Genomic DNA, 57,671 nt, shown 5'->3' with positions numbered 1-57,671 from the left:
GCTCGGTGCGCGCCGCCGCGTCGACCTCCGCGCCCCGGCCGAACGCGCGGGTGCCGGCCAGCGGCTGGGTCACGACCCGGCCCTCGGCGTCCACCGACACGATGATCTCCGGGCTGAACCCGGCCGCCTCCAGACCGTCCAGGCGCAGCACGAACGACCGCGCCGGGGTGTTGCCGCGCCGGCCCAGCTCGTAGGTCGCCACGATGTCCACCGGGAACGGGATGCGCACCGACCGGGACAGGATCACCTTCTGGTACTGCCCCTGCCGGATCTCCTTCACCGCCTGCGCCACCCGCTCGCGGTAGCTGGCGCCGTCCGACCGGATGTCCACCGGCTCGGCCGCCGGCACACCCGCGCCGAACCCCCCGCCGAGCACCTCGCGCACCCGGTCCAGCTCACGCGCGTCGACCCCGCGGACCACCGCCCGGCCGTCGCCCAGGGTCACCTCGGTGCGCGGCACGATCAGCCGCACGATCTCCCCCACCGGCGCGTCCGCACCGCGCAGCGCCAGCCCCGGGACCAGCCCGGAGAACGCGAAGTCCACCCGCCCGTAGGCGCGCCACCCCTGCACCGGCAGCCCCGCGAGCGCGTCCCCCAACGCCTGCCCGGGCGACCCCGTCCAGGCGCGTTCGACCTGGTCACCGGCGTGGGAGACGCGCACGTGCCCGGCGTCCAGCGTCACCGTCGCCAACGCGCCACCCGCGAACGTCCACGCTCCCCCGCGCTCGTACACCACGTAGTCGTCGAACCCGGCCCGCGCCAGCCGCCCCACCAGCTCCAGCGGATCAGCCGACCCCGTCGCGATCTCTTCCAGGGCGTACTCGGTCACACCAAACTCCTCGGTCTCGGCGCCGGTCCACGGCAGGGCAAACCAAGGCCACCCTAACCTAAGTTAGGCCACCCTGGGTTGCCCTGTTCGGCCCGAACCCCGGCCGGATGGATCACACTTGACGCGCGCGAGTGCCACCGCCATCGGCGGTCCACAGTGGACCGGGCCGGACCGGCGGTGTCGAGGAGGAAGGCTCGAGGTAGTCGCGTTCGATGCGCGCGGCTGCGCGGTCGGCAGCGGGGCATGAGAGAAGGTGCGGGCGGGTCCCCGCGAGGCGTGAGGGTGCGCCGACGCCAGGTCCCTGATCGCCACCACGGCGATCCGTGGTCGACCTGGTGCGTCGGCGCACCTTCCGACGTCGACCGGGGCGCGGCGACTGCCCGCCCCGGGAACCCGTCAGGCGGGCGTCGTGCCGCTCGCCGAACTCCGGCGCGCGTCGTCGCCGTGCGCGGACTCCGAGGTCGAGCCCGCGGGGGACGTCGTGGGCTGTGCGGTCCAGTCCGCGGCCAGCCGGGTGCGGCGGGGGTTGGCGACGGTGCGTCGCGCGTCCAGCTCGTGCATCATGATCCTTTCAACCGAATGGCGCATCCTTTCATTACCTGCCGCCGATACCGGTCAAACGGAGAGATACGTCACTCGACGAAACGCGTACGCCTGCGCCGAACGGCTACAGCCACCGGTGGCCGGCGGCGCACACGCCGAGTTGGAAGCGCGACCGCACCCCCAGCAACGTCTGCAAGCGGGCGATCTTGCGGTGCACGGTGCGGGTGCTCACGCCCAGTTCGCGGGCGATGGCGCGGTCGGTGGCGCCGGTGGCCAGCAGGGCCATCAGCCGCAGGGTCTCGGCGGTGGGTTCCGGTCCCACCTCCACCACCTCGGGCATCGGGATCAACCGTCCTCGCGGCGGGCGAACGCGGCGTCGAAGGCCGCTGCCGGCGGGTCGAACAGCAGTCCCCGGATGAACCGCACCGCCTCCTCCGCGCCGCGCAAGCGGTCCATGCCGGCGTCCTCCCACTCCACCGAGATCGGGCCCCGGTAGCCGATCGCGTTCAGCGCCCGGAAGCACTCCTCCCACGGCACGTCGCCGTGACCCGTCGACACGAAGTCCCACCCGCGGCGCGGGTGCGCCCACGGCAGGTGCGACCCCAGCCGCCCGTTGCGGCCGTCGAAGCGCTTCTTGGTGTCCTTGCAGTCCACGTGGTAGATCCGGTCGGCGAAGTCCAGGATGAACCCGACCGGGTCCAGGTCCTGCCACACGAAGTGCGACGGGTCCCAGTTCAGTCCGAACGCCGGCCGGTTGCCCACCGCGTCCATCGCCCGCCGGGTCGTCCAGAAGTCGTAGGCGATCTCCGACGGGTGCACCTCGTGCGCGAACCGCACCCCGACCTCGTCGAACACGTCCAGGATCGGGTTCCACCGCCGCGCGAAGTCCGCGTACCCCTCCTCGATGACCTCTTCCGGGACCGGCGGGAACATCGCCACGTACTTCCAGATCTTCGACCCGGTGAACCCGACGACCGTGTCCACGCCGAGCTTGGCCGCCGCCCGCGCGGTGTCCGCCATCTCCTCGGCGGCCCGCTTCCGCACCCCCTCGGGCTCGCCGTCGCCCCAGATCCGCGCGGGCAGGATGGCCTGGTGGCGGAAGTCGATCGGGTCGTCGCACACCGCCTGCCCGACCAGGTGGTTGGAGATGGCGAACGCCTTCAGGCCGTGGCGGTCGAGCTGGGCGAGCTTCGCCTCGACGTACCCGTCGTCGGCCACCGCCCGGTCGACCTCGAAGTGGTCGCCGGAACACGCGATCTCCACCCCGTCGTACCCCCACCCGGCGGCGAGCTCGCACACCTCGTCGAACGGCAGGTCCGCCCACTGCCCGGTGAACAACGTGATCGGCCGGCTCATCGCTGCGACTCCTTCACAGGCATCCCTTGCAGTTCCAGCAGAAGGTCACGCACCTCGACCGCCTCCACGCGGTCGCGGTCCAACGGCTCCGAGCACAGCAGCACCGGCCCGTCCTCGGCCCGGTCGGGCAGGCGGCCGTGCGTGCCCCGGACGCACGACGGGTCCAGCGGCACCACGTCCATCGCGTACCGCAGCCCCACCTTCTTGCGCACCAGGTTCAACCCCGCGCGGGCCTTGGCGAACCGGTCCGCCGGGTCGAAGAACAGCTCCGCCGGGTCGTAGCCGGGCTTGCGGTGGATGTCCACACCCCGCGCGAAGTCCGGCGCCCGCGCGTCGTCGAGCCAGTAGTAGTAGGTGAACCAGGCGTCCGGCTCGGCCACCGCGACCAGCTCACCGGACCGCTCGTGGTCCAACCCCACCGACGCCTGCGCCTCACGCCCGTGCACCTCGTCCACGCCCGGAAGCTCCGCCACCACCGCACGGGCACGCGGGATGTCGGCCGGGTCCCGGACGTAGACGTGGGCGACCTGGTGGTCGGCCACGGCGAACGCGCGGGACGTCCACGGGTCCAGGTACTCCATGCCCGCCTGGGTGTAGACCTCCAGCAGCCCCGCCCGGCGCAACGCCCGGTTGACGTCCACCGGCCGCCGCGCCTCGGTGATCCCGTACTCCGACAGCACGACGATCGTGGCGTCCAGCCCCAACAGCGGCTTCAACGCCCTGTCCACATCGGACGCCGCCCGACGCGCCTCGGGGGACGACGGCCCGAACCGCTGGAGGTCGTAGTCCAAGTGCGGCACGTAGACCAGCAGCAGGTCCGGACGTTCCTGCGCCCACACCCGCAACGAAGCACCCACGATCCACTCGCTGGACTTCAGCGCCGCCGTCGGGCCCCAGTACTGGAACAGCGGGAACTCCCCCAGCGCCCCGGTCAGCCGGTCGTGCAGCTCGGGCGGCCGGACGTAGCAGTCGGGCGACTTGCGGCCGTCGGCGTGGTAGATCGGGCGCGGGGTCACGGTGATGTCGGTGGACGCGCCCATCGCGTACCACCAGCACACGTTCGCCGCCTTGTACGAAGGCGCGAACCGCCGCGCGGTCTCCCACACCTTCTCACCCTGCACCAGCCGGTTGTGCTGCCGCCACAGGTGGACCTCGCCGAGGTCGCGGAAGTACCACCCGTTGCCGACGATCCCGTGCTGCGCGGGCGTCAACCCGGTCAGGAAGGTCGCCTGCGCGCTGCACGTCACCGCCGGGAGCACGGTCCCGAGCGAGGCCCGACCGGACAGCGCCGAAAGGTTCGGCATGTGCGGCAACAGCGCCGGCGTCAAGCCGACGACATCGATCACCACCAACGGCTTCACACCGCCACCCCCGTCGTCAGGTGCTCATGAGCCCACGCCAGTTCGGCCGCGATGCCCTCGGTCAGGTCGCCCGCGTCCGGCAGGACCGTCCACGTGTAGGTCTCCACCTCGACGTGGACGTCCCCGTCCAGCGCCACCACGGCCGCGACCAGCACGTCCGTCGTGGACCGCAGCGCACCGCCGGGCTCGGCGTGCAGCGGCACGTGGAAGTGCACGCGCCACGGGTGCTCGCCGGGCAGTTCCTCGAACGCCTCGGGCAGGTCGTCGGCCGCCAGCACCCCGTCCGGCGCGTTCTCCCGGACCTGGTGCAGGTACCTCGGTTCGGCGAAGGCCGCCAGCTCCGCCCGGGCCGCGCGCGGGTCCCGCACCTCCAGCGCCGCCGACGCCTGCACCTTCACCACGGGCAGCCCGGACCGCCGGATCAGCTCGACCGTCTCCACCGGGTCGGCGAACGACACCGCGAGGTGGCAGGTGTCCAGGCACAGCCCGATGACCTCGGGGTCCACGCGGCCCGCCAGCCACCCGACCGCGTCGGCCACGGTGTCCAGCACGCACCCCGGCTCGGGCTCGACCGCGAGCCGCACGGGCCGGTCCGAGGACCGCAGGAACGAGGTCAGCTCGGACAACGCGGCCTCCGCGTGGGCGTCGTCCTGTTCGGTCCACGGCTCCCGCCACGCCAGCGGCAACGTCGAAATGCTGCCGTAGGAGGCGCAAGCCGGCATCAGGTCGGCCAGGACGGTCGCGCAGTCCTTGGTGTAGGCCAACCGGCGCGGATCGACCCAGTTCGGCTGGTACACCGCGTGCTTGACCACGGTGTCGTGGAAGTCGCCGTACGGGAAGGCGTTGAGCGTGCTCACCGACAACCCACGGGCGGTCAACTCGTCGCGGAAGCCCCGCCGTGCCACCGGGTCCGCCGCCAGACCCCGGGCCACGGACGCGGGCAACCACAGCCCGAGCGGCAGCACGTCCACGCCTAACCGCGCCCGCACACCAACGGCGTGCCGGTCGAGCTGGTCGAGGATGCCCGCCAGGTCGTGCGCCGGGTGCACGTTGGTGCAGTAGGCGATCACCGCTCACCCCGCAGCACCGAGTTCCCGGTGCCCGCGTGCACGGCACCCACCTCCTCGACGTCGAGCAGCAATCGTCCGCTCTGCCCGTAGAACTCGACCGGATTGCGCCAAAGCACCTTGTCCACATCGGACTCGTCGAACCCGGCCGCCAGCATCGCCAGCCCGGTCTTGTGCGTTTTCAACGGGTCCGAACGACCCCAGTCGGCGGCGGAGTTCACCAGGACCCGGTCGGTGCCGTACTCCTTGAGCAACGCCACCATCCGGTCCTCGTCCATCTTGGTGTCCGGGTAGATGGAGAACCCCATCCAGCACCCGGAGTCCGCGACCGCCTTGATCGTGGTCTCGTTCAGGTGGTCCACCACGACCATCCCGACCGGGACACCGGACTCGCGCACCACGTCCAACGTCCGTTGCGTCCCGGCCTTCTTGTCCCGGTGCGGGGTGTGCACGAGCACGGGCAGTTCGTGCAGCAGCGCCAGTTCGAGCTGGCGGGCGAAGACGTCGTCCTCCTCGGGGGTCATCGAGTCGTAACCGACCTCCCCCACCGCGACGACGCCGTCCTTGACCAGGTAGCGCGGCAGGACGTCCAGCACCTCCACGCACCGGGGATCGTTGGCCTCCTTGGGGTTCAGCGCGATCGTGCAGTGGTGGGCGATGCCGTACTGGGCGGCGCGGAACCGCTCCCAGCCCACCAGCGAGTCGAAGTAGTCCACGAACGACCCCACCGACGTGCGCGGCTGCCCGAGCCAGAACGCCGGTTCCACCACCGCGCGCACACCGGCCGCGTGCATCGCCTCGTAGTCGTCGGTGGTGCGGGAGGTCATGTGGATGTGCGGGTCGAAGATGCGCATCAGACGGCCTTTCGGAGCAGGGCGAGGGCGTCGTCGGGGACCGCGCGGCCGGCGGCTTCGCGTTCGTCGGCGAACGCGGCCACCATCCGCAGCAGCTCTTCGTCGGTGCGCGCGGCCAAGCCCGCCACCACGTCCAGCGGGACACCCATGAACAGGCACTTCAGCACGCCGTGCCGCCACGAGTGCTGATCGAGGTGGTCGCGCGCGAACGGCCCGAGCGCCGCCGCGACCAGCCCGGTCTCGTTGGTCCGCAAGGCGTCCTTGACCAGCTCGACCCCGACCTCGGGCACCCGCGCGCCGACCGGTCCGAGGGCGCGCAGCACCGCCCGCCGCTCCGCCGAGCTGCCGTGCCGGTACAGCGTGGTGAGGGTTCCCGCCAAGTCGCCGGGGTATGCCTCCAGCAATCGCACCCGCAGGTCGTCCTCGCGCGCCCGGTCCACCCGGCCCGCGCCCGCGAACAGGCGTTCCAGCGACGCGGGGTCGGCGCGCACCTCCCGTTCGGCCGCCGCCACCCAGGACGCGGTCCGCAGCGCGGTGAACGACCGCCGGGCCACGTCGGGCGCGGCGTGGCTGTGCCGGGGCAGTTCGACGGCGGCGACCCCGGTGTAGCCGATGTCGGTGAGCGCGCTGAGCGTGGCGGGCAGGTCGAGGTGCCCCTCACCGAACTCCAGGTGCTCGTGCACGCCCGGCAGCATGTCGTCCAACTGCACGTTGACCAGCAGGTCCCCGGCCCGTCGGATGCAGGCCGCCGCGTCCACGGGTTCGACGGCCACGCAGTGCCCGACGTCCAACGTGATCCGCAACGCCTCGGGCTCCCCCAGTTCGGACCGCAGCCGCAGGGCGTCTTCCAGCCGCTCCACGAGCATCCCGGGCTCCGGTTCGAGCCCCAACGGCACCGGCGGCTCGCTGTCCAGCACCGCCGAGACCCCGGCCTTCAACCGGTCCCAGGAGGTCCCGATGCCCGACCAGAACGACACGCAGTCCGACCCCAGGTCGGCGGCGATCTTCAGCGATCGCACCAGGAAGTCCACCCGGACCTCCTGTGACTCGCTGACCAGGGTCGGGTGGTGCTTGCGGTACGGGTCGAGCAGGAAGCGCGCCCCGGTCTCCACCACCGACCGCAACCCCAGCTCCGAAAGCCGCGCCGCGACCCGCTTGGTCTGTGCGGCGACGTCGTCGGCGAACGGGTCGAGGTGGTGGAGGTCGAGGGTGAGCGCCACGGCGGTGTAGCCCAGGTCCGCGATCACCGCCAGGGCGTCGTCCAGGCGGTGGTTGGCGAACCCGTTGGTGCCGTACCCCAGGTGGAACGTCATGTGGGACCCACCTTCCGGCTGAGCCGGCGCGCCAGCGGCAGCACCAGCGGCACGAAGGAAGCGTTGCGGGACAAGGCGGACTGGAGCAGCACCATGCCGTGGATGCCGGCCTTGGTGGCCGCCCGCGCCGAGCCCGCCGACGGGTCGCGGACCGCCGCCCACTGCGCGCTGCCAACCGACGCGGCATACCCCAGCGCGGACGCGGCCCCCATCAGGCCGGGCTTGCGGACGAGAGCCGCCAAGGCCGTCGCCACCGTCCCGGACAGCACGGCTCCGGCGATCCGGGGCGAGGTGCCGTGCACTTCGCCGCGCGAGAGCACGGTGACGCCGAGGGTGTGCGCGGCCATCAACGCGGCGGGCAACACGGCCCGCCCGCCCAGCAACACGTCCAACCCCCGGCACGCGGCCATCGCGAACGGCCCGGCGGCGGTGTCCTTCAGGACCGTGTCGTAGCTCCACACGGCGGCGGCCAGCGGCACGGCGTTGCGCCCCGCCACGGCCGCGAGCCCGACACCGACCGCCGTCAGACCCGCCGCGGTGGCCAGCGCGGCCTCCGGGCTGATCCGGCCGGACGGGATCGGGCGCTCGGGCCGTTCCACCGCGTCCACGTCGCGGTCGGCCCAGTCGTTGAGCGCCATCCCCGCCCAGTACAGCGCGACCGACGCCAGCGGCAGCAGCAACCGGCGGCCCCGCAAGGGTTCCGGCGCGCCGACCAGCGTGTCCCCCAGCACGGTCAACGCCGCCGGCGCCCGCACCAGCTCCAGGTACGCCCTCATCGGCCCAACCCCGCCGCCCACCGGTACAGCTCCTCGGTCTGGGCGGCGAACCGGTGCTCGTCGCTGCCCAGCGGGTCCTTGAAGAAGAACCCCAACGCCCTCAACACCCCGACCTCACCCGCCTTGTGCGCGGCGGCGGTCAGCCGGGCCAGGTCCAGCACCAGCGGCGCGGCCAGCGAGGAGTCCAGGCCGGTCCAGGTGAACTGGAGGCTCATCCGCGCGCCCAGGAACCCCTCGAACGACACGTGGTCCCACGCGGTCTTGACCTCGCCGAGGTCGGGGACGTTGTCGATGTGCAGCGGCGCGGGCACCGGCTCGCCCAGCAGGGCCTCCAGCCCGCGCGCCTTGGACCGCAGCTTGCTGTCCGCGTGCGCCGGGTCCTCCAGGGTGGCGCCGTCCCCGCCGCCGAGCAGGTTCGTGCCCGCCCACGACCGCACGCGCAGCGCCCGCCCGGTGAACATCGGCGCGAGCACCGTCCGCACCAGCGTCTCACCGGTCTTGCCGTCCCGCCCCGCGTAGGGCAGGCCCTCCTGACGGGCCAACGCGTCCAGCGCGGGCAACGCGATCCCGGTGGACGGGGTGAAGTCGACGAACGGGCAGCCCGCGTTCAGCGCCGCGTACGCGGCCAGGGAACTCGGCGGCAGCACCCGTTTCGCCGGGTCGGCCAGCGCTTTCTCCAACGCGCCCAGGTGGTCGTGGGCGGGCACGTGCGGCACGGGCGGTTCGGTCGAGGACACGTTCACCACGACCACCCGGGCCAGGCCGTGCCGGTCGCGGAACGCGGTGATGTCCGAGGCCAGCCGCCGGGCGGCGTCGGCCTGCGGACCGTCGTGGGTGGCCGGGTGGTAGCCGTCGCGGACCTCCGCGTCGACCTCGCGCAGGCCCTCCCGCACCGCGCCGAGCACGTGGTGCGGCAGCACCCCGCCCTGCGCGAGCAGTTCGGCCCGCTTGTCCAGCGGGGTCTGGGCCACGTCGTGCCCGCCGACCACGAGGTCCGCCCAGCCGGGCAGCGGCAGACCCGCCAGCTCCGGCCGTTCGGTCACGCAGCCGGTCGCGGGCACCAGCCCCGCGCGCAGGGCCAGCAGTCCGCTGACCGCGGTGGTCGCGACGGAGCCGCGCGCGCCGATCAGCCACAGTCCGGTGGGTTCGTCCGCCATTGGTCGTCCCTCTCGGCAGGGTGTGGGGTACCGCGGGCGGGCCGGGGTCGCGCGGCCCGCCCGCGGTGGTCTACTTCCAGGGCTGCGGGTAGCCCGGCATCTGGTCGCAGCCGCACATCGCGTAGTGCAGCGGCGGCATCTCGTCCTTGATGTAGTTCTGCAGGGTCTCCTGCGTGACCTTCGGCTGCGGCAGCACCCACTCCTGCGGCACCTGTTTGCCCTGGAGGATGCGCAGCGCGGCGATGACCGGGGTGCGCCACTGGTAGGTGGGGTAGGTCGGGGCCACCGCGGTCAGCTTCTCCTTGGCCCACATGCGCAGGAAGTCCTGCTGGTCCTCGCCCACGATCGCGGGCAGCGCCGTGCCCGCGTCCTGGAAGGCCTCGACGGCGGCCACGGCGGTCGCGCCCGCGTCCATCCAGACGCCGTCGATCTTGCCCTCGCGCTGGATGTAGTCGTTGACGATGGACTTGGTCTTGGCCGCGTCACCGTCGGTGAACTCCACGCCCACGACCTTCAGGCCGCTGCCCGCGAAGATCTCGTTGGCCGCCGCCCACCGCTGCTCCAGCACGTCCACGCCGGGCAGGATGCGCAGCGCCAGCACCTTGCCGCCGGAGGGCACCTTCTCCTTCAGGAACTCCGCGCCGTCCGCGCCGAACGCGAACCCGCCGATCGGGTGGATGAACGTGACCGGGCAGTTCGTCTTCACACCGCGGTCGAACACGATCACCGGCACACCGGTCTTGCACGCCGCCTCCACCGCCGGCGTGAGCGTCGCGGTGGTGTTCGGCGAGACGATCAGGGCCGAGCAGCCCTGCGAGGCGAAGGACTGGATGTCGCTGATCTGCTTGTCGTCCTTGGCCTCCGCGTCCAGCGTGGAGAACTTCGTGATCTCCGGGTGCAGCTTCACCTCCTCCTGCATGGTCTTCCAGCCGACCTGCCGCCACGGGTTGTCCACCGAGGCGTTGGAGAAGCACAGGTGGTACCCGCCGCCGGGCTTGGCGTACTTGGCGGTGTCCACCATCTTGGGGTCCAGCGCCTGCTGCCACGGCTTGAACTGCGAGTTGTCGCCGTCCAGGTCCACCGCCTTGGCGGAGCGGAACTTCAACTGCCGCTCGTACTCGGCCTGGTCGAAGAACTCCGACTTCGCCGCGTTCTGCTTGGACGTCGTGCTCGTGCCGGCGCTGCCGGAGTCCGGCAGGTCGCTCGAACACCCGGCCAACGCGAGCGCGCCCGCGAAGGCCACTACGGCCAACTTCCTGTTCATCGTGCTACTCCTCGGCTTCATTGGCGGAGTTCTAGGGGAGGGACGGTGCGGCCTTGCGAGGGCGGAACCTCTGCCGCAGACCGGCTCCGTGGGCGGCGTAGGCGACCGCCGCGATGATGATCACGCCCTGGACGGCCGACTCCAGCGCGCCGGAGACGCCGACCAGGTTCAACAGCGAGAACAGTGCTTCCAACGACAGCGCTCCGGCGGCCGCGGCCACGACCGAGCCGCGCCCTCCCCCGAGGAGCACACCGCCCAGGACCACGGCGGTGATGGCCCGGAACTCCAGGCCCTGCCCGACCTGCGCGGACACGCCGGCGAACCCGGCGAGCAGGATCGCGGCCAGCGCCGCGAGGACACCCGAGAGCACGAACGCGAGCAGCCGCAGCCGTTCCACCCGGCCACCGGCCAGGCGCACCGCGTTCTCGTTGTCCCCCACCGCGAGCAGGGTCCGGCCGGTGCCGCTGCGCATGAACAGCACCGCGGCCACCAGCACCGCGAGCAGGATCAGCACCGACCACGGCACCGCACCCAGCAGCGGCAGGTCCACCGAGCCGCGCCCGAACACCCGGAACGACGGGGACAACGCGCCGCGCGGCGCGCCACCGGTCCACAGGAACACCGCGCCGTCGAGCACCAGCAACATGCCCAGCGTCACGATGAACGACGGCACCAGCAGCTTCGTGGTGATCAGCCCGTTCACCAGCCCGACCAGCACGCCGAACCCGAGCAGCAGCGCGATGACCCACGCCGTGTTGCCGTCGTCGCCGGAGATCAGCCGGGCCGCGATCACCACCTCGGCGGTGACCAGCGACCCCACCGACAGGTCGAACCCGCCCGACACCACCACGAAGTACTGCCCGATGGCCAGGATCACCAGCGGCGCGGCCCGCTTGAGCAGCGCCAGGTACCCGGCGGGCTCGCTGTAGGCCGGGCCGGCGAACGCCAGCGCCACCAGCAGGACCACCAGCACCACCAGGACGGGTGCGGTGCCGTCGGCCAACCTCGGTCGCCACCGCGTCATGACGCCCTCCCGGAGGTCAGCTTGCGGCGCGCGTACAGCGCCACCGCGACGATGAGCACGACACCGCGCACCACGTCCTTGAAGAACGGGTCCACCGCGAGGTCGTCGAAGATGGTGTCCAGCGTGGCCAGGATGAGCACTCCACCGAGCGTCCCCACGACCCCGCCCCGGCCACCGGCCAGCGCCGCGCCGCCGAGCACGACGGCCGCGATGGACTCCAGGTCATAACCCGCGTCCGTGCCGACGTACGGGGCACCCGAACCCAGCCGGGAAGCCAGGAACACGCCCGCGAGACCGGCCATCAAGGCGCACAGGACGTGCGCGGTGACGATGGTGCGCGAGGTCCGGACACCGGACAGCCGGGCCACCTCGATGTCACCGCCCACCGCGTACATGTGGTAGCCGGGCCGGGTGCGGCGCATGTACCACCACGCGCCCGCCGCGATCAGCAGCATGAGCAGCGCCGCGACCGGCACCGGGCCGATCCGGTCGTAGCCCAGGTGCTGGAAGGACCGCGGCACGCTGCCCGCCGGGCCGGTGTAGTTGTGCTCCAGCCAGCCGCGCAGGATCAGCGCGACGCCGAGCGTGGCGATGAACGCGTTGGCCTTCAACACGGTGATGACCAGCCCGTTGACCAGACCGACCGCCGCCGCCACCGCGAGCGCCAGCGCGACGCCGGGGAAGACCATCGACCCCTGTCCGGCCATGGTCTCGGCCGCGACCAGCGAGCACAGCCCGATCAGGTAGGCCACCGACAGGTCCAGCGACCCGGTGACGATCACCATGGTCTGCCCGACCGCGACCAGGCCCAGGACCGTGCTGCGGGTGAGGATGTTGAGGATGCCGCCCTGGTCGAGCAGCACACCGCCGTCGACCGCCACCAGGACGCTGCCGACGACCAGCAGGGCCGCCAGCGCCAGGTACACGGTCACCGTGGGGGTGAACGCGAACCGGCGCCCGCCGGCCGGCTGCGCGCGGCGCGCCACCGGGACCTTCTCCTGCACGACGCTCACGCCACTTCTCCGATCCCGTGGCCGGTGGCCAGCCCCATGACCGCTTCCTCCGAAGCCCCCGCGGGCAGCTCGCCCGCCACCGCGCCCTCGTGCATGACGACGATCCGGTCGCTCATGCCGATCAGCTCGGGCAGTTCCGACGAGATCATCAGGATCGCCATGCCGTCCGCGGCCAGGTCGCGCAGCAGCCGGTACACCGCCTGCTTGGCGCCGACGTCGATGCCCCGGGTCGGCTCGTCCACCACCAGGACGCGGGGGCGGACCGCGAGCCACTTGCCCAGCACGACCTTCTGCTGGTTGCCGCCGGACAGGTAGCGCACCTCCTGGTGCTGGCCGCGCGACACCACGTTGACCGACTTGAGCAGTTCGGCCAGGTCGGTGTGCTTGCGCGCCGCCGAGCCCCGCAGGGCCGCCCGCCGGACCAGCAAAGCGTTGTCCCGCACCGATTGGCTCAGGGCGAGCCCTTCACCCTTGCGGTCCTCGGTGACGTACCCGATGCCCTTGCGCACGGCGGTGCGCGGGTTCCCGATGCGCACCGGCTTGCCGTCCAGCTCCAGAACCCCGCTGGTGAAGGGCTGCACGCCCCACACCGCCCGCGCGATCGCCGACCGGCCCGAGCCCTGCAACCCGGCCAGCCCGACGATCTCCCCGGCCCGGACCTCCAGGCTGACGTCCCGCACCCGCCCGTTGCCGGCGTTCTTCAGCGCGAGCCGCACCTCACCGGCCGCCGAACTCCGGTCCGGGTACAGGGCGTCGAGCGAGCGCCCCACCATGTGCCGGACGAGCTGGTCGGAGGTGATCTCGGCGGTCTCGACGCACGTCACGAACGCGCCGTCCTTCAACACCGTGATGCGCTGGCTGAGGTCGAACACCTCACGCATCCGGTGCGAGACATAAAGAATGGCCATCCCGCGCTCGCGGAGCCGCTTCACCAGGTCGTAGAGCAGTTCGACCTCGTGGTCGGCCAACGCGGCGGTCGGCTCGTCCATCGCGAGCACCTTGGCGTCGGTGGACAACGCCTTCACGATCTCGACGACCTGTCGCTGCGCCACCGACAGGCGGACCACCTCGGCGTCGGCCGCGATGCCGTCCTCGCCCAGCCACTCCAGCAGCCGCCGCGTCTCGGCCTCCATGGCCCGCCGGTCGACCTGACCCCGCTTGACCGGCTCGCGGCCCAGGAACACGTTCTCGGCGACCGTGCGGTGCGGCAGGAGGTTCAACTCCTGGTGGATGATCGCGATCCCGGCGGCCTGCGCGTCGCGCGGCGCGGAGAACGAGACCTCCTCGCCGTCGAGCAGGACGCGGCCGGTGTCCGGCTTGTGCACGCCCGCCAGCACCTTCAGCAGCGTGGACTTGCCCGCGCCGTTCTCCCCCATCAGCGCGTGGACCTCGCCCGCGCGCAGTTCGAGGTCGACGCCGCGCAGCACCTGCACGCCGAGGAAGCTCTTGGTGATGCCCTCCAGCCGAACCGGGATGTCGCTCACGCGGGCACCTCCGTCCACGCCCCGCCGGCCGCGGCGGACCGCAGGACGGCGTCGGTGATGCGCACCGCGCGCAGGCCGTCGGCGAAGGTGGGCAGGCCGTCGGCGGGGTCCTCGCCCAGCACGGCCTTGTAGGTGTCGGCGACGAAGGCGTCGAAGCAGTCCTGGTAGCCCTGCGCGTGCCCGGCGGGCAGGCGGGCGTAGCGGGCCGCGCCCGGCGAGAGCGTGCCCGGGTCGCGCATGAGCACGGTGCTGCCCGCGCGGCGGCCGACCCACAGCCGCTCCGGGTCCTCCTGGTCGAAGCCGAAGCTGGCCTCGGTGCCGGAGACCTCCAGGTGCAGCCGGTTCTTCCGGCCCGCCGCGACCTGCGAGACGACCAGGATGCCGACCACGCCGCGCGCGGTGGTGAACTGGACGGTGGCGATGTCCTCGGTAGTGATGTTTTCGGTGGCCGCCCCGCTGCGCTCGTGCACCACGACGGTCTGCGCGGACAGCCGGGCGATCCGGTCGCCGGTCGCGAACTCCACCAGGTCGCACCAGTGCGAGCCGATGTCGGCGAACGCCCGCGACGGGCCGCCCAGCGCCGGGTCCACCCGCCAGTCGTGGTCGCTCTCGCCGGCCAGCCAGTCCTGGAGGTAGCTGCCGCTGACAGAGGAGACGATGCCCGCCTCGCCGCCCGCGAGCCGAGCCCGCATCTCCCGGACCATCGGGTGGAACCGGTAGACGAACGGGACGGTGGCGACCCGGTTCGCCGAGGCCGCCACCAGCGCGGTGGCGTCGGCGACCGAGGTGGCCAGCGGCTTCTCGCAGATCACGTGGACACCGGCGGCGAGCGCGGCCTCGGCGATGCCGGCGTGGGCGCTGTTGGGGGCGCACACGTGCAGCACGTCGACCTGCGCGTCGGACAGCAGCGCGGCCAGGTCGGGGTAGCCCCGGTCGGCGCCCACGGCCGCGGCGGCGGCGTCCGCGCCGACCGGGCTGCTCGCCGTCGCGGCGACCACCCGGCCGCCCGCGCGGCGCGCCGCCTCGGCGTGCACCCGGCCCATGAACCCGGCACCGACCACGGCCGTCCGCAGCGTGCGGGCACCGACGTGGCCGTCGCCGGTCGCCAGTGTTCCGTGGGTCACAGTCATGCGGCGAACCCTAAAACCACTATTGGCGAGTGTCAACCAAAAGTCTTGCGCAAACCGACAAAGTTACGTCGCTTAGGGCAACTTCCTTGGAGACTTCCGTTGTTGTGGTTCACTTAGCCGGGTGTACGACCACCTCACGCCGGCGGCGGGCTCCCCGGGACAACTCCTGAGCCTCCTGCTCGACGGAACTCCCCGCACCCGCGCCGAGCTGACCGCCGAGACCGGGCTGGCCCGCTCGACCGTCCGCGCCCGCCTGGACGCCCTGCTGGACCTCGGTCTGGTGAGCGACCGGCCGGGCGGGGTGTCCACCGGCGGGCGGCCCGCCGGGCGGTTCGCGTTCAACGCGCGATCCCGCGCGGTGCTGGCGGCCGAACTGGGCGCGACCCACGCGACCGTCGCCGTCACCGACCTCAAGGGCGTGGTACTGGCGCGCCGGCCGTTGCGCATCGCGATCGCCGACGGGCCGGAGGCGGTGATGACCTGCCTGGTCGACACCTGGCGGGAGCTGCTGGCGGAGGTGCCCTCCGTGCCGCTGGCCGGGGTGGGGATCGGGCTGCCCGGCCCGGTCGAGCACTCCTCGGGGCGGCCCAACCACCCGCCGATCATGCCCGGCTGGGACGGGTTCGACGTGCCCGCACGGGTGTTCGCGGAGTTCGGTGTGCCCGTGCTGGTGGACAACGAGGTCAACCTGATGGCGCTGGGCGAGCACGCCCGGTCCTTCCCGGACGCCGACCACATGATCGTGGTGAAGGTCGCCACCGGCATCGGGTCCGGGTTCATCAGCAACGGCGTGCTGCACCGGGGCGCGGTCGGCGCCGCGGGCGACCTCGGCCACGTGCTCGCCCCGCACGGCGGCGACACCCCTTGCCACTGCGGCAACACCGGGTGCCTGGAAGCCGTCGCGGGCGGACCGGCCATCGCGGCCGCCTTGCGCGCCAAGGGGATCGAGGCGCACCGCAACGCCGACGTGGTGGCGCTGGTGCGGTCGGGGAACCTGGAGGCCAGCCACGCCGTGCGGCAGGCCGGGCGCGACATCGGGGACGTCCTGGCGGGCTGCGTGAGCATGTTCAACCCGTCGCTGATCGTCATCGGCGGCGCCCTCGCGGCGGCGGGCGAGATGCTGCTGGCCGGCGTCCGCGAGTCGATCTACCGCCGGTCCCTGCCGCTGGCCACCGGGAACCTGCGCATCGTGCCGTCCCAGGCGGGCGAGGACGCGGGCGTGCTCGGCGCGGCGGTGATGGTGGTGCAGCACGCCCTGTCCCCGGTCGTGGTGGACAGACAACTCGCCTGAACGCTCCGGGAGGTCACGTTGGCCACACCCGTCACCGGGTCGCGCACCGCGCCCGCCGTGCTCGCGTGGAGCCGCGACCTGGTCCGCCCTCCGCTCCTGCTGGCCGTGCAAGGACTTCCGGCGGCCGTCCGGCACATCGCCGGCTACCACCTGGGTTGGTGGGACCACAACGGCCGCCCCTGCCGCGCCTCCTCGGGCAAGTCCGTCCGGCCGGCCCTGGCCTTGTTGGCGGCCGAATCCTGTGGCGCTCCAGCCGAATCCGCCCTCCCGGCCGCCGTGGCGGTGGAGTTGGCGCACAACTTCTCGTTGCTGCACGACGACGTCCTGGACCAGGACACCACCCGCCGGCACCGCCCCACGGCGTGGGCGGTCTTCGGCACGGCGGCGGCCATCCTGACCGGCGACGCCCTGCTGGCCCTGGCCACCGACGTCCTGGCGACGTCGGCGTCCCCGGCCACCGCGCACGACCTGTCGGCGGCCGTGCTGTCGTTGGTGGAAGGCGAACAGGCGGACCTGTCCTTCGAGACCCGCGACGACGTGACCCTGGCCGAGTGCGTGGCCATGGTCGAGCACAAGACCGCTCCCCTGCTGGCCGCCGCCTGCGCGCTGGGCGCGACCTTCGCCGGCGCGACACCGGACACGATCGCCCACCTCCACGCCTACGGCCACGCCCTCGGCGTGGCCTACCAACACGTCGACGACCTCCTGGGCATCTGGGGCGACCCGAAGACCACCGGCAAGCCCGCTCACGCGGATCTGGTGCGCCGCAAGAAATCCCTCCCCGTGGTCGCCGCGCTGAACTCCAACACGGCCGCGGGAGACGAGCTGGCGGCCGTGTACCGGAGTGGCGATGCCGATCCCGCAACCCTGGCGGCTCTCGTGGAGCGCGCCGGCGGGCGGGACTGGAGCGAGTCGGAAGCGGACCGCCTGCTGGCCGAAGCGCTGGACCACCTCGCCGCCACCGACCCCGCACCCCGGGCCGCCGCCGAACTGACCGCGCTGGCCCACCTGGTCGTCCGCCGGAACGCCTGAAAGGCCCCGGTGCTCGACGTTGGGCACCGGGGCCGTTTTCAGGCCGCTACGTCAGCGACCACCTCTGGTTCGTGCCGCCGTGGCACGTCCAGATGATCAACTGCGTCCCGTCGGCCGTGCCGCCACTGGAGGCGTCCAGGCACTTGGTGCCGTTGCGGATGGTGCCGTCGGACTGGACGGACCAGTTCTGCGCCGACGTCCCGTTGCACGTCCACAGCTGCACCAACGCGCCGTCGGTCTGGCTCGCGTTGTTCACGTCCAGGCACTTGCCCAGCGACTGGAACGTCGACCCGACCTGCGTCCACTGCTGGGCCGCGGTGCCGTTGCACGTCCAGAGCTGGACCTTCGTGCCGTCCGTGGTGGCGGCGTTGTTCACGTCCACGCACTTGTTGCTCTGCGCGCCGACGATCTGCTTCGCCGTCGAACCGCCGCCGCCGATCCCCGCACCGATGTAGCTGATCGAGTCGAGGTCGAAGTTGTTGTTCGACGACGTCTTGAACACCACGAACAGCTCGACCGTCCCGGACGGCCGGGTCACGTTCACCGCGGGCAGGCTGACGTAGTTGTCCCAGCCACCCGTGGAGGTCACCGGCGCCGACGCGATCAGCGTGCCGGTGGGCGAACCCGCCCGCAGCTCGATCGAGCCACCGCCCGAGGGCGACGAGACCTTGAACGACACCTGGTCGATCCCGGTGAAGTTCACCGGCTTGAACGAGATCCAGTCGTTGTTGCTGATGTCGCCGATCCGCGCGCCCGACTCGGCGCCGGACTGCGACACCACCCGCACACCGGACGAGCCGTTGAAGAACTCCGCTTGCTTCTTCTTGGGCTGGAGCACGACGTTCGCGCCGCCCTTGAGCGACGGCAGCCCGGTCGCCCCGTTGTCGGCGTACTCCGAGGAGATGATGATGTGCGCGTTGCCGTTCTGGTGCTCGGTGTCCGCCACCGCGGCCACGCTGCCCGAACAGCCGTTGATCGGGCTGCCCAACGGGTGCTTGTGCGAGTCGTGGCCGATGTTCCCTTGCGTGACCACGCGGTTGCAGTCGATCGTGCCGTCCTCGGGGTCGGTGACGGTCAGCGAGTAGGGGATGTTCTGTCCCCAGTCGAACATGCCGCCGTCGGCCGGGCCGTTGAACCGCACCGTCGGCGCGGTGTTGCCCGACGTCACCGTGAGGTTGGCCGTGCCGGTCTTGCCGGTCGGGTCGGTCACGGTGAGCTGAACGTTGAACGTGCCGCGCGTGCTGTAGGTGTGCGAGGGGTTGGCCGCGGTGGACGTGCCGCCGTCGCCGAAGGTCCAGCGGTAGGTCAGCGCGCCGCCCTCCGGGTCGCGGGAACCCGCACTGGAGAACGCCACCGTCAACGGGGTCGCGCCCGAGGACGGGGTGGCCGAGGCCTGCGCGATCGGGCTGCGCTCACCGGCGTTGTAGTCGATGCGCCACAGGCCCGCGCCGGGCAGGTGGACGTTGTCGTCCCAGCCCGTGCCCCACGTCAGCAGGTACATCGAGCCGTCCGGGCCGAACTTCATGTCCATGGGCGAGCTGAAGGACATGTTGTTCAGGAAGTTGTTGATCTTCAGCAGGTTCCCGTTGGCGTCCGGGCGGAACTCCCACATCCGGTTGCGGGCCCACTCGCCCATGAACGGGACCTGGTCGTAGTAGGCCGGGAACTTGGTCTGCGACGGGTTGTTGGCGTTGTACTGGTAGATCGGGAACGCCATCGGCGCCTCGCCGCCGGTGCCCAACTCCGGGAACTTGTTGCCCTCGGTGGCGCTGTTGCCGTACCAGACGTCCGCGGCGCGTGCGGCCGGGAGCGTGGTGAGGCCGGTGTTGTTGGGCGAGTTGTTGGTGGGAGCGGCGCAGTTGAACTTCGCGCCCGACGTGCCGGTGGCGAAGTCGTAGTCGTTGAACGGGGTGTTGTTGCCGATGCAGTAGGGCCAGCCGTAGTTGCCCGGCGACTTCACGATGTTCCACTCCACCAGGCCACCCGGTCCGCGGTTGGCGTTGTCCGCGCCCGCGTCGGGACCGTAGTCGGCGACGTAGATCGCGCCCGTGGTCGGGTGCACGCTGAAGCGGAACGGGTTGCGGAAGCCCATGGCGTAGATCTCGGGCCGGGTCTTGGCCGTGCCCGGCGTGAACAGGTTGCCCGAGGGGATGGTGTAGGTGCCGTCCGCCTCGGGGTGGATGCGCAGGATCTTGCCGCGCAGGTCGTTGGTGTTGGCGGCGGTGCCCTGCGCGTCCCACCACTTGCGACCGGAACGCTCGTCGATCGGCGAGTAGCCGTCGGAGGCGAACGGGTTGGTGTCGTCGCCGACACCGATGTAGAGGTTGCCGCCCGGACCGAACGCCAGGTAGCCGCCGGTGTGGCCGGGCTCGTTCTCCCGCCACATCGGGTAGGTCAACAGGACCTTCTCACTGGCGGTGTCCAGGGTGTCGCCGTTCATGGTGAACCGCGAGACCCGGCCGATCTGCTCGGTGGTGTTGCCGGGCGAGTACGCCAGGTAGACCCACTTGTTGGTGGCGAAGTTGGGGTCCAGGGCGATGCCGGTCAGTCCGTCCTCGGAGTTCTGGCCGCTGCCGTAGACGTTCAGGCTGGCGGCGGTGACCGTCGTCCGGGTGTCCGGCTTGTAGATCTTCAGCTTGCCGCCGTACTCGGTGAAGAACGCGCGACCGTCCGGGGCCACGTCCACCGCGCCGGGCGCGATCGTGGTCTCGTCGAGGGCGACCTTCTCGAAGCTGTTCCACACGGTCGGGCCGCAGTCCGCCGCGACCTTGCCGCCGGCGGTCTCGACACCGCCCGCGATGTGCGACTTGAACAGCGGCTCGGAGTACGCGCCGGCCTGGTGGCCCATGGCGGTGGCCCACAGCCGGCCGCCCTCGTAGTTGCGGCACCACGAGATCGGGTGGTCGAAGCCCATCGCCGAGCCGCCCGGGTTGTAGGTGGTCTCGTCCGCGGTCACCAGCACGTGCACGTCACCGCGCGCTGAGCGGTTGAAGTTGTACCACTCCTCGGTGCGCACCCAGCGGTCCGGCAGACCCGCGCCGGAGGGGTGCTTCTTGTCCGCGACCTTGGCCGTGCCCTGCACGATCGCCGAGTGCGCGGTCATGGTCATGCCCAGGAACTGGTCCCACCACGGGAACTGCGCCTCGATGTTCATGTCCGTGGCATTGTGGATCGCGACCACGCCACCGCCGTTGCGCACGTACGTCTGCATCGCGGCGCGCTGAGCGTCGGTATCCCAGACCATGCCGGAGGTCTGGAGCATCACGATCACGTCGTACGTGGCGAGCGTGGCGTCGTTGAAGACCGTCGAGTCCTCGCTCTTGGTCATCTCCCACTGCCGTTCGGCCGCGAGCTGCTCGAACATCGCGATGCCGGCCGGGATCGAGTCGTGGCGGTACGCCCCGGCGGCGGTCTTGCTGAACAGCAGGACGTGCAGGCCCTCCGAGTGCGCGGACGCGGCCGGCGCGGATGTCACTCCGGTTACTATGAGCAGAGACGCAACTACTATTAGTAGTCGCCTGAGGGTGTGGTGCATTGCCACTCCTTCGGGGCGGTGGTCGTGCCGGCGGTTGCGGTTGCGGGTTATCGGGCGAAGGCGGCGGTGGCGCCGCGCAGGAAGGCCAGACCGTCGGCGGCGAGGGCGTCCGGCGACGAGGCCAGCGGCCGCCAGATGGAGGCCGCGGTGGCGATGGAGGCGTTGTCCGGCGTGAACGACTCGATGCACAGCGGACCGCGGTAGCCGGTCTCGGCCAGGGCTTGGAGGATGCCGGGCCAGTCGAGGTGGTCGCGGCCCGGCGTGCCGCGGTCGTTGGCGCACACCTGGACGTGCGCGGTGCGCGCGCCGGCGGCGAGGATCGCGGTGACCGGCGAGGTCTCCTCGATGTTGAGGTGGTAGACGTCCAGCGCCAGGCCGCAACCCTCGTCCGGCAGGCCGGTCAGCGCTTCGAGGGCCTGGTCGACGGTGTTGAGCAGGCTGGTCTCGTAGCGGTTCAGCGGCTCGACGGCGATCTTCACGTCCTTGCCGGCGGCGTACTCGACCACCGGGGCGAGGTTCTCGCGGAGCTGGGCGTAGAGCTTGGCGCGGTCGTCGATGCGCCAGGTCCGGCCGACCGAGCTGTACGCGGGACCCGCGGCGACCGGACTGCCGACGATCGCGGCCACGTCCACGACGCGCCGCAGGTAGTCCTGGGTCTCCGGGACGGTGTCGGCGTCGACCAGTTCGCGGCCGGGCGGCATCACCAGGCAGACGGACGCTTTGAGACCCAGCTCCGCGAGCAGGTCGGCCGCGCGGTGCGGATCCCAGTCACCCGGCTGCTCCACGGGCAGCTCGATGACGTCGAAGCCCTGCTCCCGGACTCTCGGGGCGAGCGTCGCCAGGCCCTCGTCGGTCAGCGGGGAGGTCCATACCCACGTGTTGACGCCGATGTCCCACATGTGGGTGAACGTAAGCCAGGTCATATGACCTGGTCAATACAAAAGGAGTGCTCCCAATACCTACTTATGTCTACTTCTCGCCAAAAGCCAGGTCGACCTCAGCTTGCCAGCTGCACGTCGAGCACTTCAGGCGACAGCGCGTGCTTGGCCACCATGGCCGCCGCGCCGAGGACACCGGCCTCCGGACCGGCCTTCGAGGCCACGATCCGCAGGTTCTCCGTGGCGAGCGGGAGGGAACGACGGTAGACCGACTCGCGCACGCCGGCCAGCAGCATCTCCCCCGCCTGGGCGACCAGCCCGCCCACCACGACCAGCGACGGGTTGAACATGCTCACGCACGCCGCGAGCACCTCGCCGATGTCCCGGCCCGCCTGCCGCACCACCTGCCCGGCCTCCAGGCTGCCCGCGCGCACCAGCCGCACCACGTCCGCCGTGGTCGCCGCGTCCACGCCCTGCTCGCGCAGCCGCGCCGCCATCGCCGGGCCGCTGGCCACGGCCTCCAGGCAGCCGGTGTTGCCGCACCGGCACAGCACGTCCCCGCCGTGCGGCGCCTGGATGTGCCCGAGGTCGCCGGCCGCGCCGACCGCGCCCCGGTGCAGCACGCCGTTGCTGATCAGGCCCGACCCGATGCCGGTGGCGACCTTGACCACGATGATGTGCTCGGCCTCGGGGAACGCCGTGGTGTGCTCGCCCAGGGCCATCAGGTTGACCTCGTTGTCGACCAGCACCGGCACGCCGAGTTCGGCGGTGACCAGGCCCGGCACGTCGAAGCCGTCCCAGCCGGGCATTATCGGCGGGTTGTTGGGCCGGCCGGTGGAGTGCTCGACCGGGCCGGGGAGGCCGATGCCCACGCCCGCGACCGGTGCGCCGTCCGCCGGCAGCAGCTCCCGCCAGGCCTTCACCAGCAGCGGCAGGATGACCGTCGGGCCGTCGGCGATGTCCAGCTCGATCTGCTCGACGGCCAGCAGGCGGCACCCCAGGTCGGCGACGGCGACCGTGGCGTGGGTGGCGCCGACGTCGGCGGCCAGCACGAGGCGCGCGCCCGCGTGGAAGGCGAACCGGCTCGCCGGCCTGCCGCCGGTGGACACGTCGTCGCCGATGTCGCTGACCAGCCCGGCCGCCATCAGCAGGTCCAGCCGGGCGCGGACGGTCGAGCGGGCCAGGCCGGTCTCGGCCACGATGTCCGCCCGCGTGCGCGGCCGGCCGTCCATCAGCAGGCGCAGCAGAGCTGCGGGCGAGGCGGCGTCGACGGTCGGGGCACTCTCCATCGCTCCATTGTTCCAGACCACTGCCCTTTGCGGCGGCAGCACGTCATTAGTCCGGCGGGTTGCCGGACGATCACCGGCGACTTCGGCCCATCGGCGGGCAATACGCGCGTGGGAAGTGTGTGGACTGTTGACGGCCCGTCCGTCCCGGCCGGCGGGGCGGCGCGCCGATAACCTCCAACCGCCGCAAGAGCACGGGACGCGAGGAGCCGAGGTGCCGTACGCAGTGTGGATCGAGCTGTCCGACCCCGATCCACCGGGGTCCGACGACGTCGCCCACGCCCGGCGGCCCGAACTCGTCCTGGAGCTGATCGAGGCCGGCGGAGCGGTGGACGGTCCCGTCCTTGACGACGAGGACGACACCGACGCCGTGGCGGAAGAACCGGTCGCACTGCTGGACGTGCGGGTGCTGACCTACCCGGAAGGCGCGCGGGTGGGGTTGGCCGTGGACGCGATGGACCTGCCGGCGGCGCTGGCCGTGGGCCTGGGCCTGGCCCGGTACCTGTCCGGCACGCCCGCGTTGTTCGGGTGGCGGCTGGAGTCGATCAGCGGCGCGAAGCTCGACGCACCGCTGGAGCCGGGCGTGTGGCTGCCGTCGGTGGAGGACGACCGCCCCCGCTTCCCGATCGCCGAGCACCTGCCCCGCGAACTCCAGGAGCCCGCCGCCCAGTACCTGCTGGCCGCCGCGGCGGCGGACGTGAACGACCCGGCGGGGCGCGGGCCGTGGCGGGTGGACGCGGCGGACCTGGTGGCCGGGTCGGTGGAACACCCCTGGGGCCGGGAACTCGTGGCCGCGCTGGGCGGTCTGCTGGTGGCGGCGTGCCGGGCGGAGGCGGTGCGGCACCCCCTGGTCGGGCGCGGCGGCGGTGACCCCGCTCTGGCGCAGGCGCTGCTGGACGCGGTGCGCGCCGACCACGACGCCCCGGCCACCGACGTCGACCAGGACGGCATGCGCGGCCACCTGCTGCTGGAGGAGTTCGCCGCCGCGCACGACCTCCAGTGGAACCGCGTCGACCCGGACGCCGACCCCGACCTCGCCGAAGAACGCCGCCGCGCCCGGCTGCGCGCCCTGCTGTGGGCGGGCGTGCGGTGCCTGGCGACCATGGGCCGCGACGGGCTGGCCGCCGCCGAGTCGCCGTGGGTGTGGCTGGCCGACCTCGACAGCGACGACGTGGCCGCCGTGGTCGACCACTTCGCCGACCGCGACGCCGAGCAGACCGCGGAGGCCGCCGAGGAGGCCGAGGCGCTGCTGTACGGGGCGACCCAGGCCCACCTGCTGATGCGCCTGGCGCTGCTGCACCCGGACCTGCTGGCCGCCGACCGCATCACCGCCGCCCGCAACGACCTGCGGATCTCCACGGAACCGTTGCAGCACTTGGGTTTCCACGCCCTGACGTCGTTCGGCTCGGCGGCCGTGGAGCGCGCCACCCTGCCGGAGCACGCCGCCGACGCCGCCCGCAGCGTGCTGACCGCGCTGCGCGCCGTCGACGCCGAGGAGGACGACGCGCTGGACGACCTGTACGCGGCCATCGAGGACCTCCTCCCGACCCGCCACATCGCCGACCGCGAGCGCCAGGCGCACACCGCCGCGTTCCTCGACCTGGTCACCGCGGCGGCGGGCGCGGGTGACGACGCGGCCCGGGTGGCGCGGGAGTTGCTGGCGTTCCCGGCGGAACTGGCGTGCATCGTGGCCGACCTGCCCGACGGCGGCCAGGCCGAGCACACCCTGCGGCTGCGGGTGCTGGCGGCGGCGGCGAGCCTGGACCCGGCGGTGGCCGGCGAGGTGGCGGCGGACCTGCCCGCGCTGCGCAGCAAGGACCCTCGCGACGAACCGGCCTTGCACGCCGAGGCCGCGGTGTGGTGGGGCCGGGCGGTCCGCGCGTTCGGCGACAAACCGGACGTGGTCGACCGGGCGATCACCGCCTGTCCTTCACCCGGCGCCGCTCTCCTGCGCCGCATCACGTCCTTCTCACTCGACGACCTGCCCACCGCAACCGCCGCCGTGGCCGTCGTGCAAGCCATCTCCGCTCTGGGCATCGCCGCCCAAGAGCCCTACCTCCCGCACGAGATCATCACCGCCTAGACCCGTCCCGAGCCGGTCGGCGAATACACCCTCCTGGCCGCCGGTTTCCCCGCTAGAATCCGCCGCCAAAATTCAATTTTCTACTTATGCAATTCGTGATGTTCGTCCTTACGAGTTGCGCCCTGCGACATCCGGGTGCTGTCCGAAAAAGTTCGAAACATTCCTCACCGATCCGCGATTTCCCCAGTGCGCAGAACCGTCGTCCCTGGTCACGCCAGTGCACTGACGGTATCCGCCTGCGCGAAAAACGAGGAACACACACACCCGGAAAGTGGGAGCAATGCGCAAACTACTCCGCACGGTGCTCACCGGAGTTTCGGTGGCCGCCCTCGGATTCACCGGCACGGCAGTCGGCACGGCCACGCCGGAACGGTCCGTCGACCTGCCCGCGGACGTCCTCTCGGCGATGCAGCGCGACCTGGGGCTCACCGCCGACCAGGCGGCCAGACGCGCGGTCCAGCAGGACGAGGCCGACCGGCTGGACGACGTGCTCAAGGGACGCCTGGGCGCCGCGTTCGGCGGTGCGTGGTTCGACGCCGAGTCCGGTCGGCTCGCGGTGGCCGTCACCGACGCGGCGCGGGCCGGCGAGGTGCGGGCGGCGGGCGCGCGGGCGCACGTGGTCCGGCACAGCGAGGCCGACCTGGAGAAGATCAAGGGCGACCTCGACGCCTTGGCGGGCAAGCAGTCCGACAACGCCAACCGCGACAAGCCGAACCGCGGCCGGTCCGACGAGGTCAAGGGCCTGGTGTCGTGGTCGGTCGACCCGACCGCCAACGTCGTGTCGGTGACGGCGCTGGCTCGCGGGTCGGAGAAGGCGGTGGCGGGCCTGAGGAAGTACGGCGACGCCGTACGCGTGGAGTACACCGACGTCGAGCCGTCCACCGCGGCGTTCCTCGACGGCGGCGACATCCTGTACTACGGCGCGTTCGGCGGCGGGTACTGCTCGGCCGGGTTCAACCTGCGCAACGTCAACAACGGCCTGCGCTACGTCCTGACCGCCGGCCACTGCGGCCCGGCCGGCACCGCCGTGTACGGCTACACCGGGGCGCAGATCGGCACCGTGCAGGCCGCGTTCTTCCCGACGTGGGACGACGCGATCGTGCGCGTGACCAACACGGCCGCGTGGACCCAGGGACCGTGGGTCGACGTGAACCCGTCGCAGGGCGGGGTGGTGACGGTCAGCGGGTACAGCGACTCACCGGTCGGCACCGCGATCTGCAAGTCCGGTGTGACCACCAAGCTGACGTGCGGCGTGATCACGGCCAAGCGGCAGACGGTGACGTACTCGGGCGGCCAGACCGTGTACGACCTGACCCGCCACAACGCGTGCGTGGAGCCGGGCGACTCGGGCGGCTCGAACTACCGCAACTCCGGCACCCGAACGGCGGAGGGCGTCACCAGCGGCGCCCAGCTGTACCTGGTCGGCGGCCGGTACCGGTGCGGGGCGGCGGTCGGGTTGCCGAACGTGTCCTGGTACTACCCGGCAGCAATCAGCCTGCCGTACTACCAGGCTGCCTACGGCGCGACCCTCTGGTAGGCGAGTGAACCCCCGGCCGGCGGCCACCACCGCCGGCCGGTCCGCGCACTGGACGGCGGTCAGCCCGGCTCACCGACCGCGGCCGGCCGGTCGGCACGGCTCACCGGCACATCCGGCCGGGGTCGGCGGCGGCCAGCCCGACTCGATCGGCACAGCCCGACCAACACAGCCCGGCCGGCGCAGCTCGATAAGCGCAGCTCGGCCAGCGGGGCGGCGGGAATAGGTGCTGGTGGGGGGTCAGCGGCGGTCGGTGTGGCCCAGGGAGCGGTTTGGGGCGATTCGGTCGCGAACCAACTGCTTGAGCAGGGCCAAGTCCGGGAAGCCGTCCTGTTCCTTGCGGGACCACACCGTCTCGCCGTCCAGCCGCACGTCGAACACGCCGCCGGTGCCCGGGATCAGCGCGACCTCGCCCAGCTCGGCGGTGAACGTGGTGAGCAGCTCCTGGGCGGTCCAGCCCGCGCGCAGCAGCCAGCGGCACTGCGTGCAGTACTCGATCTCCAAACGCGGCTGCCTCGTCGTCATGACCACAAGTATGGTCGTGCCGTGCTCAGCTACCTCCCCTTGTTCGCCGTGTGGGTCCTCGCCGTGGTCAGCCCCGGCCCGGACATGCTGGTCGTCGCGCAGCAGGCGACCACCCGATCGCGCCGGCACGGCGTGGTCACCGGGCTCGGTGTCGCCTCCGCCATCACGGTCTGGGCGGTGGCGAGCATGCTCGGGCTGTCCGTGCTGCTCGCGCAGGTCGGCTGGCTCTACGACGTGGTCCGGTTGGCCGGCGCGGCCTACCTGATCTACCTCGGCGCGCGGGCGCTGTGGGCGAGCCGGCGCACCGAGCGGGCCGTGGTCGAGCAGGTCGACGCCACGCCGATCAGCGCGGCGAAGGCGTGGCGGATCGGATTCCTGACCAACATCGGCAACCCCAAGGCGGCGGTGTTCTTCGGCAGCCTCTTCGGCGCGCTGCTGCCCGCCGACACCGGGGCGCTTGGCCGGGTCGCGGTGGTGGCGGGCATGGTGCTGCTGGCGGCGAGCTGGTTCTCGCTGGTGGCGACGCTGTTCGGCCTGCCGCGGGTGGTCGAGGTGTACCGGCGCGGGCGGCGGTGGGTGGACCGGGTCACCGGGATCGCGTTCGTCGCTTTGGGGAGCCGCCTCGCGCTGGACCGCTGATGCCGTGCAGGACGGTGGCCACCAGCGCGGCCACCCGGTCCGCCGACACCTCGACCGGTTCCCGCACCCCCCGGTACATGCGGGGCAGCACGAGATCGTGGCACGCGCCGATGACCAGGGTCGCGACGGCGTCGAGGTCCGCATCGGGCCTGACCTCGCCCCGCTCCCGCTCGGTTTCCAGGTAGTCGACCAGGGCGGTGTGCAGGCCACGGCCGTCCGCCAGCGGGTTCGGCAGCGCGTCGAACCGGGCGAGCACCTCCGGGCTGCCGACCAGACCGGCGAACGCGGGCAGGATCGCGGTGTGGACGGCCAGGGCGTGCCACACGAACGCCTGAAGGTTCTCGGCGAGCGTGCCGTGCGTCGATGGGGCACCAAGGTCCTGCTCCACGGCTTGCACGTGGGCGTGCAGGGCCAGGGCGAGCAGTTCTTCCTTGTCCTGGAAGTGGTTGTAGAGACCGCCGTAGGCCACGCCCGCTTCCCGCGCGATGTCACGGACGGTGAGGCCGGCGGTGCCGCGTTCGGCGATCAGGCGGGCGGCGGCGGTGATCAGGTGGTCGCGCAGGCTCACCGCGTCGTCGGGCAGGCCGGCTGCTCGTCTGGGGCTCATCGGGGCGCATCGTAGGTGAAGCCGTGCGCCGCGACCTCGGCGAGGAACGGCCCCGGCTCCACGACCTGCTCGACGTGCCACACCCCTTCGGGCAGCTCCGGTAGCCGCTTGACCAGCAGCGCCGCCACCACCCCGGTCGCCCGGCTCTGCCGCCGCCCGCTGAACGAGGCCGTTCGACCACCCGCCCGGACGGTGACCGCGAACCAATCGGACCCGACGTGGACCTTGGTCAGCGGCCGGATCCGGTGCCGCACCCGCGCGGCGGCGGGCAGCAAGGCGGTCAGCAGCCGGGAGTCCAGCGCGAGCCCGGTCCGAGCGCGGTCGATGTTCAGCGTCCCGGGAAGGGTGTGCTGATCGGAGAACGGAAAGCCGTGCACGGTCCGATCCCCGCCGGGGAACGGCATCCGCCAGGCAGCGCCGAGTTCTCCCAGCCCGTCCAACGTCCACTCCAACGCCGCCGGCCCGTGCCGCTCCCCCGTTCCCAAGAGGACACCGATCTCCACCTCACGCGCTTGCGCGGCCTCAACCACCTGACGCGCCAACAGGTTCGTGACACCAGGCGCAAGTCCGACACTGAGCAAACCGGTCGCCGGCCCTCTCAACTCGCCGATCGCCGCAAGCCGATCAAGCGAGGCCGACACGTCCGCATAGTGCACACCACGCTCCAAACAGGCCTTCGCCACCCGCGCGTTGTCCACGTCGACACACATCAACACCGCGTCAGCGCCTTCGATGGCCCGTTCGACCGCACCCTGATCCCGCAGATCCACCCGCATCGGCACCGCCCCGGACACCGACCGCGCCCGCTCCACGTCCCGCCCGGCGACCACCACCGTGCACCACTCCCGCAGCACCGCAACGGCTTCCCGTCCCACAGCCCCGTACCCCCCGAACACCACGACCCGCTCCACACCGCCCCCTCGGTTGTGAACACCTGTTCATGAACAACTGTTCACCACGTGAGCCGGCTCGTCAAGCCTGGGCCACCCAAAGCAGGCTGTCTCGGGCCGCCGATCGGAACATGCTTCGGCCGGGCGAGTGCGGACTGATCGCTTGATGCGGGTGTCGGGTCCGGGGTGGCCGGACCCGACACCACGGTTGTCAGGCGGTGCAGTTCTTCTGCGTGGTGCTGATCTTGCGGCCGGTGAAGGCCTCCAGGACCGCGATGTTCTCCGGCGCGTAGTTGGCGGCGGTGATCTTGTCCGCGTTCACGCTGCCCAGCTTTCCGGTGTACGGGGCGGACTTCTCCAGCCAGTACGCCGTGCGCAGGAACTGGGTCAGCACCAGGTCACGCAGCTTGGGCTCGTTCTTGATCTTCGCCCAGTAGTCGGGGTGCCGGTCGCGGGCGACCCGCAGGTACAGCAGCAGGTAGCGCAGGTTGGTCGCCGCGATGTCCCGCGCGTTGCTCGCGCCCACCCCCTTGATGTACTCCTGCACCACCGTGACCGCCGGCAGCCCGGTGAGGCCGGCGTTCAACTCGGCCAGGACGCCTTGCAGCTTGTACTCGCCCTGCTGGCGGTCGCGCAGGTAGATGCCGTCCATGGAGTCGCTGAGCCGGTCCTTGATCAGCGGCAGGATCTCCTTGCGCGGGAAGCCGCCGTGCAGCGGCACGGTGGTGGCCTGGCGGGTGGCGTCGATCCACGCCGCGGTGTGGACGTCCCAGCGCGTGCGGCTGCCGTCGAGGTCCCACATGTGGGTTTCCTCGTGGATGGCGACCATCATCGACTCGGCGAACCCCTCGAAGGAGTCCTTGCGCACGAACTGGTTCCAGTACGGGTCACGCGCCTGCGCCTTGGCCAGCGCCTCACCGCTCGGCCACCGGCGCTGGTACATGGTCTGGAGGGTGCGCATCCAGTTGGCCGAGGTGAACCCGGCTTTGAGATCGCTGATGTCGGCGCGGGGGTCGTGCGGCTCCTCGTAGCAGTAGGGGACGGCGGCGTGCGCGGTCGGCTGGGCCAGGGACAGGGCGAGTGCGGTCACCACCAGCAGGGTTTTCACAGTGGGCACCTCGTCTCGGAACGGACTTCCCCGGACCGTAACCACGCCCGTTCCCGCCCACCTACTCCCAAGTCGGCATAACACCGACGGCGACCACCCGCCTGACACACACGGCGCCAAGGCCAGGCCGGGGTGGAGTTCGGCGAGGCCGTCGCGGTGCGCCTGGTTGGCGGTTCGGCGGCCGTGGTCGGCGAACCCAAGAGCCGGTGAACCCTAAGACTGGGTTAGGGCACTCCTAACTTTGCGATCAGTGCGCTGACCCGGACGGCGCAGCCGCCTACGGTTCCGGCAAGTTCCGCCGGAGGAGGTCCGTAGTGCTCTCGACCGAGTCGCGCCGCCGTCTGCTCGACCTGGCCCGTGCCGAGCGCCTGGTGGTCGTCTGCGACTACGACCGCGCCCTCGCGCCGGACGACCCCGCCCGGCCCGGCCGGGAAGGGGTGACGGCGGTGCGGGCGTTGGCGGAGTTGCCGGAGACCGCGGTCGTGGTCGTGTCGCACCGGCCGTTGGCGGACCTGGCGGTGTTGTCGCGTTTGCCGGCCGAGGTCGAGTTGGTCGGCGAGTACACCCATCCGACGCTGGACCCGGTGCGGGCGCAGGCGTCCGGCGTCCTGCACCTCGCCGACCGGGACGCGGCTCCGCAGTTGGCGTTGCTGTTGGAGGAGCGCCGGCACTGGTTGTTCGGCGCGCGGCCGGTGCCGATCGAGCGGCACAGCCTGTTGTCGAACCGGCGGGCGCTCGCCCTGGTCACGCCGGACGCCCGGGTCACGTGGATGTGCGCGCCGGAACCGGACTCCCCCGCCCTCTTCGCCGACCTCCTCGGCGGTCCGGAGGCCGGGCACTTCAGCGTGCGCCCCGCGCACGGCCGCCTCCCGCTGGGCCAGCGCTACCTGCCCGGCACGATGGCCGTGGAAACCCGCTGGGCGGGCCTGACCGTCACCGACCACCTCGCCGAGGACACCCCAACGCACCGCACGGACCTGGTCCGCCGCATCACCGGCACCGCCGAGGCACACGTGGAGTTCGCGCCCCGCCCGGAGTTCGGCCAGGTCCCGGTGACGCTCACCAAGACCCGCGACGGCCTGCGCGTCGAAGGCACGTCGGAACCGATGGTCCTGCGCTCCCCCGGCGTGGACTGGGACATCGACGGCGACACCGCGCGGGCCACCGTCCACCCGCCCGCCGTGCTCGAACTCCGTTGTGGCACCGACGACCTCGCGCCGAAGTCGGTCGACGTCCCGGAGTGGAGCGACTGGCTGAACTCCCTCGACCTCCCGGCGACGGAACGGGACCTGGTGGCCCGGTCCGCCATGACGCTGAGAGCCCTGTGCCACCGCGGGACCGGCGCGGTGCTGGCCGCCGCGACGACATCGCTGCCCGAGGAGATCGGCGGCGTGCGCAACTGGGACTACCGGTACTGCTGGCTGCGCGACGGGGCGTTGACCGTGCAGGCGTTGGTGGCGCTGGGTTCCACCGAGGAGGCGGAGTCCTTCGTGGACTGGTTGCACGGCGTCCTCGCCACGCTCCCCGGCCCGGAACGCCTCCACCCCCTCTACACCGTGCACGGCGCCCAGCTCGGCCCGGAGGCCGTGATCGACACCCTGCCCGGCTACGCCGGTTCCCGCCCGGTCCGCGTCGGCAACCTCGCGGGTCAGCAGGTCCAGCTCGACGTGTTCGGCCCGGTGGTGGACCTGGTGCTGGACCTGGCGACCGCGCGCGGACGCCTCGACGACCGCGACTGGGACCTGGTCACCGCCATGGTGTCGGCGGTGGCGCAGCGGTGGCAGGAGGCCGACCACGGCATCTGGGAGGAGCGCCACGCACCCCGCCACCGGGTCTACTCCCGCGTGATGTGCTGGCTCACCACCGACCGCGCGATCCGCATCGCCGAACGCTTCGGCCGCCCGCTGGACCCGGAGTGGCTGATCCTGCGCGACCTCATCGCCGCGGACGTGCTCAAGCGCGGCTGGAACGAGGACGTCCGCGCCTTCACCACCGCCTACGACGGCACGGACCTCGATGCCGCGTCCCTGCACGTCGGACTCAGCGGTCTGGTCACCGACGAGCGGTTCACCTCGACCGTCGAGGCCATCGAGGCCGGGTTGCGGTCGGGCGTCACGGTGTACCGGTACCGGCGGGACGACGGGCTGCCCGGCGACGAGGGCGGCTTCCACCTGTGTGCCGCGTGGCTGGTGGAGGCGTACCTGCTGACGGGACAACGGGACCAGGCGGAGGAGTTGTTCGCGCAGCTGGTGGACTGCGCCGGGCCGACCGGGCTGCTGGCCGAGGAGTACGACCCGGTGACCGAGCGGTCCCTGGGCAACCACCCCCAGGCCTACAGCCACATCGGCCTCATCCGCTGCGCGCGCCTCCTCGACCGGGCGGAGGCCGACCGCCGCTGACTCGGAGGTGCCGAGCGTCGCCGGCACCTGCTGGGGCGGATGTCGTTGTGGCAGGCGGAGTTGGGGCTCCACCGGCCGGGACCGCGCAGACCCGAAGCTCGCCGGCCGCAACCGCCCAGTGCCGAAGCCAGCCGGGCGCGAGCGCTCGGGTCCGAACCGGACCGGCGTCAAGCCCGGCAGCGCGCCGCACGTGTGCCTCATGCCGCACCTCCGTTGGCGTACAAGGTCTGGCCGTTGATCCAGCGGGCCGGGCCGGCGAGGAAGGACACGACCTCCGCGATGTCGTCCGGTGTGCCCAGGCGCTCCATCGGGTTCATCTTGGACATCCGGTCCACTGTCGCCACGTCCTTCCCGTCGAGGAACAGCGCGGTGGCGGTGGGGCCGGGCGCCACGGCGTTCACCGTGATGTCCCGGCCGCGCAACTCCTTGGCCAGGATCAGGCTCACCGCGTCCACCGCGCCCTTGGTCGCCGCGTAGGGCGCGTACGTCGGCAGCGCGAGCTTGGTGACCGATGTCGAGAAGTTCACGATCGCGCCGCCCCGCCTGACCCGCCGCGCGGCCTGCTGGGCGACCACGAACGTGCCGCGGACGTTGACCCGGTGCATCCGGTCCAGCGCGTCGAGGTCGAAGTCGGCGATCGTGCCCAGGACCATGATCCCGGCCGCGTTCACCACGACGTCCACCCCGCCGAACTCCGCCTCCGCCCGGTCGAACAGGTCGGCGACCGCGTTTTCATCGGCGACGTCGGCCTTGACCGCGAGCGCGGCCCCGCCCTTGGCCTCGATCGCCTCGACTGCGGCCGCCGCCTCCGCGTCGTTGCCCGCGTAGGCGATGACGACGGCGAGGCCGTCCGAGGCCAGGCGCTCGGCGGCCGCCCGCCCGATGCCGCGGGACCCTCCGGTGACGATGGCGACGCGCGTGTTCATCTCGTGCTCCCCTCTCGGTGTTGTCACCGATAATGAAAGCACGGTAGCGGCGATACCGCAACCAGCGATAACACCATCGTGTTACCACCGTTAGCCGGGCAGCCGTCGCACCACCTCCACCGCGCCCGCCGCCAGCGTCGGGATGCTCGGCACCACGAACGACGTGTCCGCCGTCACCGACCCCGGGCCGAGCAGGCTCGACGACCGCACCTCCAGCCCGCCCCGGTCGGGCAACGCCGCCAATCCGCCGGCCAGCAACGACCCCACCAGCGGCTCGGCGACCGCCGGCACCGCACGGGACTGCGGGTTCACCGCGTTGACGACGACGTCTGCACGCCCATGGTCACGTCCGGGTAGTCCGCGCGGTCCGCTGGAGGAGAAGGTCAACCTCTTCCGCGACCTGGCCCGCGCCCCGGTACCCGTGGCCGCACTAAGAGACGGCACTCCGGACACGCCCGAGCACAGCGCCACGTACCGCCGTTTCGTAAGCCCACGCGGGGTGGACGACGAGCTGCGGGCGGTTCTGCGGGCCGATGGCCAGTGGTGGGGCCAGGTGAGCCTGTTCCGCGAACGCGGCCGGCGGCCGTTCACCAAACGTGAGATCGCCACCGCCGCTGACGCGCTCGCCCCATTGGGCAAGCATTTGCGGACGTTCGCCGGCCTCCGGCCCCCGCTTCCATCGTCTCACGGGGGTACGACAATCGCGGGCGGGCCGGGGCTGTTGCTGTTCGACCTCGCCGGTGGGCTGTTGTCCATCAACGACGAGGCCCGGGAATTGCTGGCAGCGATGCCGGAGAGCCCGTCCTCGACCAGCCGCTTTGGCCTGCGCGTGCCCGCGTGGATCCACAGCACGGCGGCCCGGGCCCAGACCGACGACCACACCCGGGTCCGAGCGCAGGACCGCACCGGCCGCTGGCTGGTCTGCCACGCCTCCTGCCCGCGCGACCAGTCCGGGAACCCGACCAGACCGCCGTGGTCGTCGAGCCCGCGAAGCCCGCGGACATCGCTGCCCTGCTGACCGCGGCCTACGGCCTGACCGAACGGGCGCAGGAGATCACGGGCCTGGTGGCGCGGGGCCTGAGCAGTGCCCAGACGGCCCGCGCCCTCCACCTCTCCCAGCACACGGTCCGCGATCACGTGAAGGCGGTGTTCGCCAAGACCGGGGTCACCAGCCGGGGCGAACTCGCCGCCAAGCTCCACACCGACCACTACCGGGGCCTCAACCAGGGCAGCCGCGTCCGGGTCTGGCGCGACTGACCTTGTGATCAGCGGCTGCGGCGCTTGGTCCAGACGTCATAAGCGACGGCAGCGAGCAGCACCAAGCCCTTGACCAGCATGACCTTCTCGCTCTGGGCGCCGATCAGCGACATGCCGTTGTTGATCACAGCCATGATCAAGCCACCGGTGATGGCACCGACGACCTTGCCCACGCCGCCCTGCACCGCCGCGCCGCCGATGAACGCCGCCGCGATCGCGTCCAGCTCGAAGTTGAAGCCCGCCGTGGGACCGGCCTGGTTCAGCCGACCCGCGAAGACCACACCGGCCAGAGCGCCCAGCACGCCCATGTTGACGAAGATCCAGAACGTGACCGACTTGACGTTCACGCCCGACAAGGTCGCCGCTTGGAGGTTGCCGCCCACCGCGTAGATCCGCCGGCCGAACACCGTCCGGTTCGCGACCAGGGAGTACCCGAGCACCAGCACCGCCAGCAGCACCAACACCCAAGGCAGGTTGCGGAACCGGGCCAGCTGCACCACGACGGCCATCACGACCAGGCCGGCGCCGGCCACCTTGAGCACGAACACCCACATCGGGTCCACGGCCTGCCCGTACCCGATCCGCCCCGCCCGCGCCTTCCACTGGGTCACCACCACACCCGCGACCACACCCAGCCCGACCAGCAGCGACAACAGGTCCGCGCCACCCAGCGGCCCCAGGCCGACGTTGCCGAAGTACCCCGACACGAACCCGTTCGACAGCGTCCGGATCTCCTGCGGGAACGGCCCGATGCCCTGGTTGCCCAGCACGCTCAACGTCAGCGCCCGGAACACCAGCATCCCCGCCAGCGTCACGATGAACGCGGGTATCCCGAAGTACGCGACCCAGTACCCCTGCCAAGCGCCGATCAACGCGCCCGCGGCCAGCGTGATCAGGACCGCCACGAACCACGGCAACCCGGACTGCACGGTCAGCACCGCGCACAGCGCACCCGTCACCGCGACCACCGACCCCGCCGACAGGTCGATGTGCCCGGCGATGATCACCAGGATCATGCCGACGGCCAGGATCAGGATGTACGAGTTCTGGACGATGATGTTGGAGATGTTCTGCGGCTCCAACAAGGCACCGTCGGTGATCACCGTGAACAGCACCACGATCAGCGCGAACGCCACGTAGATGCCGCTCTGCCGGAGGTTGAAGCGGAACCGGCGCGGTGCGGCCGGCGCCTGGGCCGGCGCCGGGGCGGCGGTCTTGACACTCATCGGTTCATTCCCTTGGTCATGTGCTGCATGAGGCGCTCCTGGGTCGCCTCTTCCCGGCTCACCTCACCGGTGACGCGGCCCGCCGACAGCGCGTACACGCGGTCGCACAGGCCGAGCAGCTCGGGCAGTTCGGACGAGATCACCAGGACCGCCTTGCCGCGCTCGGCGAGTTCGTTGACGATCGTGTAGATCTCGTACTTGGCGCCGACGTCGACGCCGCGGGTGGGCTCGTCGAGGATCAGCACGTCCGGGTCGGTCTGCATCCACTTGGCCAGCACGACCTTCTGCTGGTTGCCGCCGCTCAGGGCGGACGTCGGGGTCAGCACGTCCGGCGCCTTGATGCCCAGCGACCGCCGGTACTTCTCGGCGACCGCGAACTCCTCGCCCTCCCGCACCCAGCCCCGCGAGGCCAGCCGCGGCAGGGCCGCCGCCGAGATGTTGCGCTTGATGTCCTCGATCAGGTTCAACCCGTACCGCTTGCGGTCCTCGCTGACGTACGCGATCCCGTGCCGAATCGCATCGCGCACGGTCTTCAGCACGATCTCCCGACCGTCCTTGACGATCCGCCCCGAGATCCGCACCCCGTAGGACCGGCCGAACACGCTCATCGCCAACTCGGTCCGACCCGCGCCCATCAACCCGGCCAGGCCCACGATCTCCCCGCGCCGCAACGTCAGCGACGCGCCGGAGACCACGACCCGGTCCGGCTGCACGGGGCTGTGCACCGTCCAGTCCTCGATCCGCAGCACCTCGTCCCCGATGTGCGGCGTGCGCGGCGGGAAGCGGTGCTCCAGGTCGCGACCGACCATGCCGGAGATGATCCGGTCCTCGGTGGCGTCGGCGACGTCCATCGTCCCCACGGTCCGGCCGTCGCGGATGACCGTGATCCGGTCGGCGATGTCCATGACCTCGTTGAGCTTGTGGGAGATGATCACGCACGTGATCCCCTGGTCGCGCAGCTCGCGCAGCAGGTCCAGCAGGTGCGCCGAGTCGTCGTCGTTCAACGCGGCCGTGGGCTCGTCCAGGATGAGCAGCGACACCTCCTTGGACAGCGCCTTGGCGATCTCCACGAGCTGCTGCTTGCCCACGCCGAGGTCGGCGATGGGCGTGGTGGGGTTCTCCCGCAGGCCCACCCGCGCCAGCAGCTCGGCCGCCGCGTGGTTGGTGCGGTTCCAGTCGATGAACCCGCGGGTGGCCTGCTCGTTGCCCAGGAACAGGTTCTCCGCGATGGACAACTGGGCGCACAGCGCCAGTTCCTGGTGGATGATCACCACGCCGCGCCGCTCGCTGTCGCGCACGGACGAGAACCGGCACTCCTCGCCGTCGAAGAAGATGCCGCCCTCGTAGGACCCGTGCGGGTGCACGCCGGACAGCACCTTCATCAGCGTGGACTTGCCCGCGCCGTTCTCGCCGCAGACCGCGTGGATCTCACCGCGCCGCACGGCGAACGTGACGTCGTGCAGCGCGGTGACCGCACCGAACCTCTTGGTGATGCCGCGCATCACCAGGATGTCGTCGGACAAAGCCATCACTTCAACTGGTCGGCGGTGTAGTAGCCCGAGTCGACCAGGACCTTCTGGTAGTTGGTCTTGTCCACCGAGACCGGCTGCAGCAGGTAGGACGGCACGACCTTGTTGCCGTTGTCGTAGTCCTTCTCGTTGTTGACCTGCGGCTTGTTCCCCTTGAGCACGGCGTCCGCCATGTCCACGGTGACCTTCGCCAGCTCACGGGTGTCCTTGAAGATGGTCGAGTACTGCTCACCCGCGATGATGGACTTCACCGACGCGACCTCGGCGTCCTGGCCGGTCACCACCGGGTACGGCTGGTCCGCGGTGCCGTAGCCGTTGGACTTCAGCGCCGACAGGATGCCGATCGACAGGCCGTCGTAGGGCGACAGCACGCCGTGCACCTTCCCACCGCGGTAGGTGGTGGTGAGGATGTCCTCCATGCGCTTCTGCGCCGTGGCCGGGTCCCACCGCAGGATCGCGACGGTCTTGAAGTCCTTCTGGCCGCTCTTGACGTTCAGCGTGCCCTTGTCGATGTACGGCTGGAGCACCGACATCGCGCCGTTGAAGAAGAACGTGGCGTTGTTGTCGTCCGGCGAACCCGCGAACAGCTCGATGTCGAACGGGCCGGTCGCGGTGCCCGCGCTGCCGTCGGGGTTGCGCAGCTTCAGGCCGGTCAGCAGCGAGTTGGCCTGCTCCACGCCGACCTTGAAGTTGTCGAAGGTCGCGTAGTAGTCCACGTTCGGGCTGTTGCGGATCAGCCGGTCGTAGGCGATGACCGGGATGTTCGCCGCCTTGGCCTGCTCCAGCTGGGTGGTGATCGCGGTGCCGTCGATCGAGGCGATCACCAGCAGCCGCGCGCCCTTGGTGATCTGGTTCTCCAGCTGGTTGACCTGGGTCGGGATGTCGTTCTCCGCGTACTGGAGGTCGACCTTGTAGCCCTTGGCCTCCAACGACTTCTTGATGTTCTCCCCGTCGTGGATCCAACGCTCCGAGGACTTCGTGGGCATGGTGACGCCCACGAGCGCGCCCTCGGCGGACTGGCCCTGCTGGTCGACGGTCTTCTCCGCCGACCCGCAAGCGGTGGCCAGCACCGCTGCGGCGGCCAGGACCGCGATCTTCGTCAACCTCATTGTTGCTCCTTGCGGCGGTTGTAAGGGACTAGCGCAGGCCCTGCGCGAGCCGGTGGTAGGCCGCGTTCCAGCGCAGCCGGTCGGTGAACGACTCCGCGGTGGTGGCGGCGTCGACCAGGGCCAGTTCGGTGCCGGTCATGGTCGCCAGGTCGCGCAGCGCCTCGGCGCCGACGGCCTGGGTGAGCACCGTGTGGTGCGGTCCGCCGGCGGTCAGCCAGGCCTCGGCGGAGGTCGACAGCGACGGCGCGGGCTTCCAGACCGCGCGCGCCACGGGCAGGTTGGGCAGCGGCTCGTCCGGCGCGACGACCTCCACCTCGTTGGCCACCAACCGGAACCGGTCGCCGAGGTCGGCCAGGCCGATCACCACGCCGGGTCCGGGCGCGGCGTCGAACACGAGTCGGACCGGGTCCTCCCGGCCGCCGATGCCCAGCGGGTGGATCTCGCACGACGGCCGGTCGGCCGCGATGCTCGGGCACACCTCCAGCATGTGCGCGCCCAGCACCTTCGGCTCGCCCGGGCCGAAGTGGTAGGTGTAGTCCTCCATGAACGACGTGCCGCGCCCGGTGCCCGCACCCATCGCCTTCACCGTCGCCAGCAGCGCGGAGGTCTTCCAGTCGCCCTCGCCGCCGAAGCCGTAGCCGTCGCCCATCAGCCGCTGCACGGCCAGACCGGGCAGCTGCCGCAGCCCGCCGAGGTCCTCGAAGTTCGTGGTGAACGCCCCGAACCCGCCCTCGGTCAGGAACTTGCGCAACCCGGCCTCGATGCGGGCCGCGTAGCGCAGCGACTCGTGCCGCTCGCCGCCGCGCGCCAGCTCCGGGGCCAGCCGGTAGGTGTCGGCGTACTCCGACACCAGCAGGTCGATCGACTCGTCGGACACCTCGTCGACCAGCGCCACCAGGTCGTTGACGCCGTAGGTGTTCACCGACACGCCGAACCGCAGCTCCGCCTCGACCTTGTCGCCCTCGGTCACGGCCACGTCGCGCATGTTGTCGCCGAACCGGGCCAGCCGCAGCGACCGCAGGTGCGTGTAGCCGGTGGCGGCGCGCGCCCACCCGTCGATGCGGTCGGCCAGCACCGGGTCGCTGGCGTGGCCCACGACGGTCTTGCGCGCCACCCCGATCCGGGTCTGCACGTAGCCGAACTCGCGGTCGCCGTGCGCGGCCTGGTTGAGGTTCATGAAGTCCATGTCGATGGTCGACCACGGCAGGGACTCGTTGTGCTGGGTGTGCAGGTGCAGCAACGGCTTCTGCAACGCGTCCAGGCCGGTGATCCACATCTTGGCCGGCGAGAACGTGTGCATCCACGCGATGACGCCGACGCACGCCGGGTCGGCGTTGGCCTCCAGCATGACCTTGCGGATGGCGGCCGTGTCGGTGAGCACGGGCTTCCACACCAGCTCCGCGCTGATGCGGCCGGACGAGCCGAGCATCCGCTGGATCTGCTGCGACTGCCCCGCGACCTGGTCGAGCGTCTCCGGGCCGTAGAGGTGCTGGCTGCCGGTGAGGAACCAGACCTGGGGCTTCGCGGCGGACGACATGGGCACTCCTTGTGCTGGGCTCATCATCCCGGGACTCACTGCCCGTAGACGTTCTGGTAGCGCGCGTAAAGGCGGTCGACGTGCGCGGGGTCGATCGGGTCGGGCTTGCCCAGCTGCTGTGCGATGTGCACGGTCCGCGCCACGTCCTCCAGCATCACGGCCGCCTTCACCGCCGCGCGGGCGTCCTTGCCGACCGTGAACGGGCCGTGGTTGCGCATCAGCACGGCCGGGGAACGGCTCTCCCGCAGCGTCTCCACGATCCCGCGCCCGATCGAGTCGTCGCCGATGAGCGCGAACGGCCCCACCGGGATGTCCCCGCCGAACTCGTCCGCGATCATGGTGAGCACGCACGGGATCGGCTCGCCGCGCGCGGCCCACGCCGTCGCGTAGGTCGAGTGCGTGTGCACCACTCCCCCGACCTCGGGCATGTGCCGGTACACGTAGGCGTGCGCGGCGGTGTCCGAGGACGGCGCGAGGTCGCCGTGCACGAGGTTGCCGTGCAGGTCGGTGACCACCATCGTCTCCGGCGACAGCTCGTCGTAGGACACGCCGGACGGCTTGATCACCATCAGGTCCTCGCCGGGCACCCGCGCGGACACGTTGCCCGCCGTCCAGATGACCAGCTCGTACCGGGTCAGCTCGCGGTGCAGCTCGGCGACGCCGTGGCGCAGCGCGTCGAGGACCTTCATCGGGCCGCCTCCCCCTCTGCCGCCTTCCGCTCCACGGCGTCGCGGCGCATGACCTTGAGCCGGTGCATGACCTCGTTCACGCCCCGCCCGAAGTAGTCGTGCAGCTCCTGGTACTCGACGAACAGCCGTTCGTAGGCCTCGACGTTGGCCGGGATCGGCTCGTGCACCGCGCGGCGCACCTTGCCCATGGCCGCCGCCGCGTCGACGATGTCCGGGAACGCGCCCGCCGCGACGGCCGCGTGCATCGCCGAGCCCAGGGCGGGACCCTGCTCGGAGTCGATGACCGAGAGCGGCAGGTTGGTGACGTCGGCGTAGATCTGCATCAGGAGGGCGTTCTTGACCAGGCCGCCCGCGATGACCAGCTCGGTCACCGGCACGCCCGCGTCGGTGAACGCGTCGATGATCATGCGGGTGCCGTAGGCGGTGGCCTCCAGCAGCGCCCGGTAGGTGTCCTCGGCGCGGGTGGCCAGCGTCTGGCCGACGACCACGCCGGACAGCTCGTGGTCCACCAGCACCGACCGGTTGCCGCTGTGCCAGTCCAGCGCGATCAGGCCGTGCTCGCCGATCTCCTGCCCGGCCGCCAGCTCGGTGAGCAGCTCGTGCACGCTGATGCCGCGCTCCCGGGCCCGCTCGTGGTATTCCGGCGGGACGCCGTGGTCGACGAACCAGCCGAAGATGTCGCCGACACCGCTCTGCCCGGCCTCGTAACCCCACAGGCCCGGCACGATGCCGCCGTCCACGACACCGCACATGCCCGGGACGTCCCGCAGCTCGGCGCCGTTCATCACGTGGCAGGTCGAGGTGCCCATGATCGCGACCATCACCCCCGGCTCGACGGCCTTCGCCGCGGGCGCGGTGACGTGGGCGTCCACGTTGCCGACGGCCACCGCGATGCCCTCGCGCAGGCCGGTCCACTCCGCCGCCTGCGCGGTCAGCGAGCCGGCCCGGTCGCCGAGCGCGCCCAGCGGGTGGTCGAGCTTGTCGGCCACGAACCGCTCGAAGTCGGGGTTCAGCGCCTTGAGGAACTCCGGCGACGGGTAGGCGCCGTCCTGGCGGATGCCCTTGTAGCCGGCGGTGCACTCGTTGCGCACGTAGGTGCCGGTGAGCTGCCAGACGATCCAGTCCGCGGCCTCCACCCAGTGCGCCATCGCCGCGTAGACCTCGGGCGCCTCCTCCAGCACCTGGAGGCCCTTGGCGAACTCCCACTCCGAGGAGATCAGGCCGCCGTAGCGGGGCAGCCAGGGCTCGCCGCGCAGCTCGGCGAGGTGGTTGATCCGGTCGGCCTGCGGCTGGGCGGCGTGGTGCTTCCACAGCTTGACGTAGGCGTGCGGGTGGTCCGCGAACTCCGGCAGCTCGTTGAGCGGCGTGCCGTCCGAGGTGGTCGGGACCATCGTGCACGCGGTGAAGTCGGTGCCGATGCCGATCACGTCCGCCGGGTCCGCGCCCGCTGCCTTCAGCGCGGCGGGGACGGCGTGGCGCAGGACGTCCACGTAGTCGGAGGGGACCTGGAGCGCCCAGTCGGGCGGCAACGCGCGGCCGGAGGGCAGGGCGCGGTCGAGCACGCCGTGCGCGTAGTCGTGCACCGCGCTGCCGAGCTCGGCCCCGTCCCGGACCCGCACCACGACGGCGCGGCCGGACAGGGTGCCGAAGTCGACGCCCACCACGAGTGGGTCGTTGGTCATCGGGGATGGCCCTTCATCAGAAGCGATGTGAGGAGTGTTATCGCTAACAATTGAGACGTCAAGAGGCAGTCGGTCTCGGGCTGGAAACAGCACCGACCGAAGTTGTTAACGCACTCAGCGAGAGCGGGCGGAGTGAGGTGCCGACACCGGTGGGGAGCGGGCTGGCGGGCACGCGCCGGTAGGGCGAGGCTAGCGGTCCCGGGCCGGCGGCGACAGCCCGGGCCGGTGCAGGCGGTATCAGGGGCAGGCGGGACGAGGGCAGCCGCCGCCCGAGGGCTCGGGCAGGGCTCGCCGCACCGCCCGACGCCGCACCGCCCCGCCCACGCCACGCGCCGCCCACGCCACGCCGGTCAGGCCGCCCGCGCCACACCGCGCCGCCCGCTGCGCCGCGCCCCCAACCAGTGCGGGGCTCGCTGCGCGGGGCGCGGGGTCGCTGAGGGTGCCGGGGTCGCTGGGTGCGGGTCCGCCGGGGCGCGGGGTCAGCTCGGGGGTGCGACGCTGCCGCGGCTGATCAGGGCCGGAGCTATGGTGCGCCGGGTGTCGCCGGCCCCGCCGTCCGCCGCCACCTGGGCCAGCAGGAGGTCCAGCGCCTCGCGGGCCACCGCGGCGAAGTCCTGCCGCACGGTGGTCAGCGGCGGGATGAAGAACTCCGCCTCCGGGACGTCGTCGAACCCGACCACGCTGACGTCCTCCGGCACCCGCCGCCCGCGCTCGTGCATCGCCCGCAGGATGCCCAGCGCCAGGTGGTCGTTGGCCGCGAACACCGCCGTCACCTCGGGCATCCGCGCCAGCATCTGCCCCGCCTGGTACCCGGCCCGGGCACTCCAGTCCGCCGGCACCAGCGGCGGCACCTCGGCGCCCGCGTCCTCCAGGGCCTTGCGCCAGCCCTCGACGCGACCCGAGCTGTCGAACCAGTTCGGCGGGCCGGACACGTGCCAGACCGTCCGGTGGCCGACGTCGAGCAGGTGCTTGGTGGCGGCGTACGCGCCGGCCTGCTGGTCCACCGTCACCAGCGGGGTCGGGCGGGCCGGGTCGCCGTCGATGGTCACCACGGGCACGCCGGCGGGGATGTCGGCCAGGGCGTCGTTGGCCGACGCGGTCGGCGCGATCACCACGATCCCGGCCACCCGCTCGTCCCGGTGCCGCTCGACGGCCCGGTTGATCGACGCGTGGTCCAGCTCCTTGACCCGGCCGACGCTGACCGCGAAGCCCGCGCCCGCCGCCGCCTCCTCGAACGCCGCCAGCAGCGACGCCGGGCCGTACAGGGTCGAGTTCTGCGCCACCACGCCGATCAGCTGCGAGCGCCCGGTCACCAGCGCCCGCGCGGCCTTGTTCGGCCGGTAGCCCAGTTCCGCGATCGCCGCGCGCACCCGCAGCCGGGTCTGCTCGCGGACGTTCGGGTGGTCGTTGAGCACCCGCGAGACGGTCTGGTGCGACACGCCCGCGAGTCTCGCCACATCGGTCATCGCGGGGTCGCGCGAGGTCTTGTTCTCCACTGCCGCACCCTCATCCCGGCTCATGATCGTCCACTTCGGATGTTAGCGATAACACCCATTTTCCACCAACGCGCGTGCCCGCCACACATTGTCCACCACGACGGGCACGCGCGGGGGCAGGTCGTGCCCCCGCGCGTCGCGCGTCCTCAACCCACTCGGAAAGTAGCCCGTTCCCGCGCTTCCCGGGACGTGCCGAGCCGGGCCATCACCAGCCGCCCGGTGTCGTGCGTCACGTGCAGGTCGCCCTGCCGCAACGACAGCCCCGACCGCCCCTCCTCCAGCACGAAGCTCGCCGCGCGCCCGTAGGCGTCGGTGTCCTCGTACGGGTCGATGCGCAAGTCGCCACCATCGGTCCGCGCGTACCGGTCGGGGAAGTTGACCGATTGCAGCGCCACCGTGCCCGCGCCCAGGAACCCGTCGACCACCCGGAACTGCGAGTCGGCCAGCTCGCGGACGTCGCCGTCCACGCGCAACCGGTACTCGTAGTGCCGGATCACCGCGTGCGGCGCGTCCAGCGGGTGCAGCCGCACCGGCACCTCTCCCCGTCCCACCGGCACGCCGAAGCTCGGCGTCCCGTCGGCGTTCCAGTACAGCCGCTGCACGCGGGTGTGCCGGTTGGGGTCGAACAACGGGTCGCCCGTGATGTCCCGGTAGTCCCGCGCGTGGTAGACGAGCACGTCCACATCACCGACCCGGGTGAACGAGTTGTGTCCCGGCCCGTACTGCGAGGTCGCCGTGTTGGTGGTGAAGACCGGCTGCGGGGACTTGGTCCACGACCGCGCGTCGAGCAGGTCCGCGTTCTCGTCGGCGGTCAGCAGGCCCATGCAGTACCGGGCGTCGGTCGCGCTGGCGGAGAAGGTGACGAACACCCGGCCGTTGCGGATCAGCACCGCCGGGCCCTCGTTGACCTTGAACCCCTGCACCTCCCAGTTCAGCGTCGGCACGGCGATGCGCACCGGCGCGGACTTGAGGGCCAGCGGCGAGGCCATCTCGGCGATGTAGAGGTTGCTGTTGGTGGCGATGCCCGGTTCGCTCTGCGCCCACAGGAAGTACCGCTTGTCCCGGTGCACGAACGTCGTCGCGTCGAGCGTGAACGAGTCCCAGCCGGTCACCATCTGGCCGCGCAGCGTCCACGTGGCCTCCCGCGGATCCGCCGAAGGCGACTCCAGCACGTAGGTGCGGATGCGGAAGGGCTGGTCGGAGTCGCCGGCGGCGAAGTAGATGTACCACTTGCCGTCGATGCGGTGCAGTTCCGGCGCCCAGATGTAGCCGCCCATGGTGCCGGACGCGGGCCGCCGCCACACCGTGCGCTCGCGCGCGGTGGCCAGACCGTCCAACGTGGACGCTCCGCGCACGACGATCCGGTCGTACTCGGGCACCGAACCGGTCATGTAGTACATGCCGTCCGTGGGCGGGGTGATGAACGGGTCGGCCCGCTTCTCCACCAACGGGTTGCGCGAAGTCAACGGGTTGCGCGAAGTCGGGACCGGCGCGGCGGCTTCGACGTCCTGGGCGAGGGCCTGCCCGGCGGGCAGCGCGCCGGCGGCGGCCACCACTCCCCCGGTCAGGAGCAGGGATCGACGGCTGAGGCTCACGACAGTCTCCTGTCCTTGATGCGGATGAACGTCACCGAGTGGGCCGGGAAGGTGTGCGTGAACGAGGGCTTCACCCCGCGCAACGTGGTCTCCTTCGCGCGGACCGGCTGGAAGAACTCGGTGTTCATGTCGTCGGGACCGCCCTGCACCGTGGTCACCTTGGCGGTGTTGGCCACCGACACCCGGGTGCCGAGGTCGAGCTTGACCCGGGCCGGCGACGCCTGGGCGTTGACGACCTTCACCACCAGTTCGCCGGTCGCCAGGTCGCGCGTGACCACCTGGCGGAACGGCTCGGCCACCTTGTCGTCGGTGAACTCGCCCCACTTCTGCCCGTCCAGGAACAGCTCCACGTGCCGCCCGCGCACCGAGACCTTCAGGTCGTACGTGCGACCCGTCTCCACCCGGGTCCCGTTGGCCAGCAGCGTGGACTTCCCGCCGCCGACCGCCTTCTCCACGGCCGACTGGGTGTTGTTCCAGCCGCCCAGGTTCCACCAGTAGAAGTTGCCGGTGTCCTTGACGCCGAACGCGACCAGGAAGCCCTCCGCGCCGGACAGCTTGGTGGCCTTGACGTTCAGGTCGTAGTCGCGCCAGTTCACGTCGCCCGCGGTGACCAGGGTGTCCTGCGCCGCCGCGTCCGACTGCACGAACCGGCCGCCGGAGACCGCCCACGTGCCGCGCCCGGCCGCCCGGGTCCACTGCGCGTCCGTGCCGGAGAAGTCGTCGGAGAACAGCCGCACGCCCGACGAAGAGGTGACCGAGACGTCGTCGTAGGCCGCGCTGGTGGCCCACGTGGACAGACCGATCGCGCCCGTGATCGGCCCGGCGACCGACGGCGTGGAGGTCTGCGTGCTCGGCACCACGTGGTCGCCCACGTTGGTCATGAACAGCTTCTGCACCTCGTAGTTCGCCGAGCCCCATGACGCGTGGTTGTTGAGCCAGATCATGTCCGGCTGCCACTGCACGTAGTCCTGGTTGGCGAACAGCGGCGCGTAGGACGCCAGCTTCACCACGTCGGCGTTGCGCTCCAACCCGGTCATGTACGCGGCCTCGGCCAGCGCGTTGGACAGCTTGTTGCCCTGCGAGGCGTACTCGCCGAGGAACACCTTGGGGCCGTTGCGGTCGTAGCTGTCGTACCGGTTGTTGTTCTGGAGGAACCAGTCCGGGCTGTTGTAGTAGTGCTCGTCGACCATGTCGACGCCGGCCTGCCTGTTGAGCTGCCACAGGCGGTCGAACGTGCCGCCGGTGTCGTCCGGGCCGGAGTTGCTGATCACCGTGATGTCGGGGTACTTCGCCTTGATGGCGTCGCGGAACTTCACGAAGTTCGCGAAGAACTGGTCGGGCAGGTTCTCCTCGTTGCCCACGCCGAGGTGGGTGAGCTTGAACGGTTCCGGGTGGCCCATGTCGGCGCGCAGCTTGCCCCACGTCGAGGTGGCCGGGCCGTTGGCGAACTCGATCAGGTCGAGCGTGTCCTGGATGTGCCGCTGCAACAGGACCGGGTCGTCGGTGGCGCGGTTCTGGCCGCAGCCGGTGACCAGGGCGGGCACCACGGGCAACGGCATCGCGCCGATGTCCTCGGCGAACTGGAAGTACTCGTAGTAGCCCAGGCCGTAGGACTGGTTGTAGCCCCAGAAGTTGGCGTTGGTCGGGCGCTGCTCGACCGGGCCGACGGTGTCCTTCCACTGGTAGGACCGGCGGCGCTCCCAGTTCGGGGCCTCGTAGCCGTAGTGGCTGTTGACGTTGACCAGGCAGCCGCCCGGGAAGCGCAGGAAGCCGGGCTTGAGCGCGGCGACCTTCTCGGCCAGGTCGGCGCGCAGGCCGTTGGGCCGGTTCTTGTAGGTGTCGCGCGGGAACAGCGACACCATGTCCAGCCGCAGCGTGCCGGTGCCCGCGCCGCGGACCGCGAGCCGGCCGACGGTGCTGGACTTCCGCGCCAGGAAGCTGCCGGTGTACTTGGTCCAGGTGTCGCCCTGAACCTGGACGGTCACCGCGTCGGCCAAAGGACCGCCGGCGGGGTCGGTGAGCGACGCGGTCAGCGCGGTCGAGGGCTGGTCGGTGCGCGCCCAGACCGAGAAGTCGTAGCGCTTGCCCTCGACGACGTTGACGCCCGAGTTGTAGCCGGAGTTGATCACGCCGGCTGGCAGGCCGAGCTTCAGGTAACGGCGGTTGCGCTCGTGCAGGCGCTGGTCGTCGTCGACCACCTCGATCGTGCCGCCGGCCAGCGGCGCCCACGAGGTGAGGCCGCTGTAGGAGGCGTTGTCGACGCGGTCGTACTCGAACGACCGGTTCTGCACCAGTTCGGCGTACAGGCCGCCGTCGGCGGCGCGGTTGATGTCCTCGAAGAAGACGCCGTACATCGTGTCGGCGATGTCGACGCCCCGGGCGGTGGGGTCGACCGTGACCGTGTAGTCGGTCTCGGCGGCGGCCTGCGCGCCGGGCACGGCGGCGGCCAGGCTCGCGGCCACCAGGGCGGCGAGCACGCGTTGCTTGCTCATGGGTTGGCTGGACTCCTGTCGACTGGCGGTTCGTCAGGGGAAGGCCGCGCGGACGCGGTCGAGTTCCGCGCGCGTGACGGGCAGGACGGTGCCGTGCCGGGGCCGGCTGGGCAGCGCGTACGAGCTGGACATGGTCCACTTGCCCGAGGCGAGGTCGGTGGTCTCGAACGGCACGTAACCGCGCCCGCCGAACTCGTCGATGAACAGGTACCACTTGTCCTCGGTGTTGGACTTGAACACCGTCGGCCCCTCGCCCTGCCGGATGCCGGGGCTGGTGGCGGTGGCCTTGCCGATGCAGTCGGCGACGAAGTCGTAGTCGGTGCTGCGCAGTTCCGTCGACTTCTCGGCGAGGATGAACTTGCTGCACGGCGTGGACGAGGTGTTGTTGCGCTCGTCCTTGGTGAAGCGGTAGTAGGTGTCGCCGTCCTTGATGACCGTGGAGTCGATCACCGAGTACCCCGGGTCGACCCACACCTGCGGCTCGCTGAACGTCCGGAAGTCGCGGGTCGTGCTGTAGAGCATCCGGTTGTAGGTGTTGCCGGTGTGGCCCAGGTCGTCCGCCGCGTACAGCTTGGAGGCCCAGAAAACCACGTACGCGCCGATGCTCTGGTCGTAGTAGGCCTCGGGCGCCCAGGTGTTGCCGGCGGTGTCCGGCGCGATGCGGACGTGCCGCTGCTCCGACCAGTGCACCAGGTCCGTGGACTCCCACACCTCGACGTACTTGCTGCCGGTGCGCTGGACGGCGTCCCAGTTGCCGTTGCCGTGGATCTTCAGGTCGGTGGCGATCATGAAGAACCGGTCGCCCTCCGGCGAGCGGACGATGAACGGGTCGCGCACGCCCTTGTCGCCATACTTCGAGGTCAGCACGGGCCGGCCGGCGTTGAGTTCGTCGAAGCGCAACGGGTCGTTGCCCCGGCTGGCGGCGAAGTAGATCTGCTCGCCGGTGGCCGTGCCCTCGCCGGTGAAGTAGCCGAACAGGTAGCCCTCGTAGGGCTGCTTCTCCGGCAGCGGCAGGACGGTGGTCTTGAACTTCTTGCGGGTGGTCTCGCGGCCGGCCCGGATGGTGGCGGTGAGCTGGACCTTGACCGCCTTCTCGCCGTGCGCGGGCCGGGTGACCTCACCGGTCGGGGTGATCACGTCGGGCTTGTTGCTGTCCCAGGTGATCGTGGTGCCGTGCAGGCCGGTGGTGGGCAGGGTGATGTTGCCCCGGATGCCGTCGGTGTCGTGCAGGGTGAGCGCGGCGTCCGCTTCGGCCACCTTCTCGTCGTCGGTGAGTTCGGGGCGGACGGTCGCGGTGAAGACGCGCTGAGACGTTTCAGCGCCCTTGGTGGCCGTCGCGGTCAGCTCGACCGTGGCCGGTGGGCTGCCCGCGGCGGGTCGGGTGACGACGCCCGTGCCGGTGATGACGGACGGATCGCTGGAGGTCCACGTGATGGCCGAGCCGTACGGGCCGGTGGACGGCAACGTGAGGTTCGTGGTCAGGGCGGACGTGTCGCCCAGGTCGAGCAGGGCGGCGTCGCGGCGGGCGCGTTCCGCGTCGGTGATCAGGCCGATCTCGCGGACCTCCCCGGCGCTCAGGGCGTGGTCGTAGAGGCGGAAGTCGCGGATCTGGCCCTTCAGGCGGCGGTCGGCGGTGTAGACCGAGCGGCCGAGGTAGTTTGCCGTGGTGGAACCGCCGCCGATGGCCGAAGGCCGGATGGTCACGTCGGTCTTGCGGGCGACCTCGACGCCGTCCTCGTAGAGCACGGCGGTGCTGCCGGACAGGGTGTAGGTCAGGGTCTTCCACACACCCCGGGCGAGGTCGCGACCGGCCGAAACGGACTGCTCGGTGGCCCAGTTGCCGGTGGCGATGGCGGTGCGGTAGCCGTTGCCGGTGGTGAACAGGTAGCCGTCGCCGACGCCGGTCGGGCCGGTGTTGCCCAGGCCCCACACGAAGTACGGGGTGGACTGGTCGGCGGCCATCCGGACCTGTATCGAGACGGTCACTGAATCGAGTCCGCGCAACAGGTGGTCCGGTAGTTTCACATGCCCGTCCACGCCGCCGAGCGCGCGGCCCTCGGCGCCCAGCGGTGTGGTGTCGCCGCTCGCCACGGCGTGGCGGCCGTTGCCGGAGGTATCGGTGATGGTGGTGCCTGAGGTCTCGTCCAGTGCGTAGCGCACCACGAGCCCATCGGCGGCTTGGGCGTGCGGGGCGGTCAGGATGGTGCCGGCCAGGGTCAGCACGGCGGCCAGGGATCGGATCATGCCGACGTCCTCGTCGTCGTCGGGGCGTGGCGGCGCTTTGCGCTGCGCCACAAAAGTGAGCGCTAACATAGGTCGCCCAAGTGGACAGTGTCAACGATGCAAAATCGTCGTAACCAAGACCTTGACTCACCAGTTGTGAACGCTCACTCTTGTCCACCAAGTGACCACGGTCACCGCGGTGGAACTCGGAGGAAAAGCCAGTGCTGAAGAAGATCACGGCAGCCGCAGGCGTGGTCCTGCTGAGCGTGCTGACCGCGTGCGGTTCCGGCGACGGCGGGGCGTCGTCGACGAACAGCGGCGGGAGCAAGGACGGCATCACCATGGGCTTCGCCCAGGTGGGTGCGGAGAGCGGGTGGCGCACGGCGAACACCAAGTCGATCCAGGACGAGGCCAAGGCGGCCGGGATCGACCTGAAGTTCTCCGACGGCCAGCAGAAGCAGGAGAACCAGATCAAGGCGATCCGGTCGTTCATCCAGCAGAAGGTGGACGTCATCGCGTTCAGCCCGGTCGTGGAGACCGGCTGGGACGCGGTGCTGGAGGAGGCCAAGGCCGCGAACATCCCGGTGATCCTCACCGACCGCGCGATCGACTCCGACGACGAGTCGCTCTACGCGACCTTCCTCGGGTCGGACTTCGTGGAGGAGGGCCGCAAGGCCGGCAAGTGGCTGGCGGAGAACGCCGGCGGCCCGGTGAACGTCGTGGAGCTGCAGGGCACGACCGGTTCCGCGCCCGCCAACGACCGCAAGAAGGGCTTCGCGGAGACCATCGCGTCGAAGCCCGACATCAAGGTCGTCGCGTCGCAGACGGGTGACTTCACCCGGTCCGGCGGCAAGCAGGTCATGGAGGCGTTCCTGAAGTCCGTGCCGAAGATCGACGTGGTGTACGCGCACAACGACGACATGGGCCTGGGCGCCATCGAGGCCATCAAGGCGGCGGGCAAGGTGCCCGGCAAGGACATCCGGATCATCACCGTGGACGCGGTGAAGGACGGCATGACCGCGCTGGCGGCCGGCGAGATCAACTACATCGTCGAGTGCAGCCCGCTGCTGGGCAAGCAGCTCATGGAGCTGGCGAAGAAGGTCGTGGCGGGCGAGCAGGTGCCCAAGCGGGTGGTGACCGAGGAGACCACGTTCACCCAGGAGCAGGCCAAGGCCGCGCTGCCGACCCGGCAGTACTGACCCCGGAGCGGTCCCCGTCGCGGTGGGCGCGACGGGGACCGCTCCGACGCACCCACGAAGGCAGATCCATGACCGAACCGGTCGTCGACATGCGGGGCATCTCGGTGGAGTTCCCCGGCGTCAAGGCGCTGCAAGGCGTCGATTTCCGGCTGTTCCCCGGCGAGGTGCACGCCCTGATGGGCGAGAACGGCGCCGGCAAGTCCACCCTCATCAAGGCCCTCACCGGCGTGCACAAGCCGACCGGGCTGATCCGGTTGCGCGGTGAGGAGGTCTCCTTCCACGGACCCGGGCAGGCGCAGGACGCCGGGATCAGCACCGTCTACCAGGAGGTCAACCTCTGCGGGAACCTCACCGTCGCGGAGAACATCCTGCTGGGCCGCGAACCCCGCCGGTTCGGCCGCATCGACGGCCGCGCGACCCGGCGCCGGGCCGCGGAGCTGTTGGAGCGCATGGGGTTGGCCATCGACCCCGGTTCGGTGCTGGCCGACCACCCGATCGCCGTGCAGCAGCTGGTGGCGATCGCGCGGGCGGTCGCGGTGGAGTGCCAGGTGCTGATCCTGGACGAGCCGACGTCCAGCCTGGACGCGGGCGAGGTGGCGGAGCTGTTCCGGATCATGCGCGTGCTGCGCGACGAGGGCGTGGCGATCCTGTTCGTCTCGCACTTCCTGGAGCAGGTCTACGAGATCTCCGACCGGATGACGGTGCTGCGCAACGGCCGGCTGGTCGGCGAGTACCGCACGGCCGAGCTGAGCCGGCTGGACCTGGTGTCCGCGATGCTGGGCCGCGAGCTGAGCGTGCTGGAGGAGTTGGAGCAGCAGACGCACCCGGTGGACGAGCGGGCGGTGCTGTTGCGCGCCACCGGGTTGGGCCGCAAGGGCGCGGTGGAGCCGTTCGACCTGGAGGTGCGGGCGGGCGAGGTGGTCGGGCTCGCCGGGCTGCTCGGGTCGGGGCGCACGGAGCTGGCGCGGCTGCTGTTCGGCGCGGACAAGGCCGACTCGGGCACGTTGGAGTTCGACGGCAAGCCGCTGCACCTGCGCGGGCCGCGGCAGGCGATCTCGGCGGGCATCGGGTTCTGCTCGGAGGACCGCAAGGCCGAGGGCCTGGTGGCGGACCTGAGCGTGCGGGACAACCTGGTGCTGGCGTTGCAGGCCTCGCGGGGCTGGACCCGGCCGCTGTCCAAGCGCACCAAGGACGAGCTGGTGGAGAAGTACGTGGCGATGCTGGACATCCGGCCCGCCACCCCGGACACGCCGATCCGCAACCTCTCCGGCGGCAACCAGCAGAAGGTGCTGCTCGCCCGGTGGCTGGTGACCAAGCCGAAGCTGCTGGTGCTGGACGAGCCGACGCGCGGCATCGACGTGGGCGCCAAGGCGCAGATCCAGAAGCTGGTCGCGGAACTGGCGGCCGAGGGGGTGGCGGTGGTGTTCATCTCCGCCGAGTTGGAGGAGGTCGTGCGGGTGTCCGACCGCGTGGTGGTGCTGCGGGACCGGCGCAAGGTCGCCGAGCTGCGCGGCACGGACGTGGACGAGGTCATGGCGCACATCGCGGGCGGGAGGGCCGCCGCGTGAACCGGCTGTGGTGGGCCCTGGGCGCGCTCGTGGCGCTGCTGGTGCTCAACGTCGTGGTGACGCCGTCGTTCTTCTCGATCCGGATGCAGGACGGGCACCTGTACGGCAGCGTGATCGACATCCTCAAGAACGGCGCGCCGACGCTGTTGATCGCGCTGGGCATGACGCTGGTGATCGCGACCCGGGGCATCGACCTGTCGGTGGGTGCGGTGGTGGCCATCGCGGCGGCGGTGACGTGCGAGTACATCGCTACTTCCAGTGACCCGGGCAGCGCGTCGACGGCGTTGGTGGGCATGGCGATCTCGTTGGGGCTGTGCCTGGTCCTGGGGTTGTGGAACGGGTTCCTGGTCGCGGTGCTGAGGATTCAGCCGATCGTGGCCACGCTGGTGCTGATGACGGCCGGGCGCGGCATCGCGATGCTGGTGACCGACGGCCAGATCATCACCGTGAACAACGAGACCTACCGGTCGGTGGGCGCGGGGTTCGTGCTGCTGCCGCTGGCGATCCTGATCAGCGTGGCGGTGTTGGCGCTGGTCGCGGTCGCGACCCGCAAGACCGCGCTGGGGCTGCTGATCGAGGCGGTCGGGGTGAACCCGGAGGCCAGCAGGCTCGCGGGCGTGCAGTCGCGGACGATCATCTGGACGGTGTACGTGTTCGCGGCGCTGTGCGCGGGCGTGGCCGGGCTGATGATCAGCTCGAACGTGAGCGCGGCGGACGCCAACAACGCCGGTCTGTGGATCGAGATGGACGCGATCCTGGCCGTGGTCATCGGCGGCACGTCGCTGGCGGGCGGGCGGTACTCGCTCACCGGGACGTTGCTGGGCGCGCTGGTGATCCAGACGCTGACGACGACCGTGTACACGGCGGGCATCGCGCCGGAGATCACGTTGGTGTTCAAGGCGGTCGTGGTCGTCGTGGTGATCCTGTTCCAGTCGCCGAAGGTGCAGGCGTTGTTCCGGCGGCGACCCAAGAGGCCGGTCGCGGAAGTGTTGAAGCCGCAGGAGGTGGCGAGCTGATGGCTACCCTGTCTGTCTCAAAGGTGCCCTCGCGGCACCTGCCCGTGGTGGCCACGTTCGCGTTGTTCGTGCTGACGTTCGGCGCGGGGTCGGTGTCGTTCGAGAACTTCGCGTCCGGTCAGGTGTTCGCGAACCTGTTCATCGACAACGCGCACCTGATCGTGCTCGCCGTGGGCATGACGTTCGTGATCCTGACCGGCGGCATCGACCTGTCGGTGGGGTCGGTGCTGGCGCTGTCCACGATGATCGCCGCCGCCGGGGTGAAGGCCGGCTGGCCGGTGCCGCTGGTGATCGTGGTGGTGCTGCTGACCGGGTCGGTGCTCGGGCTGCTGATGGGTCTGATGATCCACAAGTTCGACGTGCAGCCGTTCATCGTGACGCTGGCCGGCATGTTCCTGGCGCGCGGGCTGTGCTTCGTGATCAGCATCGAGTCCATCAGCATCAAGGACAAGGGCTACCGGGCGCTGGGCATGGACCGCATCGCGCTCGGTGGCGGGGTGTCCATCACGAACAACGTGCTCATCGCGGTGGCGGTGCTGCTGGCGGCGATGTACGTGCTGCACCTGACCCGGTTCGGCCGGACCGTGTACGCGTTGGGCGGCAGCGAGCCCTCGGCGCGGCTGATGGGGTTGAAGGTCGGGTTCACCAAGGTCGGCGTGTACGTGGTGAGCGGGTTCTGCTCGTCGCTGGCGGGCCTGGTGTTCTCGTTCTACACCGCGTCGGGGTACGGGTTGCACGCGGTGGGCATGGAGCTGGAGGCCATCGCGGCGGTCGTCATCGGCGGGACGTTGCTGGCCGGTGGCTCGGGTTACGTGCTCGGGTCGGTGGTGGGCGCGCTGGTGCTGGGGACGATCCAGACGATCATCAGCTTCGACGGCACGTTGAACTCGTGGTGGACGAAGATCGTGATCGGGGCGCTGCTGCTGGCGTTCATCGTGCTGCACAGGCTCATCGTGCGGCGCTCGTCGGCGTGAGCCGGTCGGCGAGGTGGCGGCACCGCCGTGCGTGACCGCCACCTCGCCGACCGACCCGCCCGCCCAGCGTCAGAACTTGTCGATCGCGATGGCGTCGTAGCTGGTGGTCGGTGTCGGCGGGGTGCTGAACCGGCCGTTGACCAGGTAGAACCGGTTGCCCCAGGCCGCGACGGTCGCGGGCACGTCGAACCGCGGGTCGGTCATCTGGCCCACCACCCGGGCGCTCGCCGCGTCGGCGCTCAGCTCCAGCTTGGTGAACAGGTTGACCCGGTTCTGCACCACGTACAGGTTGCGGCCCTCGCGGAGCAGGCCGTCGTTTCGGGTCAGGACGGCACCGCCCAGGTCGATCTCCTTCGTGACCCCCCGGTGGTCGACGCGGAACAGCTTGCCGGTCGAGGTCTGGCCGATGACGAGACCGCTGCCGTCCGGGGTCGTGACGATGCCGTTGGCGTTGGCGACGTCCGGGACGTCCTCCATCTCGCCGGTCAGCGGCACGCGGGTGACCTGCGCGGGTTCGGGCAGTTCGCCGCACGGGCCGAGCGGCAGGCGGTACAGGGTCGGCTCGTCGGAGTCGGTGACCCACACGGCGTCCGGGGTGATCACCAGGTCGTTGACGAACGACTCGCCGTCGAACAGCCGGTAGGTCGCGATCGTGCGGCCGGAGAAGGCGTCGAGGACGCGGAGGTCACCGCCCGTGCCGCCGGCGACGAACAGCCGGCCCCGGCGCGGGTCCACCTTGAGCCCCAGCGACGGGGTGCCCGGCCCGGCCGCGAGCACCCGGCCCCGGCCGGTGGCCAGGTCGACCTGGAAGATCGAGCCGTCGGCGCGCGAGCCGAAGTACGCGGTGGGCCACGGGCCGATCGCGATGCCCTCCGGCATGAACCCGTCGGGCAGCGGGAACCGGGTGGGGAACGCGGTCGCCCCCGCCGTGCCCGGCACGAGCACCGAAACCCCGAGTGCGGCGACCGCCGCCAACACAGCGCGTCTGCGCATGGATCCTCCCTGGTGGACTGTGGGCGGAAGTCTCACCCGTGCGGCCGTGGCACCTCCAATACCGCGTGGACCTGGCGACATATCCTGCGGGCATGTCGATGGACCTGCGGCTCATGCGCTACGTCGTGACCGTCGCCGACGAGGGCGGCTTCCAGCGCGCCGCCGACCGCCTGCACGTCGCGCAGCCCGCGTTGAGCCGGCAGATCGGGCACCTGGAGCGGACCCTCGGTGTCGACCTGTTCACCCGGCGGCCCACGGCGTTGACCGACGCGGGGCGGGTGTTCGTGGCGTCGGCCCGGCGCATCCTGGGCGAGGCCGACCGGTTGGCCGACCTCACGCGCGCGGCGGGGCGGGGCGAGTTCGGCACGGTCCGCCTGGGGCACGTGGTCAGCGCGGCCTTCGAGACCGTGCCGAACCTGGTGGACGCCGTGTCGCGGCGCTACCCGGGGTTGCGGGTGGAGACCACCGAGGCGTGGTCGGCGGAACTGGCCGAAGGGCTCCGCACGGGACGGTTCGACGCGGCCCTGTCCCGCAGCATCCCCGACGACCCCGACCTGGACCGCTTGACGGTGCACCGCGAAGACCTGGTCGTCGTGGTCGCCGACCGGCACCGGCTGTCCACTTCGGACACAGTGACGCCTGCCGACCTGGTCGGGAGCCACGTCCTCCTGTCACCTCGGCACCTGCCGTCGTGGCGCGCCACGGTCCTGTCCGCGCTGCGCCCCGGCACGGTGGTCCGGGACTCGCGCATGCCGGGCTGGCGGCGGTTCGACGAGTTGACCGCCGAGACGTTCACCGTGGTCACCGAGACCCTGGGCGCGCACCGCCCGCCCGGCACCACCGTGCTGCGCTTCGCGGAACCGCCGTCGGTCGGCCTGGACCTGGTGTGGCGCCGCGACTCCACCTCGCCGGCGCTGCGCCTGCTCGGCGAGCTTGTCCGCGAACGCGCTCAGGCGATGACCGGTCGCGGTTAGAAACTACTTAGGACGCATCGCGAGAGTGGTTGTCAGGCAAGGAAAATGCCTGACCACACGAGGGGAACCACCAGTGATCCGCAAGCTTCTCACCATCTTGGGCGGAGTGGCCGTCGCGGGGGCGCTGTCCACCACACCGGCCACCGCATCAGCTGACCGCGCAACCGCTCCCGGACCGGGTGTTCGGCGACCAGGACGGCGAGTTCGC

General features: G+C 71.2%; 48 protein-coding genes (1 of these 48 running past the window's edge). 13 read left to right on the top strand and 35 right to left on the bottom strand.

The genetic code is table 11. The features are described from left to right. The 15 genes from RIN75_RS35625 to RIN75_RS35555 all read right to left on the bottom strand — a co-directional run. A protein-coding gene (locus tag RIN75_RS35625; protein WP_309116495.1) for a salicylate synthase crosses the window boundary here: on the bottom strand, nt 1-829 show its 5' portion. Its footprint begins 485 nt before the window's first position; 829 of the gene's 1,314 nt are visible here — the first part of the coding sequence; it begins with the start codon at nt 827-829; the stop codon falls past the left edge of the window. Between the two features lie 396 nt (nt 830-1,225). Next, nucleotides 1,226-1,390, bottom strand: coding sequence for a hypothetical protein (locus tag RIN75_RS35620; RefSeq protein ID WP_309116494.1), 165 nt, complete (start codon nt 1,388-1,390; stop codon nt 1,226-1,228). 106 nt (nt 1,391-1,496) lie between these two features. After that, complete coding sequence (locus tag RIN75_RS35615; protein ID WP_309116493.1) at nt 1,497-1,712, bottom strand: helix-turn-helix transcriptional regulator; 216 nt, start codon at nt 1,710-1,712, stop codon at nt 1,497-1,499. A 5-nt stretch (nt 1,713-1,717) separates the two neighbouring features. Next, on the bottom strand, nt 1,718-2,728 hold the full coding sequence (locus RIN75_RS35610) for a sugar phosphate isomerase/epimerase family protein (protein WP_309116492.1): 1,011 nt from the start codon (nt 2,726-2,728) through the stop codon (nt 1,718-1,720). Continuing rightward, nucleotides 2,725-4,089, bottom strand: a complete 1,365-nt coding sequence (locus RIN75_RS35605; RefSeq protein ID WP_309116491.1) for an alkaline phosphatase family protein — start codon at nt 4,087-4,089, stop codon at nt 2,725-2,727. The genes RIN75_RS35610 and RIN75_RS35605 overlap by 4 nt, the downstream gene beginning before the upstream one ends. Next, nucleotides 4,086-5,159: a metabolite traffic protein EboE gene (eboE, locus tag RIN75_RS35600; protein ID WP_309116490.1), complete on the bottom strand. Its 1,074-nt coding sequence runs from the start codon at nt 5,157-5,159 to the stop codon at nt 4,086-4,088. The genes RIN75_RS35605 and eboE overlap by 4 nt, the downstream gene beginning before the upstream one ends. Continuing rightward, nucleotides 5,156-6,010, bottom strand: coding sequence for a TatD family hydrolase (locus tag RIN75_RS35595; protein WP_309116489.1), 855 nt, complete (start codon nt 6,008-6,010; stop codon nt 5,156-5,158). The genes eboE and RIN75_RS35595 overlap by 4 nt, the downstream gene beginning before the upstream one ends. Further along, on the bottom strand, nt 6,010-7,323 hold the full coding sequence (locus tag RIN75_RS35590) for an EboA domain-containing protein (RefSeq protein WP_309116488.1): 1,314 nt from the start codon (nt 7,321-7,323) through the stop codon (nt 6,010-6,012). Before RIN75_RS35590 ends, RIN75_RS35595 begins: the two co-directional genes overlap by 1 nt. Continuing rightward, nucleotides 7,320-8,099 (bottom strand): SCO3242 family prenyltransferase, encoded by a 780-nt coding sequence (locus RIN75_RS35585; RefSeq protein WP_309116487.1) that lies wholly within the window; start codon nt 8,097-8,099, stop codon nt 7,320-7,322. Before RIN75_RS35585 ends, RIN75_RS35590 begins: the two co-directional genes overlap by 4 nt. Further along, nucleotides 8,096-9,256, bottom strand: coding sequence for an inositol-3-phosphate synthase (locus tag RIN75_RS35580; RefSeq protein ID WP_309116486.1), 1,161 nt, complete (start codon nt 9,254-9,256; stop codon nt 8,096-8,098). Before RIN75_RS35580 ends, RIN75_RS35585 begins: the two co-directional genes overlap by 4 nt. 70 nt (nt 9,257-9,326) lie before the next feature. Further along, a complete protein-coding gene (locus RIN75_RS35575) occupies nt 9,327-10,520 on the bottom strand; it encodes an ABC transporter substrate-binding protein (RefSeq protein ID WP_309116485.1) in 1,194 nt (397 codons plus the stop codon). Between the two features lie 31 nt (nt 10,521-10,551). After that, the gene (locus RIN75_RS35570) at nt 10,552-11,544 is read right to left on the bottom strand and encodes an ABC transporter permease (protein ID WP_309116484.1); all 993 of its coding nucleotides are present in this window, start codon (nt 11,542-11,544) and stop codon (nt 10,552-10,554) included. Next, nucleotides 11,541-12,530, bottom strand: a complete 990-nt coding sequence (locus RIN75_RS35565) for an ABC transporter permease (protein WP_309116497.1) — start codon at nt 12,528-12,530, stop codon at nt 11,541-11,543. The genes RIN75_RS35570 and RIN75_RS35565 overlap by 4 nt, the downstream gene beginning before the upstream one ends. 23 nt (nt 12,531-12,553) lie before the next feature. Further along, nucleotides 12,554-14,041: a sugar ABC transporter ATP-binding protein gene (locus RIN75_RS35560; protein WP_309116483.1), complete on the bottom strand. Its 1,488-nt coding sequence runs from the start codon at nt 14,039-14,041 to the stop codon at nt 12,554-12,556. Next, entirely contained in the window at nt 14,038-15,171 is a 1,134-nt protein-coding gene (locus RIN75_RS35555; RefSeq protein ID WP_309116482.1) for a Gfo/Idh/MocA family oxidoreductase, read from the bottom strand. Before RIN75_RS35555 ends, RIN75_RS35560 begins: the two co-directional genes overlap by 4 nt. Nucleotides 15,172-15,292: 121 nt before the next feature. Here RIN75_RS35555 and RIN75_RS35550 point away from each other — a divergent pair, with 121 nt between their 5' ends. Continuing rightward, on the top strand, nt 15,293-16,462 hold the full coding sequence (locus RIN75_RS35550; protein ID WP_309116481.1) for an ROK family transcriptional regulator: 1,170 nt from the start codon (nt 15,293-15,295) through the stop codon (nt 16,460-16,462). A gap of 18 nt (nt 16,463-16,480) precedes the next feature. Continuing rightward, a complete protein-coding gene (locus RIN75_RS35545) occupies nt 16,481-17,494 on the top strand; it encodes a polyprenyl synthetase family protein (protein ID WP_309116480.1) in 1,014 nt (337 codons plus the stop codon). Nucleotides 17,495-17,540: 46 nt separating this feature from the next. Here the strand turns inward: RIN75_RS35545 and RIN75_RS35540 are convergent, their stop codons facing one another. The 3 genes from RIN75_RS35540 to RIN75_RS35530 all read right to left on the bottom strand — a co-directional run bounded on the left by RIN75_RS35540 (nt 17,541) and on the right by RIN75_RS35530 (nt 23,196). Further along, nucleotides 17,541-20,969, bottom strand: a complete 3,429-nt coding sequence (locus RIN75_RS35540) for a ThuA domain-containing protein (RefSeq protein WP_309116479.1) — start codon at nt 20,967-20,969, stop codon at nt 17,541-17,543. Nucleotides 20,970-21,076: 107 nt separating this feature from the next. After that, nucleotides 21,077-21,928 carry a sugar phosphate isomerase/epimerase family protein gene (locus RIN75_RS35535; RefSeq protein WP_309116478.1) on the bottom strand — a complete coding sequence of 284 codons (852 nt, stop codon included), beginning with the start codon at nt 21,926-21,928 and terminating at the stop codon, nt 21,077-21,079. A 98-nt stretch (nt 21,929-22,026) separates the two neighbouring features. After that, the gene (locus tag RIN75_RS35530) at nt 22,027-23,196 is read right to left on the bottom strand and encodes an ROK family transcriptional regulator (RefSeq protein ID WP_309116477.1); all 1,170 of its coding nucleotides are present in this window, start codon (nt 23,194-23,196) and stop codon (nt 22,027-22,029) included. Nucleotides 23,197-23,407: 211 nt separating this feature from the next. On the opposite strand from RIN75_RS35530, the gene RIN75_RS35525 reads away from it, so the two are divergent. Further along, nucleotides 23,408-25,276: a hypothetical protein gene (locus RIN75_RS35525; RefSeq protein WP_309116476.1), complete on the top strand. Its 1,869-nt coding sequence runs from the start codon at nt 23,408-23,410 to the stop codon at nt 25,274-25,276. Between the two features lie 280 nt (nt 25,277-25,556). Further along, on the top strand, nt 25,557-26,813 hold the full coding sequence (locus tag RIN75_RS35520) for a S1 family peptidase (protein WP_309116475.1): 1,257 nt from the start codon (nt 25,557-25,559) through the stop codon (nt 26,811-26,813). A gap of 237 nt (nt 26,814-27,050) precedes the next feature. On the opposite strand, the gene RIN75_RS35515 is transcribed toward RIN75_RS35520, so the two are convergent. Then, a complete protein-coding gene (locus RIN75_RS35515) occupies nt 27,051-27,335 on the bottom strand; it encodes a SelT/SelW/SelH family protein (RefSeq protein ID WP_309116474.1) in 285 nt (94 codons plus the stop codon). Nucleotides 27,336-27,356: 21 nt separating this feature from the next. On the opposite strand from RIN75_RS35515, the gene RIN75_RS35510 reads away from it, so the two are divergent. Continuing rightward, on the top strand, nt 27,357-27,974 hold the full coding sequence (locus RIN75_RS35510) for a LysE family transporter (protein ID WP_309116473.1): 618 nt from the start codon (nt 27,357-27,359) through the stop codon (nt 27,972-27,974). On the opposite strand, the gene RIN75_RS35505 is transcribed toward RIN75_RS35510, so the two are convergent. The 3 genes from RIN75_RS35505 to RIN75_RS35495 all read right to left on the bottom strand — a co-directional run bounded on the left by RIN75_RS35505 (nt 27,922) and on the right by RIN75_RS35495 (nt 30,579). After that, nucleotides 27,922-28,581, bottom strand: a complete 660-nt coding sequence (locus RIN75_RS35505; RefSeq protein WP_309116472.1) for a helix-turn-helix domain-containing protein — start codon at nt 28,579-28,581, stop codon at nt 27,922-27,924. The genes RIN75_RS35510 and RIN75_RS35505 overlap by 53 nt on opposite strands. Beyond that, complete coding sequence (locus RIN75_RS35500) at nt 28,578-29,480, bottom strand: saccharopine dehydrogenase NADP-binding domain-containing protein (RefSeq protein ID WP_309116471.1); 903 nt, start codon at nt 29,478-29,480, stop codon at nt 28,578-28,580. The genes RIN75_RS35505 and RIN75_RS35500 overlap by 4 nt, the downstream gene beginning before the upstream one ends. 202 nt (nt 29,481-29,682) lie before the next feature. Further along, nucleotides 29,683-30,579 (bottom strand): hypothetical protein, encoded by an 897-nt coding sequence (locus RIN75_RS35495; protein ID WP_309116470.1) that lies wholly within the window; start codon nt 30,577-30,579, stop codon nt 29,683-29,685. Between the two features lie 314 nt (nt 30,580-30,893). On the opposite strand from RIN75_RS35495, the gene RIN75_RS35490 reads away from it, so the two are divergent. Further along, nucleotides 30,894-32,978 (top strand): trehalase-like domain-containing protein, encoded by a 2,085-nt coding sequence (locus RIN75_RS35490; RefSeq protein ID WP_309116469.1) that lies wholly within the window; start codon nt 30,894-30,896, stop codon nt 32,976-32,978. Between the two features lie 197 nt (nt 32,979-33,175). Here the strand turns inward: RIN75_RS35490 and RIN75_RS35485 are convergent, their stop codons facing one another. Next, nucleotides 33,176-33,904 (bottom strand): SDR family oxidoreductase, encoded by a 729-nt coding sequence (locus tag RIN75_RS35485; protein WP_309116468.1) that lies wholly within the window; start codon nt 33,902-33,904, stop codon nt 33,176-33,178. A gap of 90 nt (nt 33,905-33,994) precedes the next feature. Then, entirely contained in the window at nt 33,995-34,216 is a 222-nt protein-coding gene (locus tag RIN75_RS35480; RefSeq protein WP_309116467.1) for a hypothetical protein, read from the bottom strand. Between the two features lie 187 nt (nt 34,217-34,403). On the opposite strand from RIN75_RS35480, the gene RIN75_RS35475 reads away from it, so the two are divergent. Further along, a complete protein-coding gene (locus tag RIN75_RS35475) occupies nt 34,404-34,922 on the top strand; it encodes a hypothetical protein (protein ID WP_309116466.1) in 519 nt (172 codons plus the stop codon). Beyond that, the gene (locus RIN75_RS35470) at nt 34,877-35,161 is read left to right on the top strand and encodes a helix-turn-helix transcriptional regulator (protein ID WP_309116465.1); all 285 of its coding nucleotides are present in this window, start codon (nt 34,877-34,879) and stop codon (nt 35,159-35,161) included. Before RIN75_RS35475 ends, RIN75_RS35470 begins: the two co-directional genes overlap by 46 nt. Nucleotides 35,162-35,169: 8 nt before the next feature. Here the strand turns inward: RIN75_RS35470 and mmsB are convergent, their stop codons facing one another. The 10 genes from mmsB to RIN75_RS35420 all read right to left on the bottom strand — a co-directional run bounded on the left by mmsB (nt 35,170) and on the right by RIN75_RS35420 (nt 50,760). Then, a complete protein-coding gene (gene mmsB, locus RIN75_RS35465; protein ID WP_309116464.1) occupies nt 35,170-36,387 on the bottom strand; it encodes a multiple monosaccharide ABC transporter permease in 1,218 nt (405 codons plus the stop codon). After that, nucleotides 36,384-37,916, bottom strand: coding sequence for a multiple monosaccharide ABC transporter ATP-binding protein (gene mmsA / locus RIN75_RS35460; RefSeq protein WP_375296065.1), 1,533 nt, complete (start codon nt 37,914-37,916; stop codon nt 36,384-36,386). Before mmsA ends, mmsB begins: the two co-directional genes overlap by 4 nt. Next, nucleotides 37,916-39,025: a multiple monosaccharide ABC transporter substrate-binding protein gene (gene chvE / locus RIN75_RS35455; RefSeq protein WP_309116463.1), complete on the bottom strand. Its 1,110-nt coding sequence runs from the start codon at nt 39,023-39,025 to the stop codon at nt 37,916-37,918. The genes mmsA and chvE overlap by 1 nt, the downstream gene beginning before the upstream one ends. A 28-nt stretch (nt 39,026-39,053) precedes the next feature. Beyond that, nucleotides 39,054-40,562, bottom strand: a complete 1,509-nt coding sequence (gene araA, locus RIN75_RS35450) for an L-arabinose isomerase (protein WP_309116462.1) — start codon at nt 40,560-40,562, stop codon at nt 39,054-39,056. A 35-nt stretch (nt 40,563-40,597) separates the two neighbouring features. Beyond that, nucleotides 40,598-41,251, bottom strand: coding sequence for an L-ribulose-5-phosphate 4-epimerase (locus RIN75_RS35445; RefSeq protein WP_309116461.1), 654 nt, complete (start codon nt 41,249-41,251; stop codon nt 40,598-40,600). Further along, nucleotides 41,248-42,933: a ribulokinase gene (gene araB / locus RIN75_RS35440; RefSeq protein WP_309116460.1), complete on the bottom strand. Its 1,686-nt coding sequence runs from the start codon at nt 42,931-42,933 to the stop codon at nt 41,248-41,250. The genes RIN75_RS35445 and araB overlap by 4 nt, the downstream gene beginning before the upstream one ends. 479 nt (nt 42,934-43,412) lie before the next feature. After that, nucleotides 43,413-44,453: a LacI family DNA-binding transcriptional regulator gene (locus RIN75_RS35435; protein ID WP_309116459.1), complete on the bottom strand. Its 1,041-nt coding sequence runs from the start codon at nt 44,451-44,453 to the stop codon at nt 43,413-43,415. A gap of 122 nt (nt 44,454-44,575) precedes the next feature. After that, on the bottom strand, nt 44,576-46,024 hold the full coding sequence (locus RIN75_RS35430) for a family 43 glycosylhydrolase (protein ID WP_309116458.1): 1,449 nt from the start codon (nt 46,022-46,024) through the stop codon (nt 44,576-44,578). Further along, a complete protein-coding gene (locus RIN75_RS35425) occupies nt 46,021-48,516 on the bottom strand; it encodes an alpha-L-arabinofuranosidase C-terminal domain-containing protein (RefSeq protein WP_309116457.1) in 2,496 nt (831 codons plus the stop codon). The genes RIN75_RS35430 and RIN75_RS35425 overlap by 4 nt, the downstream gene beginning before the upstream one ends. Nucleotides 48,517-48,549: 33 nt before the next feature. Continuing rightward, a complete protein-coding gene (locus tag RIN75_RS35420) occupies nt 48,550-50,760 on the bottom strand; it encodes an immunoglobulin-like domain-containing protein (RefSeq protein WP_309116456.1) in 2,211 nt (736 codons plus the stop codon). A gap of 200 nt (nt 50,761-50,960) precedes the next feature. Here RIN75_RS35420 and RIN75_RS35415 point away from each other — a divergent pair, with 200 nt between their 5' ends. The 4 genes from RIN75_RS35415 to yjfF all read left to right on the top strand — a co-directional run bounded on the left by RIN75_RS35415 (nt 50,961) and on the right by yjfF (nt 55,496). Then, a complete protein-coding gene (locus RIN75_RS35415) occupies nt 50,961-51,938 on the top strand; it encodes an ABC transporter substrate-binding protein (RefSeq protein ID WP_309116455.1) in 978 nt (325 codons plus the stop codon). Nucleotides 51,939-52,006: 68 nt separating this feature from the next. Beyond that, nucleotides 52,007-53,506, top strand: coding sequence for a sugar ABC transporter ATP-binding protein (locus tag RIN75_RS35410; protein WP_309116454.1), 1,500 nt, complete (start codon nt 52,007-52,009; stop codon nt 53,504-53,506). Beyond that, a complete protein-coding gene (locus RIN75_RS35405) occupies nt 53,503-54,522 on the top strand; it encodes an ABC transporter permease (RefSeq protein ID WP_309116453.1) in 1,020 nt (339 codons plus the stop codon). The genes RIN75_RS35410 and RIN75_RS35405 overlap by 4 nt, the downstream gene beginning before the upstream one ends. Further along, nucleotides 54,522-55,496 (top strand): galactofuranose ABC transporter, permease protein YjfF, encoded by a 975-nt coding sequence (gene yjfF / locus RIN75_RS35400; protein WP_309116452.1) that lies wholly within the window; start codon nt 54,522-54,524, stop codon nt 55,494-55,496. Before RIN75_RS35405 ends, yjfF begins: the two co-directional genes overlap by 1 nt. A gap of 69 nt (nt 55,497-55,565) precedes the next feature. Here yjfF and RIN75_RS35395 read toward each other — a convergent pair whose 3' ends face one another. Beyond that, nucleotides 55,566-56,489 (bottom strand): superoxide dismutase, encoded by a 924-nt coding sequence (locus tag RIN75_RS35395; protein WP_309116451.1) that lies wholly within the window; start codon nt 56,487-56,489, stop codon nt 55,566-55,568. 92 nt (nt 56,490-56,581) lie between these two features. Between RIN75_RS35395 and RIN75_RS35390 the strand changes: the two genes are divergently transcribed. Continuing rightward, nucleotides 56,582-57,463, top strand: a complete 882-nt coding sequence (locus RIN75_RS35390) for a LysR substrate-binding domain-containing protein (protein ID WP_309116450.1) — start codon at nt 56,582-56,584, stop codon at nt 57,461-57,463. The last annotated feature ends 208 nt before the right edge of the window (nt 57,464-57,671 follow it).

Origin of the sequence: Saccharothrix sp., assembly GCF_031180885.1 — a bacterium.
GTDB lineage: Bacteria > Actinomycetota > Actinomycetes > Mycobacteriales > Pseudonocardiaceae > Actinosynnema.
This window is presented reverse-complemented; position numbering and strand designations above follow the sequence as displayed.

Bases quoted from the DNA above. Each gene is read 5' to 3' on its own strand.
- RIN75_RS35390 (WP_309116450.1), top strand. From the start codon at position 56,582: ATGTCGATGGACCTGCGGCTCATGCGCTACGTCGTGACCGTCGCCGAC.
- RIN75_RS35485 (WP_309116468.1), bottom strand. From the start codon at position 33,904: ATGAACACGCGCGTCGCCATCGTCACCGGAGGGTCCCGCGGCATCGGG.
- RIN75_RS35520 (WP_309116475.1), top strand. From the start codon at position 25,557: ATGCGCAAACTACTCCGCACGGTGCTCACCGGAGTTTCGGTGGCCGCC.
- RIN75_RS35425 (WP_309116457.1), bottom strand. From the start codon at position 48,516: ATGAGCAAGCAACGCGTGCTCGCCGCCCTGGTGGCCGCGAGCCTGGCC.
- RIN75_RS35435 (WP_309116459.1), bottom strand. From the start codon at position 44,453: ATGAGCCGGGATGAGGGTGCGGCAGTGGAGAACAAGACCTCGCGCGAC.
- chvE (WP_309116463.1), bottom strand. From the start codon at position 39,025: ATGAGGTTGACGAAGATCGCGGTCCTGGCCGCCGCAGCGGTGCTGGCC.
- RIN75_RS35530 (WP_309116477.1), bottom strand. From the start codon at position 23,196: ATGGAGAGTGCCCCGACCGTCGACGCCGCCTCGCCCGCAGCTCTGCTG.
- RIN75_RS35515 (WP_309116474.1), bottom strand. From the start codon at position 27,335: ATGACGACGAGGCAGCCGCGTTTGGAGATCGAGTACTGCACGCAGTGC.
- RIN75_RS35555 (WP_309116482.1), bottom strand. From the start codon at position 15,171: ATGACTGTGACCCACGGAACACTGGCGACCGGCGACGGCCACGTCGGT.
- RIN75_RS35575 (WP_309116485.1), bottom strand. From the start codon at position 10,520: ATGAACAGGAAGTTGGCCGTAGTGGCCTTCGCGGGCGCGCTCGCGTTG.
- mmsA (WP_375296065.1), bottom strand. From the start codon at position 37,916: ATGGCTTTGTCCGACGACATCCTGGTGATGCGCGGCATCACCAAGAGG.
- RIN75_RS35580 (WP_309116486.1), bottom strand. From the start codon at position 9,256: ATGGCGGACGAACCCACCGGACTGTGGCTGATCGGCGCGCGCGGCTCC.
- mmsB (WP_309116464.1), bottom strand. From the start codon at position 36,387: ATGAGTGTCAAGACCGCCGCCCCGGCGCCGGCCCAGGCGCCGGCCGCA.
- RIN75_RS35585 (WP_309116487.1), bottom strand. From the start codon at position 8,099: ATGAGGGCGTACCTGGAGCTGGTGCGGGCGCCGGCGGCGTTGACCGTG.
- RIN75_RS35590 (WP_309116488.1), bottom strand. From the start codon at position 7,323: ATGACGTTCCACCTGGGGTACGGCACCAACGGGTTCGCCAACCACCGC.
- RIN75_RS35410 (WP_309116454.1), top strand. From the start codon at position 52,007: ATGACCGAACCGGTCGTCGACATGCGGGGCATCTCGGTGGAGTTCCCC.
- RIN75_RS35615 (WP_309116493.1), bottom strand. From the start codon at position 1,712: ATGCCCGAGGTGGTGGAGGTGGGACCGGAACCCACCGCCGAGACCCTG.
- RIN75_RS35505 (WP_309116472.1), bottom strand. From the start codon at position 28,581: ATGAGCCCCAGACGAGCAGCCGGCCTGCCCGACGACGCGGTGAGCCTG.
- RIN75_RS35610 (WP_309116492.1), bottom strand. From the start codon at position 2,728: ATGAGCCGGCCGATCACGTTGTTCACCGGGCAGTGGGCGGACCTGCCG.
- RIN75_RS35570 (WP_309116484.1), bottom strand. From the start codon at position 11,544: ATGACGCGGTGGCGACCGAGGTTGGCCGACGGCACCGCACCCGTCCTG.
- RIN75_RS35595 (WP_309116489.1), bottom strand. From the start codon at position 6,010: ATGCGCATCTTCGACCCGCACATCCACATGACCTCCCGCACCACCGAC.
- RIN75_RS35535 (WP_309116478.1), bottom strand. From the start codon at position 21,928: ATGTGGGACATCGGCGTCAACACGTGGGTATGGACCTCCCCGCTGACC.
- RIN75_RS35620 (WP_309116494.1), bottom strand. From the start codon at position 1,390: ATGCACGAGCTGGACGCGCGACGCACCGTCGCCAACCCCCGCCGCACC.
- RIN75_RS35420 (WP_309116456.1), bottom strand. From the start codon at position 50,760: ATGATCCGATCCCTGGCCGCCGTGCTGACCCTGGCCGGCACCATCCTG.
- RIN75_RS35395 (WP_309116451.1), bottom strand. From the start codon at position 56,489: ATGCGCAGACGCGCTGTGTTGGCGGCGGTCGCCGCACTCGGGGTTTCG.
- araB (WP_309116460.1), bottom strand. From the start codon at position 42,933: ATGACCAACGACCCACTCGTGGTGGGCGTCGACTTCGGCACCCTGTCC.
- araA (WP_309116462.1), bottom strand. From the start codon at position 40,562: ATGTCGTCCGCCGCGAAGCCCCAGGTCTGGTTCCTCACCGGCAGCCAG.
- RIN75_RS35445 (WP_309116461.1), bottom strand. From the start codon at position 41,251: ATGAAGGTCCTCGACGCGCTGCGCCACGGCGTCGCCGAGCTGCACCGC.
- yjfF (WP_309116452.1), top strand. From the start codon at position 54,522: ATGGCTACCCTGTCTGTCTCAAAGGTGCCCTCGCGGCACCTGCCCGTG.